The 57,125-nt window shown below is 68.3% G+C and carries 48 protein-coding genes, 2 tRNA genes and 2 riboswitches (2 of these 52 running past the window's edge); of the genes, 36 read left to right on the top strand and 14 right to left on the bottom strand.

The annotated features are described in order from the left end of the window. From AC50YC_RS12125 to AC50YC_RS12100, 6 genes are all read left to right on the top strand, one after another. Positions 1-371: the end of a hypothetical protein gene (locus tag AC50YC_RS12125; protein WP_494953754.1), read on the top strand. 409 nt of this gene lie to the left of the window's left edge; the window shows 371 of its 780 coding nt (coding positions 410-780); its start codon lies beyond the left edge, outside the window; it ends in the stop codon at positions 369-371. Beyond that, positions 368-4,813, top strand: a complete 4,446-nt coding sequence (locus AC50YC_RS12120) for a type VII secretion EssC family protein (protein WP_494953753.1) — start codon at positions 368-370, stop codon at positions 4,811-4,813. The genes AC50YC_RS12125 and AC50YC_RS12120 overlap by 4 nt, the downstream gene beginning before the upstream one ends. Positions 4,814-5,213: 400 nt before the next feature. Continuing rightward, on the top strand, positions 5,214-7,493 hold the full coding sequence (gene ligA / locus AC50YC_RS12115; RefSeq protein ID WP_494953752.1) for an NAD-dependent DNA ligase LigA: 2,280 nt from the start codon (positions 5,214-5,216) through the stop codon (positions 7,491-7,493). Continuing rightward, positions 7,490-8,329, top strand: coding sequence for an inositol monophosphatase family protein (locus AC50YC_RS12110; RefSeq protein WP_494953751.1), 840 nt, complete (start codon positions 7,490-7,492; stop codon positions 8,327-8,329). The genes ligA and AC50YC_RS12110 overlap by 4 nt, the downstream gene beginning before the upstream one ends. Before the next feature lie 93 nt (positions 8,330-8,422). Continuing rightward, a complete protein-coding gene (locus AC50YC_RS12105; RefSeq protein WP_494953750.1) occupies positions 8,423-8,926 on the top strand; it encodes a GNAT family N-acetyltransferase in 504 nt (167 codons plus the stop codon). 91 nt (positions 8,927-9,017) lie between these two features. Beyond that, a complete protein-coding gene (locus tag AC50YC_RS12100) occupies positions 9,018-9,539 on the top strand; it encodes a hypothetical protein (protein WP_494953749.1) in 522 nt (173 codons plus the stop codon). A gap of 20 nt (positions 9,540-9,559) precedes the next feature. Here the strand turns inward: AC50YC_RS12100 and AC50YC_RS12095 are convergent, their stop codons facing one another. Next, positions 9,560-10,231 (bottom strand): response regulator, encoded by a 672-nt coding sequence (locus AC50YC_RS12095; RefSeq protein WP_494953748.1) that lies wholly within the window; start codon positions 10,229-10,231, stop codon positions 9,560-9,562. After that, complete coding sequence (locus AC50YC_RS12090) at positions 10,224-11,960, bottom strand: sensor histidine kinase (protein ID WP_494953747.1); 1,737 nt, start codon at positions 11,958-11,960, stop codon at positions 10,224-10,226. The genes AC50YC_RS12095 and AC50YC_RS12090 overlap by 8 nt, the downstream gene beginning before the upstream one ends. 159 nt (positions 11,961-12,119) lie before the next feature. On the opposite strand from AC50YC_RS12090, the gene AC50YC_RS12085 reads away from it, so the two are divergent. The 5 genes from AC50YC_RS12085 to AC50YC_RS12065 all read left to right on the top strand — a co-directional run bounded on the left by AC50YC_RS12085 (position 12,120) and on the right by AC50YC_RS12065 (position 17,976). Beyond that, entirely contained in the window at positions 12,120-13,595 is a 1,476-nt protein-coding gene (locus AC50YC_RS12085) for a CitMHS family transporter (protein WP_494953771.1), read from the top strand. 176 nt (positions 13,596-13,771) lie between these two features. Further along, positions 13,772-14,068: an Asp-tRNA(Asn)/Glu-tRNA(Gln) amidotransferase subunit GatC gene (gatC, locus tag AC50YC_RS12080; protein ID WP_056432749.1), complete on the top strand. Its 297-nt coding sequence runs from the start codon at positions 13,772-13,774 to the stop codon at positions 14,066-14,068. A 4-nt stretch (positions 14,069-14,072) separates the two neighbouring features. After that, positions 14,073-15,653, top strand: coding sequence for an Asp-tRNA(Asn)/Glu-tRNA(Gln) amidotransferase subunit GatA (gene gatA / locus AC50YC_RS12075; RefSeq protein WP_494953746.1), 1,581 nt, complete (start codon positions 14,073-14,075; stop codon positions 15,651-15,653). After that, positions 15,653-17,158, top strand: coding sequence for an Asp-tRNA(Asn)/Glu-tRNA(Gln) amidotransferase subunit GatB (gene gatB, locus AC50YC_RS12070; RefSeq protein ID WP_494953745.1), 1,506 nt, complete (start codon positions 15,653-15,655; stop codon positions 17,156-17,158). Before gatA ends, gatB begins: the two co-directional genes overlap by 1 nt. A gap of 173 nt (positions 17,159-17,331) precedes the next feature. Then, positions 17,332-17,976, top strand: coding sequence for a hypothetical protein (locus AC50YC_RS12065; RefSeq protein ID WP_494953744.1), 645 nt, complete (start codon positions 17,332-17,334; stop codon positions 17,974-17,976). Here AC50YC_RS12065 and AC50YC_RS12060 read toward each other — a convergent pair. Then, positions 17,973-18,887: a LysR family transcriptional regulator gene (locus AC50YC_RS12060; protein ID WP_494953743.1), complete on the bottom strand. Its 915-nt coding sequence runs from the start codon at positions 18,885-18,887 to the stop codon at positions 17,973-17,975. The two genes, AC50YC_RS12065 and AC50YC_RS12060, sit on opposite strands and share 4 nt — an antisense overlap. 160 nt (positions 18,888-19,047) lie before the next feature. Here AC50YC_RS12060 and tdh point away from each other — a divergent pair, with 160 nt between their 5' ends. The 4 genes from tdh (at position 19,048) to hutI (ending at position 23,778) form a co-directional block, all read left to right on the top strand. Further along, entirely contained in the window at positions 19,048-20,094 is a 1,047-nt protein-coding gene (tdh, locus tag AC50YC_RS12055; protein ID WP_494953742.1) for an L-threonine 3-dehydrogenase, read from the top strand. 50 nt (positions 20,095-20,144) lie between these two features. Beyond that, positions 20,145-21,353, top strand: coding sequence for a glycine C-acetyltransferase (locus tag AC50YC_RS12050; protein WP_494953741.1), 1,209 nt, complete (start codon positions 20,145-20,147; stop codon positions 21,351-21,353). A gap of 83 nt (positions 21,354-21,436) precedes the next feature. After that, on the top strand, positions 21,437-22,561 hold the full coding sequence (locus AC50YC_RS12045; RefSeq protein ID WP_494953740.1) for an NAD(P)/FAD-dependent oxidoreductase: 1,125 nt from the start codon (positions 21,437-21,439) through the stop codon (positions 22,559-22,561). A gap of 11 nt (positions 22,562-22,572) precedes the next feature. Further along, on the top strand, positions 22,573-23,778 hold the full coding sequence (gene hutI / locus AC50YC_RS12040) for an imidazolonepropionase (protein ID WP_494953739.1): 1,206 nt from the start codon (positions 22,573-22,575) through the stop codon (positions 23,776-23,778). A gap of 34 nt (positions 23,779-23,812) precedes the next feature. Here hutI and AC50YC_RS12035 read toward each other — a convergent pair whose 3' ends face one another. Continuing rightward, a complete protein-coding gene (locus tag AC50YC_RS12035; RefSeq protein ID WP_494953738.1) occupies positions 23,813-24,493 on the bottom strand; it encodes a histidine phosphatase family protein in 681 nt (226 codons plus the stop codon). Between the two features lie 64 nt (positions 24,494-24,557). Between AC50YC_RS12035 and AC50YC_RS12030 the strand changes: the two genes are divergently transcribed. Beyond that, complete coding sequence (locus tag AC50YC_RS12030) at positions 24,558-25,340, top strand: CPBP family intramembrane glutamic endopeptidase (RefSeq protein WP_494953737.1); 783 nt, start codon at positions 24,558-24,560, stop codon at positions 25,338-25,340. 107 nt (positions 25,341-25,447) lie between these two features. Here the strand turns inward: AC50YC_RS12030 and AC50YC_RS12025 are convergent, their stop codons facing one another. Then, the gene (locus tag AC50YC_RS12025; RefSeq protein ID WP_494953736.1) at positions 25,448-26,086 is read right to left on the bottom strand and encodes a VOC family protein; all 639 of its coding nucleotides are present in this window, start codon (positions 26,084-26,086) and stop codon (positions 25,448-25,450) included. 204 nt (positions 26,087-26,290) lie between these two features. Beyond that, positions 26,291-26,406: riboswitch (SAM riboswitch) on the top strand. A 64-nt stretch (positions 26,407-26,470) separates the two neighbouring features. Between AC50YC_RS12025 and AC50YC_RS12020 the strand changes: the two genes are divergently transcribed. From AC50YC_RS12020 to AC50YC_RS12010, 3 genes are all read left to right on the top strand, one after another. Then, the gene (locus tag AC50YC_RS12020; protein ID WP_494953735.1) at positions 26,471-27,787 is read left to right on the top strand and encodes a bifunctional o-acetylhomoserine/o-acetylserine sulfhydrylase; all 1,317 of its coding nucleotides are present in this window, start codon (positions 26,471-26,473) and stop codon (positions 27,785-27,787) included. A 182-nt stretch (positions 27,788-27,969) separates the two neighbouring features. After that, positions 27,970-28,085, top strand: a riboswitch (SAM riboswitch). A gap of 11 nt (positions 28,086-28,096) precedes the next feature. After that, a complete protein-coding gene (gene metX / locus AC50YC_RS12015; protein ID WP_494953734.1) occupies positions 28,097-29,275 on the top strand; it encodes a homoserine O-acetyltransferase MetX in 1,179 nt (392 codons plus the stop codon). 181 nt (positions 29,276-29,456) lie between these two features. After that, complete coding sequence (locus tag AC50YC_RS12010; RefSeq protein ID WP_494953733.1) at positions 29,457-30,839, top strand: MFS transporter; 1,383 nt, start codon at positions 29,457-29,459, stop codon at positions 30,837-30,839. A gap of 126 nt (positions 30,840-30,965) precedes the next feature. Here the strand turns inward: AC50YC_RS12010 and AC50YC_RS12005 are convergent, their stop codons facing one another. Then, positions 30,966-31,865 carry a LysR family transcriptional regulator gene (locus AC50YC_RS12005; RefSeq protein WP_494953770.1) on the bottom strand — a complete coding sequence of 300 codons (900 nt, stop codon included), beginning with the start codon at positions 31,863-31,865 and terminating at the stop codon, positions 30,966-30,968. A 184-nt stretch (positions 31,866-32,049) separates the two neighbouring features. Here AC50YC_RS12005 and mmsB point away from each other — a divergent pair, with 184 nt between their 5' ends. Both mmsB and AC50YC_RS11995 read left to right on the top strand, forming a co-directional pair. After that, a complete protein-coding gene (mmsB, locus tag AC50YC_RS12000; protein WP_494953732.1) occupies positions 32,050-32,952 on the top strand; it encodes a 3-hydroxyisobutyrate dehydrogenase in 903 nt (300 codons plus the stop codon). Positions 32,953-33,014: 62 nt separating this feature from the next. Next, a complete protein-coding gene (locus AC50YC_RS11995; protein ID WP_494953731.1) occupies positions 33,015-34,499 on the top strand; it encodes a CoA-acylating methylmalonate-semialdehyde dehydrogenase in 1,485 nt (494 codons plus the stop codon). Between the two features lie 97 nt (positions 34,500-34,596). Here AC50YC_RS11995 and AC50YC_RS11990 read toward each other — a convergent pair whose 3' ends face one another. Together AC50YC_RS11990 and AC50YC_RS11985 are read right to left on the bottom strand one after the other, a co-directional pair. Continuing rightward, positions 34,597-35,157 carry a hypothetical protein gene (locus tag AC50YC_RS11990; RefSeq protein WP_494953730.1) on the bottom strand — a complete coding sequence of 187 codons (561 nt, stop codon included), beginning with the start codon at positions 35,155-35,157 and terminating at the stop codon, positions 34,597-34,599. An 85-nt stretch (positions 35,158-35,242) separates the two neighbouring features. Beyond that, the gene (locus AC50YC_RS11985; protein WP_494953729.1) at positions 35,243-36,118 is read right to left on the bottom strand and encodes an SGNH/GDSL hydrolase family protein; all 876 of its coding nucleotides are present in this window, start codon (positions 36,116-36,118) and stop codon (positions 35,243-35,245) included. A 70-nt stretch (positions 36,119-36,188) separates the two neighbouring features. Between AC50YC_RS11985 and AC50YC_RS11980 the strand changes: the two genes are divergently transcribed. Continuing rightward, the gene (locus tag AC50YC_RS11980) at positions 36,189-36,839 is read left to right on the top strand and encodes an alpha/beta hydrolase (RefSeq protein ID WP_494953728.1); all 651 of its coding nucleotides are present in this window, start codon (positions 36,189-36,191) and stop codon (positions 36,837-36,839) included. Positions 36,840-36,881: 42 nt separating this feature from the next. On the opposite strand, the gene AC50YC_RS11975 is transcribed toward AC50YC_RS11980, so the two are convergent. Next, positions 36,882-37,118 carry an RNA-binding S4 domain-containing protein gene (locus AC50YC_RS11975; protein ID WP_354173854.1) on the bottom strand — a complete coding sequence of 79 codons (237 nt, stop codon included), beginning with the start codon at positions 37,116-37,118 and terminating at the stop codon, positions 36,882-36,884. Between the two features lie 33 nt (positions 37,119-37,151). On the opposite strand from AC50YC_RS11975, the gene AC50YC_RS11970 reads away from it, so the two are divergent. The 3 genes from AC50YC_RS11970 to AC50YC_RS11960 all read left to right on the top strand — a co-directional run bounded on the left by AC50YC_RS11970 (position 37,152) and on the right by AC50YC_RS11960 (position 40,721). Continuing rightward, positions 37,152-38,144, top strand: coding sequence for a DMT family transporter (locus AC50YC_RS11970; RefSeq protein WP_494953727.1), 993 nt, complete (start codon positions 37,152-37,154; stop codon positions 38,142-38,144). A gap of 181 nt (positions 38,145-38,325) precedes the next feature. Further along, a complete protein-coding gene (locus AC50YC_RS11965; protein ID WP_494953726.1) occupies positions 38,326-39,711 on the top strand; it encodes a glycine--tRNA ligase in 1,386 nt (461 codons plus the stop codon). Between the two features lie 2 nt (positions 39,712-39,713). Then, the gene (locus tag AC50YC_RS11960; protein WP_494953725.1) at positions 39,714-40,721 is read left to right on the top strand and encodes a GNAT family N-acetyltransferase; all 1,008 of its coding nucleotides are present in this window, start codon (positions 39,714-39,716) and stop codon (positions 40,719-40,721) included. 75 nt (positions 40,722-40,796) lie between these two features. Here the strand turns inward: AC50YC_RS11960 and AC50YC_RS11955 are convergent, their stop codons facing one another. From AC50YC_RS11955 to AC50YC_RS11945, 3 genes are read right to left on the bottom strand one after another with little or no spacing between them, the layout of a single operon-like run. Then, the gene (locus AC50YC_RS11955) at positions 40,797-41,627 is read right to left on the bottom strand and encodes a lysophospholipid acyltransferase family protein (RefSeq protein ID WP_494953724.1); all 831 of its coding nucleotides are present in this window, start codon (positions 41,625-41,627) and stop codon (positions 40,797-40,799) included. 1 nt (position 41,628) lies between these two features. Then, positions 41,629-42,474, bottom strand: a complete 846-nt coding sequence (locus tag AC50YC_RS11950) for a DUF1295 domain-containing protein (protein WP_494953723.1) — start codon at positions 42,472-42,474, stop codon at positions 41,629-41,631. Then, positions 42,474-43,235 (bottom strand): alpha/beta hydrolase, encoded by a 762-nt coding sequence (locus AC50YC_RS11945; RefSeq protein WP_494953722.1) that lies wholly within the window; start codon positions 43,233-43,235, stop codon positions 42,474-42,476. The genes AC50YC_RS11950 and AC50YC_RS11945 overlap by 1 nt, the downstream gene beginning before the upstream one ends. Positions 43,236-43,527: 292 nt before the next feature. On the opposite strand from AC50YC_RS11945, the gene AC50YC_RS11940 reads away from it, so the two are divergent. The 7 genes from AC50YC_RS11940 (at position 43,528) to AC50YC_RS11910 (ending at position 51,455) form a co-directional block, all read left to right on the top strand. Continuing rightward, entirely contained in the window at positions 43,528-44,901 is a 1,374-nt protein-coding gene (locus AC50YC_RS11940; RefSeq protein WP_494953721.1) for an FAD-binding oxidoreductase, read from the top strand. 140 nt (positions 44,902-45,041) lie between these two features. After that, the gene (locus tag AC50YC_RS11935) at positions 45,042-46,514 is read left to right on the top strand and encodes a YibE/F family protein (RefSeq protein WP_494953720.1); all 1,473 of its coding nucleotides are present in this window, start codon (positions 45,042-45,044) and stop codon (positions 46,512-46,514) included. 64 nt (positions 46,515-46,578) lie between these two features. Beyond that, positions 46,579-47,760: a tRNA dihydrouridine synthase DusB gene (gene dusB, locus AC50YC_RS11930; RefSeq protein WP_494953719.1), complete on the top strand. Its 1,182-nt coding sequence runs from the start codon at positions 46,579-46,581 to the stop codon at positions 47,758-47,760. Then, positions 47,753-49,042 (top strand): deoxyguanosinetriphosphate triphosphohydrolase, encoded by a 1,290-nt coding sequence (locus AC50YC_RS11925; protein ID WP_494953718.1) that lies wholly within the window; start codon positions 47,753-47,755, stop codon positions 49,040-49,042. The genes dusB and AC50YC_RS11925 overlap by 8 nt, the downstream gene beginning before the upstream one ends. 73 nt (positions 49,043-49,115) lie before the next feature. Beyond that, the gene (dnaG, locus tag AC50YC_RS11920) at positions 49,116-51,071 is read left to right on the top strand and encodes a DNA primase (RefSeq protein ID WP_494953717.1); all 1,956 of its coding nucleotides are present in this window, start codon (positions 49,116-49,118) and stop codon (positions 51,069-51,071) included. 103 nt (positions 51,072-51,174) lie between these two features. Further along, positions 51,175-51,247, top strand: a tRNA-Asn gene (locus AC50YC_RS11915). 135 nt (positions 51,248-51,382) lie between these two features. Then, positions 51,383-51,455: transfer RNA gene (locus AC50YC_RS11910), tRNA-Asn, on the top strand. 76 nt (positions 51,456-51,531) lie between these two features. On the opposite strand, the gene AC50YC_RS11905 is transcribed toward AC50YC_RS11910, so the two are convergent. Further along, positions 51,532-51,939 carry a hypothetical protein gene (locus tag AC50YC_RS11905; RefSeq protein ID WP_494953716.1) on the bottom strand — a complete coding sequence of 136 codons (408 nt, stop codon included), beginning with the start codon at positions 51,937-51,939 and terminating at the stop codon, positions 51,532-51,534. Positions 51,940-52,313: 374 nt separating this feature from the next. Then, positions 52,314-53,537 (bottom strand): multidrug effflux MFS transporter, encoded by a 1,224-nt coding sequence (locus AC50YC_RS11900; protein ID WP_494953715.1) that lies wholly within the window; start codon positions 53,535-53,537, stop codon positions 52,314-52,316. Positions 53,538-53,720: 183 nt separating this feature from the next. Here AC50YC_RS11900 and AC50YC_RS11895 point away from each other — a divergent pair, with 183 nt between their 5' ends. The 4 genes from AC50YC_RS11895 to AC50YC_RS11880 form a co-directional block, all read left to right on the top strand. Beyond that, complete coding sequence (locus AC50YC_RS11895) at positions 53,721-54,602, top strand: phage holin family protein (RefSeq protein ID WP_494953714.1); 882 nt, start codon at positions 53,721-53,723, stop codon at positions 54,600-54,602. A gap of 55 nt (positions 54,603-54,657) precedes the next feature. After that, positions 54,658-55,293, top strand: a complete 636-nt coding sequence (locus AC50YC_RS11890; protein ID WP_494953713.1) for a CDP-alcohol phosphatidyltransferase family protein — start codon at positions 54,658-54,660, stop codon at positions 55,291-55,293. Next, positions 55,293-56,222: a DMT family transporter gene (locus tag AC50YC_RS11885; RefSeq protein ID WP_494953712.1), complete on the top strand. Its 930-nt coding sequence runs from the start codon at positions 55,293-55,295 to the stop codon at positions 56,220-56,222. Before AC50YC_RS11890 ends, AC50YC_RS11885 begins: the two co-directional genes overlap by 1 nt. An 80-nt stretch (positions 56,223-56,302) precedes the next feature. Further along, positions 56,303-57,125, top strand: the 5' portion of a protein-coding gene (locus AC50YC_RS11880) for a glycosyltransferase (protein ID WP_494953711.1). 374 nt of this gene lie beyond the right edge of the window; the window shows 823 of its 1,197 coding nt (coding positions 1-823); the start codon lies at positions 56,303-56,305; its stop codon lies off the right edge, out of view.

Genomic DNA, 57,125 nt, shown 5'->3' with positions numbered 1-57,125 from the left:
TGATCGTGGCCCTCGCCGAGCCCATGCTGCGCCGCGAAGGGACCGGCTTCAGTGCCATCCCGTCCTCGGCTGACGCCGCCAAAACCCTGGGCTGGGCCCTGACCCGGTTTAACAGAAAGCTGGACAACGTGTGCGACAAGCTCGACAAGGTGGGGGTCGCCGGCCTGCGCGGCGGCGGCGGGAAACTCGCCACCAACCGCCGCGCGCGGCTGGTGGAACACGCCGTCACCTCACACCTCGTGACCCCCGCGGACCTGCACCTGCTTGAAAAGCACAACACCGAAGGGCACAACACCGTAAGGCACAACGCCGTAAAGCAGTCCGCTGAACCGCGGAAAACTGACGTGACGACTGGAGCCGACGAATCGTGAGAATCCGACTGACGCTGTGCCGCGACCCGGCCGACGCCAAAGACCTCGCCGTCACCGTTGACGGGCTCGCCACCGTGGCGGACATCGCCACGCAGCTCTGGGTGGCCGATCCGGCACGGCGGGGGACCCCGCCGCCGTCGAACCTTTCGCTCAGCATCGAGGAGGCCTTCGCCGCCGGAGGCATGAAGGGCAGCATTCTGGACCGCAAGGACAACCTGCTCGAATCGGGGCTCCGGCCGGGCTCCATCGTCTCGCTGACCCAGCTCAGTGAGCAGTTCGCGACGCCCGGCGCGAACCGGGGACCGGCAGCGGCGACGCTGCGCGTGCTGTCCGGGCCCGACGTCGGCCGCGAATTCTCGCTGCCGTCGGGCACCAGCTACATCGGCCGGGACCGCGACGTCGACATCCGGCTCACGGACCCGCTCACCTCCAAGCGGCATGCCCGCATCACGGTCGGCGAGACCGTCGAGATCGTGGACACGAATTCGGCCAACGGGTTGCTGATGGACGGGCTGCCGGTCACCCGCGCCACGCTGAACTCCTCGGACACTGTGGCCCTGGGCGACACCACTGTCTCCGTGGTCTCGCTCGGCACCGGCCACAGTTCCGCCCCGAGCTCGCCGCTGATCGACTTCAACCGTTCGCCGCGGGTGGTGCCGCGTTTCGAGCTGCAGAAACGGATGCTCCCGGCCGGGCCCAAGCGCCAGGAGCACCACGCCTTCCCGTACATCATGCTGCTCGCGCCGCTGATGATGGGCGGTATCCTGTTCGCCGTCACGCAGAACGTGCTCTCTGTTGTCTTTATGCTGATGATGCCGCTGTTCATCGTGGGCCATTACGTGGACCAGAAGCTGCAGGCCAAGCGGGAGCGCAAGGAACAGCTCAAGCAGTTCCGCGAGTCCATGGCCGCCTTCCGGACGGACATCACCAGGCTGCAGAACGTGGAACGCTCGGTCCGGCTGCAGGAAGCCCCCTCGGTCAGCGACACGGTCGACTCGATTTACAAGCTCGGTCCGCTGCTCTGGACCCACCGGCCCGAGCACACCGGCTTCCTGGGCCTGCGCTTCGGCCTGGGCACCGCGCCCTCGCGGATCCAGTTTGAGGAGCCCAACAGCAGCGACACCGAGGCCGGGTACATGGCCGAAATCCAGGAGTGCATGGCGCAGTTCCGAGACATCGAGGGCGTGCCGATCGTTTCGCAGCTGCGCTCCGCCGGTTCCTTCGGCCTCGCCGGCTCCCGCGGCCTCGTCGACGATGTGGCCCGCGGGATGGTCCTGCAGCTCGTCGGCCTGCACTCGCCCGCGGAGGTGGTCCTGGCCGCCATCACCTCGGCGCAGTCGAAGGAACGCTGGGAATGGCTGCAGTGGCTCCCGCACGTCGGCTCCGGCCACAGCCCGCTCAGCGGCGACCACCTCGCCGCCGGCCCCGGCGGCGGCTCGGCCCTGCTGTCCCGGCTGGAAGACCTTATCGACCAGCGGGAGGCCGCCTCCCAGGGCCCGCGCCCGGCCTTGCGGCCCGGCGTCGACCCGCTCGGTTCGGACCTTCCCGAACCGCTGTTGCCCACCGTCCTGGTGGTCGTCGAGGACGACGCCCCGGTGGACCGCGGCCGGCTCACGCGGGTCCTTGAGCGCGGCCCGGACTCCGGCGTTCACGTGATGTGGGTGGCGTCCTCGGTGCAGCAGCTTCCGGCCGCCTGCCGGGACTTCATGGCCGTCGACGGCGACCACGGCACCACCACCGGCCAGGTCCGGCTCGGCCGGCACACCTTCCCGGTGAGCTGCGAAAGCCTCGACGCCGGCCTCGCCGCCCAGCTGGCCCGGATGCTCACACCGGTCGTCGACGTCGGCAAACCGCTGGAGGACGACTCCGACCTGCCCCGGGCCGTGTCCTACGCGACCCTGATCGGCAAGGACTTCCTGGACAACCCGGCGGCCGTCGCCGAACGCTGGACCGAAAACAACTCGGTCCGGGCCTCCGCCGTGCCCAACCGCAAGGACAACGGCACGCTCCGGGCCCTGGTCGGCTCCAAGGGCATCGAACCGCTCTACCTCGACCTCAAGAACGAGGGGCCGCACGCCCTGGTCGGCGGCACCACCGGCGCCGGCAAGTCCGAGTTCCTGCAGTCCTGGGTGATGGGCATGGCCGCGGCCTACAGCCCGGACCGGGTGAGCTTCCTCTTTGTCGACTACAAGGGCGGCGCCGCGTTCGCGGACTGCCTGCACCTGCCGCACACCGTGGGCTTGGTCACCGACCTCTCACCGCACCTCGTACGCCGGGCCCTGACCTCGCTGCGGGCCGAGCTGCATTACCGGGAACGGCTGCTGAACCGGAAGAAGGCCAAGGACCTGCTGGAACTCCAGCGCGAAGCGGACCCGGACGCGCCGCCCTACCTGATCATCATCGTGGACGAGTTCGCCGCCCTCGCCACCGAGGTGCCGGAGTTCGTCGACGGCGTGGTGGACGTCGCCGCCCGCGGCCGTTCCCTGGGCCTGCACCTGATCCTGGCCACCCAGCGCCCGGCCGGCGTGATCAAGGAAAGCCTGCGCGCCAACACCAACCTGCGGGTGGCGCTGCGGATGGCCGACGAGGATGACGCCATCGACATCCTCGGCGTGCCGACGGCTGCCTACTTCGACCCCTCCATCCCCGGACGCGGCGCCGCCAAGACCGGCCCCGGCCGGATCCAGGGTTTCCAGACCGGTTACGCCGGCGGCTGGACCACCGAGAAACCGCAGCGGCCGCAGATCGAGATCGTCGAAATGGCCTTCGGCTCCGGCCCTGCCTGGGCCGCCCCGGCGCCCGAGACCCCCGTGAAGGAAGAAGCGGCAGGCCCGAACGATATCGCCCAGATGACGGCCAACATCATCAAGGCCGCCGACGTGCTCTCCATCGACCCGCCGCGCAAGCCCTGGCTGGACGAACTCGCCACGACCTACGACTTCTCCCGGCTGCCGAACCCCCGCACCGACGAACGCCTGCTCCTCGGCGTGGCGGACGACCCGGCGCACCAGGACCAGCCCACGGTGTTCTACGAACCGGACCGGGACGGCAACATGGCCATCCACGGCACCGGCGGCTCGGGCAAGTCCGCGGCCCTGCGAGGCATCGCGATCGCCGCCGCGGTCACCCCGCGCGGCGGGCCGGTGAACGTCTACGGCATCGACTGCGGATCCTCGGGGCTCAAGATGCTCGATGAGCTGCCGCACGTCGGCGAGATCATTAGCGGCGACGACGTCGAACGCGTCGGCCGGCTGCTGCGCTGGCTCCGGGACCTCGCCGACGACCGCGCGGCCCGTTATTCGGAAGTCCGCGCGTCGACCATCGTGGAGTACCGGACCCTGGCGGACCGGCCGGAGGAAAAGCGGATCTTCGTGCTGGTGGACGGTATGTCCGCCTTCCGCGAGGCCTACGAATACAGCAAGCTCTCCGCGCTCTGGGACATTTTCCTGCAGCTCGCCACCGACGGCCGTCCGCTGGGCATCCACCTCGTGGTCAGCGGGGACCGGCCCAACTCCGTGCCGGCGTCGCTGCTGGCCTCGATCCAGCGCCGGCTGGTGCTCCGCCTCTCCTCCGAGGACGACTACCTGTCGATGGATGTGCCCAAGGACGTCCTGGGCCAGGCCTCGCCTCCCGGCCGCGGCCTGCTGGGCAACCTCGAGGTGCAGCTCGCGGTGCTGGGCGGCAACTCCAACCTGGCCGTGCAGGCCCGCGAAGTGCACAAACTCACCGAGGCCATGCTGCGCCAGGGCGTCGAACGCGCCCCGCAGATCGAGCGCCTGCCGGACCAGATCGACCTCGACATCCTGCCCGCCGGCAGCCCGGACCTGCCGGTGATCGGCGTCGACGACGAGACGCTGCAGCCCGCCGAGATCCTGGCCAAGGGCCCGCTGCTGCTGGCCGGCCCGCCCGGCTCCGGCCGCACCGTGGCCCTGGTGACCCTGGCCTACGCGCTGCGCCGCTCCAACCCCGGCGTCGAACTGCTGTACATCGGCTCCCGGCGCTCCGCCGCGGCATCCCTGAAGCTCTGGGACCGCTCCGTGGTGGGCGCGGATGACGTCGAGGAAGCCCTCGACGAGCTGGTGGACTACTCCACCGGCACGCCGGGCAAGCTCGCGATCTTCATCGAGGGGCTGACCGACTTCACCGACACGGGAGCGGAATCCGGCATCGAACGGCTCATCACCGCCTCGATCAAGGCCGAACAGTGGGTGGTGGGCGAATCCGAGACCTCCACCTGGTCCTCGGCATGGTCCCTCGCGCAGCCGTTCAAGTCCGGCCGCCGCGGCCTTTTGCTGAACCCCGGCGACATCGACGGCGACAGCCTGCTCAGCACCTCACTGGGCCGGATCAGCACGGACTTCATCCCCGGCCGCGGCTACATCGTGGGCCGCGGCAAGGTCCGCAAGCTCCAGGTCGCACTGCCTCCCGAAAACCGGAACTAACCCCGTTGCCCTATCAGGTGTGGCCCTTATCCGGCACTCAGAAGGACCACAAGTGACAGGGCATCCTGGGGCGGGATTCCCGCCGTGGTGGCCGGGATCGACGCCGACGCCCTCTTGCCGCCCGTCGCTGTGGTCCTCGCCGCCTTCGGGATCACCGAGGTCATGCTGGCCTGGTTCATTCTTCGCGGCGGCAACCGTTCCCGGCTGGCGGCCATGGCTCTGAGTTCTGCGACTGTCGCTGGACATCCTCCTGATTATCGCCCTGTCGAGCCAGCGGTCCCGCGACTTTGCGCGCCAGAACGGCCGGCACATCGCCACGCTGGCGAAGGCCCCCCGCACCGGTGTCCCGGGCACACATGCCTGACCGGACAATGTCGGCGATCTAGGGCAGGATAGGTCTGTGAGCACAGGGAACACTGCAGCAGAAGCCGAAACACACACCCCCTCCGAGGCCGTGCGCGAAGAGTACGAGGTCCTCGTCGAGGAGGTCCGCAAGCACCGCTTCGCGTACTACCAGGAGGACGCTCCGATCATTTCGGACGCCGAGTTCGACGAGCTCTACCGGCGGCTGGAAACGATCGAGGCCATGCACCCGGAACTTGTGGCCAACGATTCGCCGACCCAGGAGGTGGGCGGTGAGGTGTCCGCCGCCTTCGCCGCCGTCGAACACCTGCAGCGCATGTACAGCCTGGAGGACGTCTTCTCCCTCGAGGAGCTGGAGGCGTGGATCGCCAAAGCGGAAGCGAACATCACCAAACTCGGCAACGGGACGCCGGCCTGGCTCACCGAACTCAAGATCGACGGCCTCGCTGTGAACCTGCTCTACCGCGACGGCGTGCTGATCCGGGCCGCCACCCGCGGCGACGGCACCACGGGGGAGGACATCACCCACAACGTGCTCACCATCAAGGAAATCCCACAGCAGCTGCGCGGCGAGGGCTTCCCGGCCGAAATGGAGGTCCGGGGCGAGGTCTTCATCCCGTCCAAGGCCTTCGCCGAATTCAACGAGGCCCTGATCGAGGCCGGCAAAGCGCCGCTGGCCAACCCCCGCAACGCCGCCGCCGGCTCGGTGCGCCAGAAGGACCCGGCGGAAACCGCCAAGCGCCCGCTCCGGATGTACGTGCACGGCATCGGCGCCCGCGAGGGACTCGACACGGCCAGCCAGTCGGACACCTACCGTCAGCTTGCCGAGTGGGGGCTGCCCACCAGTCCGTACTTCGAGGTCCTCCCCGGGCTCAAGGACGTGCTGGAATTCATCACCCGCTACGGCGACAAGCGCCACAGCCTCACCCACGAAATCGACGGCATCGTCATCAAGGTCGACGACTTCGCCACCCAGCGTGCGCTCGGCTACACCTCCCGGGTTCCGCGCTGGGCCGTCGCATTCAAGTACCCGCCCGAGGAAGTCCAAACCAAGCTGCTGGACATCGCGGTCAACGTCGGCCGTACCGGCCGCGTCACCCCGTACGGCGTGATGGAACCGGTCAAGGTGGCCGGCTCCACCGTGGAGATGGCCACCCTGCACAACCAGGAGGTCGTCAAGGCCAAGGGTGTCAAGATCGGCGACATCGTGGTGCTGCGCAAGGCCGGGGACGTCATCCCGGAAATCGTCGGGCCCGTCCTGGCCCTGCGCGAGCAGCAGGATCCGCCGGTCCGCGACTTTGTGATGCCCACCGAATGCCCCGCCTGCGGCACCCCGCTGGCGCCGGCCAAGGAAGGGGACGTGGACATCCGCTGCCCCAACTCCCGCTCCTGCCCGGCGCAGCTGCGCGAACGCGTGTTCCATCTCGCCGGCCGCGGCGCCTTCGACATCGAGGCCCTCGGCTGGGAAGCCGCCATCGCCCTGACGCAGCCGGCCGAGCCGGAAACCCCGCCGCTGACCACCGAGGCGAACCTGTTCCGGCTGACCCCCGCGGACCTCGCCGACGTCCGCATCCGGCGGGAAAAGCGGTCCAAGGGCGTGGCTACGGGAGAGTTCGAGCTGGTGCCGTACTTCTTCAGCAAGGGCACCGCCAAGACCCCGTCCAAGCCCACGGCCACCACGGAGAAGCTGTTCCGCGAACTGGAGAAGGCCAAAACCCAGCCGCTCTGGCGGGTCCTCGTGGCGCTGTCCATCCGGCATGTCGGCCCGCGGGCTTCCCGCGCCCTCGCGACCGCGTTCGGCAGCATGGACGCCATCCGGCAGGCCTCCGAAGAGGAACTGGCGCACGTCGACGGCGTCGGGCCCGTGATCGCGGCGGCCCTGACCGAATGGTTCACCGAGGACTGGCACCGCGAGATCGTCGACACCTGGGCGGCCGACGGCGTCCGGATGGAGGACGAGCGCGACGAATCCATGCCCCGGACCCTGGAGGGACTGACCATCGTGGTGACCGGCAGCTTGGAAGGCTTCAGCCGGGACGAGGCGAAGGAAGCCATCCTGATCCGCGGCGGCAAGGCAGCCGGCTCAGTCTCGAAGAAGACGGACTACGTCGTCGCCGGCGAAAACGCGGGCACCAAGCTGGACAAGGCCGAACAGCTCGGCGTGCCGGTCCTGGACGAGGACGGCTTCCGCGCGCTGCTGGCCGACGGCCCGGCGGGAAGTTCCACGGAACCCGGGGCCACCGGGGACCAGGACGACGTCGGCGACGGCGCCCGTGAAGATGCCGAAGAAGACCACCAGGAAGTGGTGACCGAATGAGCGCCGACGCCGTTGACCTGACCGCCGGGTCCCTGCCGGCCGCGCTGCTGGAACTCGCGCAGCGGGCCGCAGCGGCCGGGGCCGCGGTTTTGGCCGGCCGGAACGCAGCCGAACTGGACGTCAGCAACAAGGGCGACTCCGGGGACTGGGTGACCGCCTTCGACCTCGCCGCGGAAACCGCCGTCCGGGACGTCATCAGCGCGGCGAGGCCGTTCGACATCATCACCGGAGAGGAAGGCGGCACCGTCCATCCGGCGTCGCCCAGCGGCTACCGCTGGTCCATCGACCCGCTCGACGGGACCACCAACTTCATCCGCAACATCGTCTACTACGGCACCTCCGTGGCCGTGGCCGACCCCGACGGCGTCTGGCTGGCCGGCGTGGTCAACGCCCCGGCGCTGGGGCGGAGGTACCACGCGCTCCGCGGGCAGGGCGCCTGGCTCGAGGAAGGCGGCCGGCTGACGCAGCTGACCGGGCCGGTAGCAGGCCGCGCCGGGCAGATCCTGGCCACCGGTTTCAGCTACGACCCGGACGTCCGGGCCGAACAGGCGGCCGCGCTGGGCGGGATCATGGACGGGTTCGCCGACGTCCGCCGGCTCGGCTCCGCCGCCCTGGACCTCTGCCTCGTGGCGGACGGCACCCACGACGCCTACGGCGAACGGGGCCTCAACGAACACGACTTCGCCGCCGGCGCCCTGATCGCCGAGGAGGCCGGCTGCTGGGTGCGCCGTCCGCGGCTGACCAGCCCGCTGGCCGGGGGCCCCTCCGACGACGAACGCCTCGCGGCCTGGACCTGCGCCGGGACGCTGGAACTCTCCGGGAAGTTCCCGCTCTAGCCCAGCCGTGGCGGGCAGCGCCGATGTGATAGTTCAGTCACGGAAACCGGCGATCCGTGATCCCTCCGGGGCGCCCGCCCGTACCATGGACAGGTGCATCCTCAGATCCTGATCCGCCCCGCAGTTCCGGCCGACTACGACGCCATCGCGCGCATCACCCGGGACGCCTACCTGGCTGCGGGTTACTTTGAGAGCGCCGACCACCCGTACATGCGGCAGATCCAGGACGTGGCCCGCCGGGATGCGAAGGCCACCATCTGGGTCGCGGAACGCGCGGGAAACATCGTCGGCTCCGTGACCCTCGCCGTCGCCGGCGAACCCTACGCGGACATCGCCGAGTTCGACGAGCTGGAATTCCGGATGCTCGTTGTGGACCCGGCCGTGCAGCGCAGCGGTGCCGGCAAGGCCATGGTCCACGCCATCCTGGACCATGCCCGGTCGCTGCCCGGCATCAACGCCGTCGCCCTGACCACCGGCCTGACCTGGGAAAGCGCCCACGGGCTCTACCAGAAGACCGGCTTCCAGCGGGCCCCCGAGCGTGACTGGGTCGTGCCGGACACCGACATCAAACTGCTGGTCTACCGGCAGGAGCTGTAAGCCCGGAGAACGGCACTACCCCCGGGGAAAGAGCCGCCGTGGGGTAGGGTTTGGGGCAATCGAAACGCAGGCAAGGCAACCTGGAGGATCCATGGCACCGCACATCCCCGGCTCAATCGACGAGAAGCTCCTCGGTCTGTACCTCTCGGACCACCTGACCGGCGCCACCGCCGGTGTCTCACGGATCCAGCGCATGGCCGAGGCCTTCGCCGACACCCCGGTGGCCGCCGACCTGTCCCGGGTCAGCGCGGAAATCACCCGGGAACGTGACGTGCTCCGCGGCCTGATCCAGGACCTGGGCGTGCGGCAGCGCCCGCACCGCCAGGCTGCCGCCTGGCTCGCCGAGCACGCCGGCCGGCTCAAGCTCAACGGGCGCATCGTGAGCCGGTCTCCGATGACCATGGTGCTGGAGGCCGAGCTGATGCGCGCCGCGGTCCTGGGGAAGCTCGGGGGCTGGCAGACCCTGGAGGAACTGGCACCCGAACTCGGACTCGACAAGGCCACATTCACCGCTCTCGCGGACGACGCCCGGTCCCAGATCGAGGCCCTCAGCCGTGTCCACGAGCACGCCCGCCGCAACGCCTTCCGCAAGAACCGGGACATCAGCACCTAACTCCAATGCGGGGTGGGGGCTCAGCCGCCTGCTGCCGGCGGCAGTCCGTAACGGTGCTCGGGCCGGCCGGTGGTGCCGTAGCGCAGCTGGATGTCGACGGCGCCGTCGTCGGCGAGTGCTGAGAGGTACCGCTGGGCGGTGGCCCGGGAGACGCCCACCCGGGTGGCCACCTCGGCCGCCGAATACTGTTCGCCCGGTTCCAGCGACTCGAGCACGGCGGCCTCGGTGGCTGACCGGGGTTTGGCCGAGGGAATCACGTCTCCGGGAATAAGCGCGCGTTTGGCCCGTTCCACCGTGTCCTGGGTGACGTTCCCCGGCTGGGCCAGGATCCGCCGGTAACGCGCATACGAGCGCAGCTGCTGGGACAGCGATTCGGCTGTGAACGGCTTGAGCAGATAGCCCAGCGCCCCGCGCCGGAACGCGAGCCGGAGCGAGGCCGTGTCCGAGGCGGCGCTCAGGATCATCGTGTCCACGTCCAGCTGGTGCAGCAGGTCCAGACCCGAAGCGTCCGGCAGGTAGACATCCAGCAGTACCAGGTCCGGGCGCAGGCTGTGGATGGCCTGCAGCGCCAGCGACGCCGAACCGGCCGGGGGCAGCGCCAGGAATCCCGCCACCGAGTCCACGTAGGCGGCATGCAGTTTGGCCACGTGGAAATCGTCGTCCACAATCAGCACCCGGAAGTCCTCAGACATCGTTGTCCCTTTCGTTGGGGGCCGTCTCATTTAGCGCTGTCGCATTGGGCGCCGTCGTCCCCGGCAGGGTTGCCATAAACACCGCGCCGGGGCCGCCGGCGGAGCCCGGGTCCAGCACCTTCACGTCCCCGCCGCGGCGGCGTGCCAGCTGCCGGGCCAGCGCGAGGCCCAGGCCCTGGCCGGCCCCCGCCCGGGCCGGGCGGTCCGAGGTGGTGAATCCCTCCGCGAACACTGCGTCCGCACCGCCCGCGTCAGCGGCAGGCAGCCCGTCGCCGGAATCCCCGACGACGATCAGCAGCGTCCCGCCGTCCGCCCCGGTGCCGGGCTCGTCGAGCACCTCCACCTCGACCCAGCGCTCCGGCGCGGAACCCTCGACGGCGGCGTTCACCGCGTTGTCGATCAGGTTGCCGAGGACCGTGGTGACTTCCTGCGGCTCGGTGACCTGACCCCGGACCAGGGTTTCCGGGCCGAGCCGCAGCGTCACGCCGCGTTCGTCCGCCTCCACGCCCTTGGCGCCGAGGAAGGCCTGCAGGTACGGGTCCTGGAGCAGCTCGGCCTGGTCCACCGGGAACTTCAGCGGCCCGGTGGCGGCGAGCCGGGCCAGGTAGTCGCGGGCCTGCTGGTGCTGGCCGATGCTCATAAAGCCGGCGATGGTGTGGAGCTGGTTGGCGAACTCGTGCCTCTGGGCCCGCAGCGCGGTGGACATGGTGCCCACGGCGTCGAGCTGGCGGGTGAGCTGCTGGAGTTCGGTCCGGTCCCGCAGCATGACCACCCAGCCCAGGTCCTCGCGGCCGTGCAGTGCCTTGCGGGCACTCGCCACCAGCACGCGCCCGCCGGCGACGAGTTCCACCGCGTCGCCTTCTGCGGCGTCGGCCCGGGTCAGGGCGGGCAGTTGGGCGGGCACCGGGGCCTCGGCCCACGGTGTTCCGGTGAGGTCGGGCTGGCCGAGCAACCGCTGGGCGGCGGAGTTGAACACGCTGATCCGGCCGTCGGCGGCGATGCCGATCACGCCGTCGTCAACCCCCTGAAGGACTGCCACCTGGTCGTGGACCAGGGTGCTGATTTCCTCCGGTTCCAGGCCCAGGGTCAGCCGCTGGAGCCGGCGCCGGAGCAGGAAGGAGGCGAGCACACCGACCAGCAGGGCGCCGGCGGCGATCAGGGCGATCGGGACGATGTCGCGGGAGAGACTCTGGCTGATGGATTCCGTCGAGTAGCCCACACTGACCTCACCCACCACGTTTTCCGTGGCCGGGGCGAACACCGGGACCTTGGCCCCGGCGGAGGGGCCCAGGGTTCCCGTGTTCCGGGTGGTGACTTCCTTGCCGGCCAGGGCCTCGGACGGATCCGTGCTGACCCGTTCGCCAAGCCGCTCGGCATCGGGGTGGGCGAGCCGCAGGCCGGTTTCGTCGGTGATGACCACGAACAGGGCGCCGGTGCGGGTGCGGGCGCCCTCGGCGGCGGCCATCAGCGGCCCGGAGAGTAACTCCGCGGCCGGGGGAGTCCCGGGCTGGGCGCTGATCTGCTGCACTTCGGCCCGGACCTCCGGGTCCGATGCCACGGTCCGGGCCAGCGTCAGGGCCTGGTTCTCCGCCTCGCGCCCCAGCCGGTCATAGGTGAGCCAGCCATGGACGGCGCTGGTCAACAGCACCACCAGGGCCACCACCCCCAGCTGCAGCAGCAGGGTCTGGGTGGAGAACCGCAGGGGAGCCCTGCCGGTCAAACGTGTCACGGCGGTCCTCCTTCGGATGTGAGCAGAATGCGCAAAATGCGTCCAATAAGCAGTATGCCAATCAAATGAGGCAAAGACCCAGCCGTGACGCGCGCCACTCTAACGTCTGTAGTACGCATCACACCGGGGTGGTGCGATTCAATGAAGAAGGAGCCGGCCGTGCTGGTATTACTAGGATTCGCCATGATCGCGGTATTCATGGTGCTGATCATGACGAAGAAGCTGACGCCGGTGCTGGCGCTCATCATCGTCCCCACCGTCTTCGGACTCTTTGCCGGCGCCGGACTGGGCATCGGCGACATGGTGCTCGACTCAATGAAGTCCATGACATCCACCGCAGCGCTGCTGATGTTCGCCATCATCTACTTCGGCCTGATGATCGACGTCGGACTCTTCGACCCGCTGGTCCGGTTCATCCTCCGCAGGCTCGGCAACGACCCCGCCAAGGTGGTCCTCGGCACCGCTGTCCTCGCCGCCGCTGTCTCGCTCGACGGCGACGGCTCCACCACCTTCATCCTCACCACCGCGGCCATGCTGCCGGTCTACCTCCGCCTGAAGATGAGCCCCGTGGTCCTGACCTGCGTCGCCGGCCTGGCCAACGGAACCATGAACATCCTGCCCTGGGGCGGACCCACCGCCCGCGCCGCCTCGGCCCTCAACATCAGCGTCTCCGACGTGTTCGTCCCGATGATCCCCTCCCTGATCGCCGGCCTGGCGGTCGTGTTCGTCTTCGCCTGGCTGCTGGGCCTGCAGGAGCGCAACCGCCTCCGCGCCGTCGCCCCGGAAATCTGGGAATCCGCTGGCACGTTCGACGGCGGCACCGCCGACGGCGGCAGCAGCACCGGCCGCTTCGGTTTCGGCCGCACGGGCTCCGCCCCTGCCGGGGGAGTTTCCGCCGCCGGACGCCCCGCAGCCGGAGGTTCCTCCGTCGCCGTCCTGGAACGCCCCGAGGACCTCGTTGACGAACGTGATTCGGCCATGGCCGACACCGCACTGGACCCCAACCGCGCCACCCTGCGGCCCAAACTGCAGTGGTTCAACCTGGGCCTGACTGTCGCCATCATGGTCCTGCTGGTCGCCGACCTCGTGCCGCTGCCCTTCGTCTTTATGGTGGGCTCCGCCATCGCGCTGCTGGTGAACTTCCCCAAGCTCAAGGACCAGAGCGCCCAGCTGATCGCCCACGCGCCCTCGATCGTCGCCGTCGTCAGCATGGTCATGGCCGCCGCGGTCCTCACCGGTGTGCTCAACGGCACCGGAATGGTCAAGGCCATGTCCGAATGGCTGGTGGCAATCATCCCCTCGGACATGGGCCCGTTCATGGCCATCATTACCGGCGTCCTCAGCATCCCGATGACGTTCTTCATGAGCAACGACGCCTTCTACTTCGGCGTCCTCCCGGTGCTCAGCGAGACCGCCAGCCACTACGGCATCAGCGCAGCAGACATGGCCCGGGCCTCGATCACCGGACAGCCCTTCCACCTGCAGAGCCCGCTGGTCCCCGCGATCCTGCTCCTGGTCTCCCTCGCCAAGGTGGACCTGGGCGACCACCACAAGAAGGTCCTCTGGCGCACCGCCGTCGTCTCCCTGGTCATGCTCGCCGTCGGAGTCCTCACCGGAGCCATCGGCATCGGCTAACAAGTCAAGGAGCACCACGAGAAACAACAACGAGACTGTCGAGTCCGGAAACTTTCCGGACTGGACAGTCTCGTTTTGGTGAGGGAGGCTCGACGGCGGCCCGGCGCCGGACAGTAACAGCAGGCGAACCCACGTAGACTGGGACGGAAAATAATCCGAACTTGCAGGGGAGATCCATGGCTGCGATCAACCGCGACGACGTCGCGCATCTCGCGCGTCTCGCGCACATCGAGATGAGTGCTGAAGAGCTGGACCGGATGGCCGGCGAACTCGCCGTCATCGTCGATTCAGTGAAGTCCGTCAGTGAAGCCGCCGGTGATGACGTCCCGGCCACGTCCCACCCGATCCCGCTGACGAATGTGTTCCGCGAGGACGTTGTGGGCCACACTTTCACCGCCGAGCAGGCACTCTCCGGCGCCCCCGATGCGTACGAAGGCCGCTTCAAGGTCCCGGCAATCCTGGATGAGGGCTAAGAACATGACTGAGAACAACGAACTGATCCGCTCCTCCGCCGCAACGCTTGCCGGCAAGCTGGCCGCCCGCGAAGTCTCCGCCGTCGAGGTCACCCAGGCGCACCTGGACCGCATCGCCGCCGTCGACGGCAAGGTCCACGCCTTCCTGCACGTCAACACGGACGAGGCGCTGGCCGTCGCCGCCGAGGTGGACGCTATCCGCGCCGCCGGCGGTGCCGCGGCACAGGAGCTGCACGCCCTCGCCGGTGTGCCGATCGCCGTCAAGGACCTGATCGTCACCGTCGGCCAGCCCACCACGGCCGGCTCGAAAATCCTCGAAGGCTGGCACAGCCCCTACGACGCCACCGTGGTCAAGCGCCTGCGCGCCGCGAAGATGCCGATCCTGGGGAAGACCAACCTGGACGAATTCGCGATGGGCTCCTCCACCGAGCACTCCGCCTTCGGCCCCACGCACAACCCCTGGGACCTTGACCGGATCCCCGGCGGCTCCGGCGGCGGGTCCGCCGCCGCGGTCGCGGCCTTCGAGGCCCCGTTGGCCCTCGGCACCGACACCGGCGGCTCGATCCGCCAGCCCGGCGCCGTCACCGGTACCGTCGGCGTGAAGCCCACCTACGGCGGGGTGTCCCGCTACGGGGCGATCGCCATGGCTTCCTCGCTGGACCAGATCGGCCCGGTCTCGCGCACCGTGCTGGACTCCGCCCTGCTGCACCAGGTCATCGGCGGGCATGACCCGCACGACTCGACCTCCCTGCCGGACCCGCTGGAGGACCTCGTCGCCGCCGCGTCGATCGGCAACGTGCACGGCATGAAGATCGGCATCATCAAGGAACTTCACGGCGAGGGCTACCAGGCCGGCGTCGAGAACCGCTTCAACGAATCCCTCGAGCTGCTCAAGGGCGCCGGCGCCGAAATCGTTGAGGTGTCCTGCCCTAACTTCAAGTACGCCCTGGGCGCCTACTACCTGATCATGCCGTCCGAGGCCTCCTCCAACCTGGCCAAGTTCGACGGCGTCCGGTACGGCCTGCGCGTGCTGCCCGAAGAGGGCCCGATGACGATTGAACGCGTGATGGGTGCCACCCGCGCCGCCGGCTTCGGCGACGAGGTCAAGCGCCGCATCATCCTGGGTACCTACGCCCTGAGCGCCGGCTACTACGACGCCTACTACGGCTCGGCCCAGAAGGTGCGCACCCTGATCCAGCGCGACTTCGAGGCCGCGTTCGCCCAGGCCGATGTGCTGATTTCCCCAACCGCGCCCACCACGGCGTTCAAGCTCGGCGAGAAGCTCAACGACCCGCTGGCGATGTACCTCAACGACGTCGCCACCATCCCCGCCAACATGGCCGGCGTCCCCGGGCTCTCCCTGCCCGGCGGCCTGGCCGACGAGGACGGACTGCCGGTCGGCGTCCAGCTGCTGGCCCCGGCCCGCCAGGATGCCCGGCTGTACCGCGTCGGTGCGGTGCTGGAATCCCTGCTCGAGGCGCAGTGGGGCGGCCCCCTGCTGGACCGGGCCCCTTCACTGACGGACCCGTCCCCGGCCGACCCTGCCCTTACTGACACCGTCGCGAGCCACGGAGGTTCCCACTAATGTCTGACGCAACCCTCAGCTTCGAAGAGGCGATGGAGAAGTACGATCCCGTGCTGGGCTTCGAGGTCCACGTGGAGCTCAACACCAAGACGAAGATGTTCTCCTCCGCGCCGAACGTGTTCGGCGACGAGCCCAACACCAACGTCAACGAGGTGGACCTCGGCATGCCCGGCGTGCTGCCCGTGGTGAACAGGACCGCGATCGAGTCCTCGATCAAGATCGGCCTGGCGCTCAACTGCAAGATCGCCGAGACCTGCCGCTTCGCCCGGAAGAACTACTTCTACCCGGACACCCCGAAGAACTTCCAGACCTCCCAGTACGACGAGCCGATCGCGTACGACGGCTACCTGGACATCGAGCTCTCCGACGGCACCGTGTTCCGCGTCGAAATCGAGCGCGCGCACATGGAGGAGGACGCCGGCAAGCTGACCCACATGGGCGGCGCCACCGGCCGCATCCAGGGCGCGGATTACTCCCTCGTGGACTACAACCGCTCCGGCGTGCCGCTGGTCGAGATCGTCACCAAGCCGATCGAGGGCGCCGGCAGCCGCGCGCCCGAGCTCGCCAAGGCCTACGTCGCCGCGGTCCGCGAGATCGTCAAGAACCTCGGGGTATCCGATGCCAAGATGGAACGTGGCAATGTCCGCTGCGACGCCAACGTCTCGCTCCGCCCGCACGGCCGCGAACGCTTCGGCATCCGCTCCGAGACGAAGAACGTCAACTCGCTGCGCGCCGTCGAACACGCCGTCCGCTACGAGATCCAGCGGCACGCCGCTGTGCTGGACTCCGGCGAACCGGTCATCCAGGAGACCCGCCACTGGCACGAGGACACCCGCTCCACGACGTCGGGCCGGCCCAAGTCCGACGCCGATGACTACCGCTACTTCCCGGAACCGGACCTGGTGCCGATCGTCGCCTCCCGCGAGTGGGTCGAGGAACTCCGGGCCACGTTGCCCGAGCCGCCGGCCGCGCGCCGCAAGCGGCTGCAGGCCGACTGGGGCTATTCCGACCTGGAATTCCGCGACGTCGTCAACGCCGGCGTCATGGACGAGATCGAGGAGACCATCGCCGCCGGCGCCACCGCCACGGTGGCCCGCAAGTGGTGGATGGGCGAGATCGTCGGACGCGCCAAGAACGCCGACGTCGACCCCGGCCAGCTCGGCGTCGCACCGGCGACCATCGTGGAACTGAACACGATGGTCGAGGACGGCAAGATCAACAACAAGATGGCCACCGAGGTCCTTGACGGCGTGCTCGCCGGCGAAGGCACCCCGGCGGAAATCGTCGCCAAGCGTGGCCTGGCCGTGGTCTCCGACGACGGGCCCCTGCTCGAAGCCATCGACGCGGCCCTCGCCGCGCAGCCCGGCGTCGCTGACAAGATCCGCGGCGGCAAGGTCCAGGCGATCGGCGCGATCGTCGGCGGCGTCATGAAGGCCACCCGCGGCCAGGCCGACGCCGGCCGCGTCCGCGAGCTGATCCTGCAGCGCCTCGGCGTCGAAGGCTAGGTCCAACGCCGGGCCCCACCCACCAAGCTCGCAGTTGTTGCCGTTCTGACCGGAACGACGCCAACTGCGAGCTTGTCGGGTTAACGGGGGTCATGTTCAGCCAGCCGCTTCGGGCCTATGCTGGTGCCCAAGGTTCCGATGACGGGCTGGGCACAGGGGGGAAGGGCGAACCAATGGCGGTTCCACAGCGCACCGGATGGCGAAGTGTCGTATTGGCGGGCGGAATCGTCGTCGCCCTCAGCGGGGCCGGGGCGGCTGCGGTCTGGGCCGGCACCGCCCAGTCCGTGACCCCGGTAACCAGCCCCACGACCTCGGCGGCCCAGTCACCCGGTAATTCGCCCGCAGAAGGACAGGCCCGGAAGAAAGACCGTGCCGTGCCACTGCATGGCGAAAACGTGGTCAAAAAGAGCGACGGCGGATTCGAGACCCGGCTGACGCAGCAGGGCGCCATCGAGGCCGTTAGCAGTGCGTCGATCACCATCAAGAGCGAGGACGGCTTCAGCCAGACCTACGCCCTCAACGCCGGAACAAAAATCACGAAACTGCCCCCTGCTGCCGCCGACGGCACCCTCCCGAGAGACAGCGCGGGCAAGCGGCTCAAGCCCACCGCCGCCACCGCAGCGGACCTCAGGACCGGAGAACAGGTGCGGGTCACAGGCGTCAAGGACGGATCCGGCATCACTGCCGGGCACATTGTTGCCGGAGCCCCGGGCGTTCAGGGGCCGGGCAACGGAGTGGGCAGGGGATTGGGCAACGGATTGGGCAAGCAGCTCGGAAACGGGCACTGGAAGGACAAGGCCGCGGGGAAAGTCCCCTAGGGCCGGTCAGTGACCAGCTCGGTCATGATGGTCTGCAGTGCTTCGCAGACCATCATGACGGATGTGCGTTTAAGGTTCTCCGGACGGGCCAGGATGTCGATCCGGCGCCGGGTGCTGATGCCCTCCAGCGGCCGCAGCACAATGCCCGGGTTCAGCACCGGCCGCGCCGTGAACCGGGGCAACAGCCCGATCACGCTCCCGGTCGCCACCAGCGCCGCCACCGTGGAGTAGTCGTTGATCCGGTGGACGATGTTCAGCTCCCGGCTCGAGACGGCCGCGACGGCGGAGAGCACGTCCGCGGGGGAGTAGCCGGTGCGGCTGGTCACCCAGGGTTCCCCGACGACGTCGTCCGCCGTCACCGCCCGCTGGCCGGCCAGCCGGTGCCCGGCCGGCAGGGCGACGTCCAGCGGCTCGTGCGCAAGCGGAATCACCGCGACGCGCTCCCCGGGCCAGCGCGGGCTGTGGTCCATCCGGTGCGCGAGCACCAGGTCATAGCGGGCCGTCAGCGCAGGGAAGTCCTGCTGGGCCACGTCCTCGTCGGAGAGCAGGATCCGCGGCTGCCCGGGCCCGGCCAGCAGCCGGGCGAGCGGGGCGAACACGGCCTGCCCCGCGCTGTGGAACCCGCTGAGCGTCACCGCCGCCACCGGGGAGCCGTGATAGGCACCGATCGCCGTGCGTGCGTCCGCCATGGCGGACACGACGGCGGCGCCGGCGTCCGCGAGGACCTGCCCGGCCTCGGTCAGGACCAGGTTCCGGCCCTCCTTGCGGGTCAGCGGCACCTCCACGGATTTCTGCAGGGCGGCCAGCTGCTGCGATACCGCCGAGGGCGTGACGAGCAGGGTTTCGGCGACGGCCTTGACACTTCCGAGGGCCCCGAGTTCGCGAAGCATCTCCAGCTGGTGGATTTCCATGCCGCCCAGTCTATGCGCAAGGAAAGGCTAAATCGTCGATTGAGAAAATCCCGGTTGTGCTAACGCTTTGCAGCGGCTCTAATGGGGTGAGTTGTCCCACATCAGCTGTCCACGCAGCGGATCCCCACGTGCCTGAGGAATGGCGCAGTTAGGAAGGCCCATGAAGGCTCTCTACAAGGCCGGCGCCCACGCTGGATTCGAACTCGTGGACCGGCCCGAACCGGAAACCGGCCCGGGGGATGTCAAGATCCGCGTCATGACCACCGGCATCTGCGGCACCGACCTGCACATCCAGTCGTGGGACGCGTGGGCGCAGGGCATCATCAACGCCCCCCTGATCGCCGGCCACGAGTTCTACGGAGAGGTCGTCCGGACCGGCGAGGACGTCCTGGACGTCAAAGTCGGCGACCGCGTCTCCGGCGAGGGCCACATCGTCTGCGGTATCTGCCGCAACTGCCGCGCGGGCCGCAAGCAGATGTGCATCAACACCGTCAGCGTCGGCGTCCAGCGCGACGGCGCCTTCGCCGAGTACGTTGTGATCCCCGAAACCAACGTGTGGGTCCACCAGGACCCCTCCGTGACGCCGGAACTCGGCGCCATCTTCGATCCCTTCGGCAACGCCGTCCACACCGCGCTCAGCTTCCCCCTCGTCGGCGAGGACGTGCTGATCACCGGCGCCGGTCCCATCGGACTGATGGCGATCGCCGTCGCCCGCCACGCCGGCGCCCGGAAGATCGCCATCACCGACGTCTCCGCCCCGCGGCTGGAACTGGCCCGGACCCTCGGCGTCGACCTCGCGATCGATGTCTCCAGGATGCGCGTCAAGGACGCACAGCGCGAACTGGGCATGCGCGAGGGATTCGACATCGGCATGGAAATGTCGGGACACCCCACGGCACTGCCTGAGATGATCGACAACATGAACCACGGCGGCCGGATCGCGATGCTGGGACTGCCCAGCCAGTCGATCGACATCGACTGGGGCAAAGTGGTCACGCATATGCTGACCATGAAGGGCATCTACGGCCGCGAAATGTTCGAGACCTGGTACGCCATGAGCGCCATGCTGTCCTCCAACCCGGTGCTGCACGCCAACATCTCCGCCGTCGTGACGGACACCCTCCCCGCCACCGACTGGGAAAAAGGCTTCGAAATCGCCCGCGCCGGCGTGGGCGGCAAAGTGGTCCTCGACTGGACCTGCTTCTAACCCGCCTCCCGATTCGGCCCACCGACCCCACCAGCTGAGGAGCACAACCCATGTATTCAGCCATCAAGGACCAGTTGCAGCACGAACTGGACGAGATCCGCGGCGCCGGCCTGTTCAAGACCGAGCGGCACATCGACTCGCCCCAGGCCAACCACATCAAAGCCGGGCAGATCGGCGAGTCCGGCGCGGACGTGCTGAACTTCTGCGCCAACAACTACCTGGGCCTCGCGGACCACCCGGAGATTATTGCCGCCGCCAAGGCCGCGATGGATGACCGCGGCTTCGGCATGGCCAGCGTGCGCTTCATCTGCGGCACCCAGGACCTGCACCTGGCCCTCGAGGAACGCGTCTCCAGGTTCCTGGGCACCGAGGACACCATCCTGTTCTCCAGCTGCTTCGACGCCAACGGCGGCGTGTTCGAATCGCTCTTCGGCCCGGAAGACGCCGTCATCTCCGATGCGCTGAACCATGCCTCGATCATCGACGGCATCCGGCTCTGCAAGGCCCAGCGCTTCCGCTACGCCAACCAGGACATGGCGGACCTCGAATCCAAGCTGATCGAGGCCACGACCCAGGAGAACCCGGCCCGCCGCAAGATCATCGTCACGGACGGCGTCTTCTCGATGGACGGTTTCCTCGCCCCGCTGGAAGCGATCTGCGACCTCGCGGAAAAATACGACGCCATGGTCATGGTGGACGACTCCCACGCCGTAGGCTTTATGGGCGCCAGCGGTGCGGGCACCCCGGAACACGCCGGCGTCTCGGACCGCGTGGACATCTACACCGGCACCTTCGGCAAGGCCCTGGGCGGCGCCTCCGGCGGCTACGTCTCCGGCCGCCGCGAAGTCGTCGCCATGCTCCGCCAGAAGGCCCGCCCCTACCTGTTCTCCAACTCGCTGGCCCCGGCCATCGTCGCGGCGACGCTCAAGGCCCTGGACCTCGTGGAGAGCTCCGGCGAACTGCGCAGCAAGCTCTTCGCCAACGCCGCGCTGTTCCGGAGCCGGATGTCCGAGGAAGGCTTCGAGCTGCTCCCGGGCGAGCACGCCATTGTCCCGGTCATGTTCGGCGACGCCGTGATGGCCGCCAAGGTGGCGGACGCCATGCTGCACCACGGCGTTTTCGTCACGGCGTTCAGCTACCCCGTCGTCCCGAAGGGCGCGGCCCGGATCCGCGTCCAGCTCTCCGCCGCTCACAGCGCCGAGGACGTGGAGGCCTGCGTAAAGGCCTTCGTGCGCAGCCGCGCCGCCGTCGCCGGCTGAACGGGCTTCACCGGAAAAAGCAGAAACGAGGTTGCGGCGCCACAAACGGCGCCGCAACCGCTTCCGTCTGCAAGGATGGACCCATGTCAGCTAATTACGATGTCGTGATTGTCGGCGGCGGTATCGCCGGCCTGTCCCTTGCCTCGGCCCTGGCCGGAAAATGCAGCGTCGCGCTGGTGGAAGCCGAGCAGACCCTGGCGTACCACACCTCGGCCCGCTCAGCCCGGCAGCTGATCCCCAGCTACGGCCCGCCTGCGGTCCAGGAGCTCACCCTCCGCACCCTCGCACTGATCGCCGCCCGGGACGCCACCCGCCCGGAACCGGTGCTCTCACCGCGCAGCTTTCTGCTGATCGGCGACGACGCCACCGTCCGGGAGCAAGCCAGCGGCCACATGCGGCCGATCACCCACACCAAGGCCCTGGAACTCTGCCCGGCCCTGCTCCCGGACTCCTTCTCCGCCGCCGGCCTGGACACCGGGTCTTTCGCCTGCGACGCGCCCCTGCTGCTCGAGGACCACCGCCGGCATGCCGAAGCCAACGGGGTGGACATCATCACCGGCGCCCGCGTCCACTCGGCCCAGCGCCTTGGCTCCGGCTGGGAACTCGGCGCCGGGCAGGAGGGCTTCCAGGCCGGCGTCGTGGTCAACGCCGCCGGCGCCTGGGCCGACGAGCTCGCCGTGCTCAGCGGCGTCGAGAAGGTCCAGCTGCAGCCGTACCGGCGCACCGCGGCGATCGTCGACGTCGAGCACCCCCTCCCGGAAGGCAGCCCCATGGTGGCCGCCGCCGACGACTCCTTCTACTTCCGCCGCGACGGCGAGCAGGTCCTGATCTCGCCGTCGGAACACGAACCGAGCGGACCCGAGGACGCGCAGCCGCACCCGGGGGACATCGAAAGACTCGTCGCCCGGCTCAACACCATCACCACCTTGGGCATCCGCGGCGTCCGCCAGGCCTGGACGGGGCTGCGGACGGAAGCGGCCGACGGCGTCCCGGTCGTGGGGTTCGACGCCGAAGCCCCCGGATTCTTCTGGCTCGCAGGCCAGGGCGGCTACGGCTTCCAGACCTCCTCCGGCATCGCCGAACTGGCTGCCGGGCTGATCCTCGCCGGCCAGGGCGCCGGCTCTGCCGCAGACGGCAACACAGCCACGGGTCCGGCATCCCGGACAGCGGAGGCGCTGGCTGCGACGCGCTGGTCCATCCGGCGCTGAACAATGGACTCATGAGCACCCTGATCACCAACATCGCCGAGCTGATGACCCAAGACCCGGACCACCGGGTCCTGAAGGGAGCAGCCGTGGTGATCGAAGGTGAACGGATCGCCTGGCTGGGGCGGGTGGCGGACGCCCCGGCCGCCGACACCTCAGTCGACGCCGGCGGCCGTGCCCTGCTGCCGGGCTGGGTGGATTCGCACACCCACCTGATCTTCGCCGGGGACCGGACCGCCGAGTTCGAGGCCCGGATGGCGGGGGAGAGCTACAGCGCCGGCGGGATCGCCGTGACCACCGGCGCCACCCGGAATACAAGCGATTTCGACCTCACCCGGCTCGCCCTGGGCCGCGTGGCCGAGGCCGTCTCGCAGGGCACCACCTACCTCGAAACCAAGACCGGTTACGGCCTGGACATCGACAACGAAGCCCGCAGCGCCCGGATCGCCTCCACCGTGGTGGACGAGGTCACCTATCTCGGGGCCCACCTTGTTCCGGCCGGCATGGACGCCGAGGAGTACACGGACCTGGTCTGCGGCGCCATGCTCTCCGCCGTCCGGCCGTTCGTGCGCTGGGCCGATGTCTTCTGCGAGCGGGGTGCCTTCACCGAGGACCAGTCCCGGCGCGTGCTCCAGGCCGGCCGGGACGCCGGGCTGGGCCTGCGGGTGCACGGCAACCAGCTGGGCGAAGGCCCCGGCGTGCGGCTCGCGCTGGAATTCGGTGCGGCCAGCGTGGACCACGTGAACTACCTGTCCGCCGACGATCTCGACGCCCTCGCGGCCAGCTGGTCCGGCTGGGACGGGGCGGCTAGAGGACGCGGCACGGTGGCAACGTGCCTGCCGGCCTGCGATCTGTCCACCCGCCAGCCGCTGGCGCCGGGCCGGGAACTGCTTGACGCCGGCGTGCAGATCGCACTGGCCTCCAACTGCAACCCGGGCACCTCCTATACGAGCTCGATGGCGTTCTGCGTCACCACCGCCGTGCTCCAGATGGGCCTCAGCGTGCACGAGGCCGTGCGCGCCGCGACCTACGGCGGCGCGCTGGCCCTCGGCCGGGAGTCCGGGAACGACGCCGACGGCGAACGCGCCGTCGGCTCGATCGCCGTCGGCCACCGCGCGGACCTGCACCTGCTGAACGCGCCGTCCGCCACCCACCTGGCCTACCGGCCGGGCATGCCGCTGACCCATGCCGTCTGGCGCGCGGGGGTCCGCGCCCGCTAGGTGACAGCCCGGGTACCGGGCGGCACTGCGGCTGCTAGAAGAACATCGGCGGGGCGTCCAGCACCGTCTCATCGACACGCCGGGCCTCCCACTGGCTGAACGGTTTGTCCAGCTCGTACTTGCCCTCCCCGGTGCGGTGCAGGGTGCGGACCTCGGCGTTGTCCGGATTGTTGAGGGACTCGAAATACTCCACGGACCAGTGGAACCAGCGCATGCAGAACAGCCGCATGGTGAGCCCATGGGTGACGAACAGGGCGTTGGGGGCGTAGCTGGGTTTGGACCAGTGCCGGTACAGCGTCTCCATAAACGAGGAGATCCGGTCGTAGACATCCGAGCCGGACTCGCCTTCCCGGAAGCGGTAGAAGAAGTGGCCGTAGGCGTTCCGGAGTTCCTTCTGGTCCTCGATCTCACCGGCGATCTGGAAGTTGGCCCAGTCCTGCTCCCGCAGCCGCGGCTCCTCGATCACCCGCTCGACCAGCGGGCCGAGGTTGAGCGCCTCGAGTGTCTGGTAGGCCCGCAGGTAGGGGGAGACATACACACACACCGGACGGCCGTCCAGCAGCCGCCGGACCTGCTCGCCGGCAGCCCGGGCCTGTTCCGCGCCGAGTTCGGTCAGCGGAATCCGGTAATCGGGCACCCGGTTGTAGATCGAGGTGTCGGCGTTGGCGGCGGACTGGCCGTGCCGGATCATGATGATTTTCCCGGGCGCACTCATAAACCCCAGCATAGGCGGCAACGCCGGTAAGGCAGGGCCAACCAAGACCGGGCAAGATAGGAACATGCTCGTTCCCTCCCGCCGCCGCCTGCGGTTAGAAGTCTGGATCGTCCTGGGCCTGTCCCTGGGGCAGTCCGCCGTGTACTCGGTCGTCCAGTTGCTGGACAAGCTGACCCGGGCGCCGCTGGCGGAGGGGACCTCCACGCTGAACCGTTCGCAAAGCAGCCGCGAATACTTCGACCTCACCTACCAGCTGCTGGATATCTTCTTCGCCCTGGTGCCGGTGGTCCTGGCACTCTATTTCCTCACCGACCACCGGACGTCCGGCCTGTCCGGCGGCGGCAGCCACGGCGTCACGGCGTTCCAGAAGCTGGGGCTCAACTTCGCCCGCCCCGGCAGGGACCTGCTGCAGGGGTTCGGCCTGGCGGCGCTGATCGGTATCCCGTCGCTGGGACTGTACGCCGCGGGCCGGGCACTGGGCATTACGACGGAGATCATCCCCAGCGCGCTGGACGCCTACTGGTGGACCGTGCCGGTGCTGGTCCTCTCCGCGATCCGGCACGGGATCGTGGAGGAAGTGATCGTGGTGGGCTACCTGCTGGACCGGCTGGGCAAATTCGGCTGGAGCCTGCCGCTGGCCATCTTCACCAGTTCCATGCTGCGCGGCAGCTACCACCTCTACCAGGGCTTCGGCCCGTTCATCGGCAACGCCATCATGGGCGTTATCTTCGCGCTGGTCTACACCAAAACCCGCCGCCTGATGCCGCTGGTGATTGCCCACGCCGTGCTGGACATCGTGGCGTTCGTCGGTTTCAGCCTCTTCGGCAGGTCCATCGGGTTGGGCTGAGCCGCGGGCCGGGCAGGCGCGCCGGGAGTTAAAAGTTATCGGCCGCCATCGGTGGGTGACGTCATTGGCACCCGCTGATGGCGGCCGAAGTGTTGGGCGGTGAAGCGTCAGATGGTGACGGCTCCGGAGGCCGTCTCGAACGTGACGGAGAGGATGCCGGGCGTCCCACGGGGGGCGAGCCAGTTCACGGCCACGTCCTCCAGCGGCTTCTCGACCGGGACTCCGAGCCATTCGGTGACACGCTCCGCCGAGCCGGCAATCGTGAGGGCGGACATCTTGACATTGCTCTCGTAGGCCTTGGACGGGTGGAGTTCCGGATCGCCCTCCCACTTGAGCATGTAGGGCACCTGGGGATCGGCGATCAGCCCGAGGATGCCGATCTGCTTCCAGACCAGTTCGCGGCCGTCGGGGAACTTGCGGTTGCCGTTGACGGCGGCGCGGCCGAGCCGTTCCTCGAACGGGGCGAGGTCGTCGACTTCGACGCACCAGCCCATCCAGCCGCCGCCGGCTTCGGAACGGGCGCGGACGGCCTGGCCGAAGGGGGCCTTGTCGGACGCGGGGTGGTTCAGGACCTCCACGACCTCGAGATACTTGTGTCCCGCGAGCGGGATGATCATGTTGCGGGTCCCGAATCGGGGGTGTACTCCGCCCTTCACGGCTTCTACGCCGAGGGCAGACGCAATTCGTTCGGTGGTGGCAGCGAGGCCATCTTGTTCACAGGCGTAAGAGACGTGATCCATGCGCATGCCCTCATCTTGACACTTTGTGATGCGGCTCTCAGCTTAGGCTCTCCTAACCGTGGTGGGATGTCATTTTTGGGGGCTCCCCGCCGGGTGCGGCCCCGCGTCACGGCGGGGAAGTGGCCGGTCTTTTGCGCCCCGCCGGCCGCGCAACTTCATCTTCGTCACAAAGCTATCCACGGCCCGCAACCGGTTCCTAGACTGGGGTCAGGTCATGAGTGCCAGCGCACAGCCCCGGCTAGCTGGCCGGCAACCCTCGTCACGCGGTGGGGTGCCCCGGGTGAAGACCTGGCCGTCCGGCGCCCGCCGGAGGGCAAGCGCGGCGCCAGTGCCGACCCGGGCCAGGGGGCTCCGGGGCTGCCTGTGCCCGGTCCCCTAAGGAGTGTCCCGATGTCCAGTGCCTGGTCCTTCGAAACCCGCCAGATCCACGCCGGCCAGGAGCCGGACAGCGCCACCGGTGCCCGGTCGTTGCCGATCTACCAGACGACGTCGTTCGTCTTCCCCAGCGCCGAAAGCGCCGCCAAGCGCTTCGCCCTCGCCGAACTCGCGCCCATCTACACCCGGATCGGGAACCCCACCCAGGACGCCGTGGAACAGCGGGTGGCCAGCCTGGAAGGCGGACTGGCGGCGCTGCTGCTGAGCTCCGGACAGGCCGCGGAGACCCTCGCGATCCTGAACGTTGCCGAGGCCGGCGACCATGTGGTGGCCAGCCCCAGCCTCTATGGCGGCACCTACAACCTGCTGGCGCACACGCTGAAGAAGTTCGGGATCTCCGTGACCTTCGTGGAGGACCCGGACAACCTTGAGCAGTGGCGCGACGCCGTGCAGCCCAACACCAAGTTGTTCTTTGGCGAAGTGGTCTCCAACCCGCGCCAGGACGTGCTGGATATCGAGGGCATCTCGCAGGTGGCCCACGAGGCCGGGGTCCCGCTGATCGTGGACAACACGCTCTCCACGCCCTACCTCATCCGCCCGATCGAGTGGGGTGCGGACATCGTGGTGCACTCCGCCACCAAGTACCTCGGCGGCCACGGGACCGCGATCGCCGGCGTGATCGTGGACTCGGGCAACTTCGACTTCGGCAGGGACCCGGAACGCTTCCCCGGCTTCAACACCCCCGACCCCACCTACAACGGCCTGGTCTACGCACGGGACCTCGGCAAGGACGGTGCCCTTGGCGCCAACCTCTCCTACATCCTCAAGGCGCGCGTCCAGTTGCTGCGCGACCTCGGCTCGGCGGTGTCCCCGTTCAACGCCTTCCTTATCGCCCAGGGCCTCGAGACCCTGAGCCTGCGCGTGGAGCGGCACGTCGCCAACGCCACCCAGGTTGCGGAATGGCTCGAGGCCAGGGACGACGTCGAATCGGTCGCCTATGCCGGGCTGCCGTCCAGCCCCTGGTACGAGCGCGGCCGCAAGTACGGCCCGAAGGGGACCGGCGCCGTCGTCGCCTTCAACATCGCCGGGGGAGCGGAGGCCGGCAAGCGCTTCGTCGACGCCCTCGAACTGCACTCGCACGTGGCCAACATCGGCGACGTGCGCTCGCTGGTCATCCACCCGGCGTCGACCACCCACAGCCAGCTTTCCCCCGAACAGCAGACCGTCGCCGGCGTGAACCCGGGCCTGGTCCGGCTCTCCGTGGGCCTGGAGCACATCGACGACATCCTCGCTGACCTCGACGCCGGATTCCGCGCAGCCAAAACCGCCTGAGCCAAGTCAGCGCCGAATTTCCCCACCTTTGCGGGCATGACGCCGGGAATCGCCGATACTTCGGGGCGAGCCGCCGGACACGACCTTCGAAAGTGGGGAAACTGCGGTGCTGACGCGTACGGCTGTCACATGGAAGTCACAATCTTCGCCATTCCGCCGCCACATTTCGTAGACTCAGTAAAGGTCATGAGTGCCAGCGACAGCCCCGGCTTGCTGGCCGGCAACCCTCCTTTTGCGGCGGGGTGCCCCGGGTGAAGACCTGGCCCGCCGGTCAGCTGACGGCGGGCAAGCGCGAAGTTAGGTCCTCACATGACGATTGCCGTCACCCGCCAGGGTGCACCTGTAAGCAAGACCTCCCACCCCCATGCCCCGGTCCCGGTGGACACTGCCCCGGACGGCGGTGTCCCGGACGGGACGGTTCGGTACCTCCGGATCGGCGACCTTGAGCTCGAATCCGGGGCCCGGCTGCCGGACGTCACCCTCGGCTACGAGACCTGGGGGACCCTCAACGCGGACCGCTCCAATGCCGTGCTGATCGAGCATGCGTTGACGGGGGACACCCACGTCACGCGCGGCGCCAGCGAGGAACCGGGGTGGTGGGAGCAGCTCGCCGGCCCCGGCGCCCCGGTGGACACGGAGGAGTACTTCGTCGTCTCGGTCAACATCCTCGGCGGCTGCTACGGCTCCACGGGGCCGTCGTCGGCGGCGCCCGACGGAAAGCCCTGGGGTTCGCGGTTCCCGCTCGTCACCCTGCGGGACACCACCGAGGCCGAGGCCAGGCTGGCCGATGCCCTGGGCATCCGGAGCTGGTACGCCGTGCTGGGCGGGTCCCTGGGTGGGGCGCGTGCCCTCGAGTGGGCCGTCAGCTACCCGGAGCGGGTCCGGCGCTGCGGCGTGATCTCGGTCGGAGCCAGCAGCACGGCCGAACAGATCGCTTTTGCCCAGGCGCAGACGCTCGCCATCCGGCAGGATCCCAACTTCAACGGCGGGGACTACTACGGAGGTCCGGAACCGGAAGCGGGCCTGGCCTTGGCGCGGCGGATCGCGCACATCACCTACCGCTCGGCAGCGGAGCTGGACGAACGCTTCGGCCGGAACGCGCAGGACTCCGAGGCTCCGCTGGAAGCCGGATCCGTGGCCGGCCGCGGCCGCTACCAGGTGGAGAGCTACCTCGACCATCAGGGCAACAAACTGGTCCGCCGCTTCGACGCGAACAGCTACATCGCCATCACCGAGGCGCTCATGAGCCATGACATCAGCCGGGGCCGCGGCGCCCTCGCCGACGCGCTGGCTCCGGCGACGGCCGAGTTCCTGGTGGCGGCCGTCGACTCGGACCGGCTGTACTTCCCGGCCCAGTCCCACGCGCTTGCCGCCGCCCTGCCGGGCGAGGTTGCCGTGCACACCATAGAGGCGCCGATCGGACACGACGGGTTCCTGACCGAGATCGGCCAGCTCAAAAGCCAGCTCCGGCACTACTTCTTCGGCTAATCCTTCGTCAAAAATCGGTGCCGGGTGTGCATTTTTGCAGATGCGCTCTGCACTAATGGCCGTTGAGGCCACGGGCGGGAGCGTCCATACTCGTTGAGAATGATGCCGCGTGTCGCAAATCACGCCGCGTCCATTGCCCAGAGGTCCATAGGGTGTCGACGGAGACACCGAAGGAGTCGAAATGAGTACGCATAACGCCGCCGCCAGGCGCCCAGAAGAGGAAGACGTCAAGTCGTCCGGACTGAAGAAGGTAGTAACGGCCTCCATGGCCGGCACCGTTGTCGAATGGTATGAGTTCTTCCTCTACGCCTCGGCGGCCACCCTCGTGTTCGGCAAGATCTTCTTCCCCAACTCCGGCACGGAACTGGACGGCATCATCGCCGCCTTCCTCACCTACGCCGTTGGTTTCGTCGCCCGCCCGATCGGCGGCATCGTCTTTGGCCACTTCGGCGACAAGTTCGGCCGCAAGCAGCTGCTCCAGCTCAGCATCATCCTGGTCGGTGTCTCCACCTTCCTGATGGGCTGCCTCCCGACCTTCCAGCAGATCGGCTACTGGGCACCGGCCCTCCTCGTGTTCCTGCGCTTCGCCCAAGGCTTCGCCGTCGGCGGTGAATGGGGCGGCGCAGTCCTCCTCGTCGCCGAGCACAGCCCGAGCAAGTCCCGCGGCTTCTGGGCCTCGTGGCCGCAGTCCGCCGTTCCGCTGGGCAACCTGCTCGCCACGGGCGTGCTGTTCACGCTGTCCTCCACGCTGTCCTCCGCCGACTTCCTCAGCTGGGGCTGGCGCGTGGCCTTCTGGCTCTCCGCCGTGATCGTCCTGGTCGGCTACTACATCCGGACCAAGGTCACCGACGCCCCGATCTTCCTGGAGGCACAGAAGGAAGTCGCCGTCGAGAACAAGGGTTACGGCGTCGCCGAAGTGTTCCGCCGCTACCCGCGCGGCGTCTTCACCGCCATGGGCCTGCGATTCGCGGAGAACATCCTCTACTACCTCGTGGTCACCTTCTCCATCACGTACCTGAAGGTGATCGTCCAGACGGACACCTCCCGGATCCTGCTGCTGCTGCTCGTGGCGCACGCGATCCACTTCGCCGTGGTGCCGATGGTCGGCCGCATGTCCGACCACTTCGGCCGCAGGCCGGTCTACATGGCCGGCGCCATCCTCGGCGGCACCTGGGGCTTCTTCGCCTTCCCGATGATGGACACCAAGAACGACCTCATCATCCTCGCCGCCATCACGATCGGCCTGCTCTTCCATGCCCTGATGTACGCCGGCCAGCCGGCCATCATGGCCGAGATGTTCCCGACCCGGATGCGCTACTCCGGCGTCTCCCTGGGCTACCAGGTCACCTCGATCGTGGCCGGTTCGATGGCTCCGATCATCGCCGCAGCGCTGCTGGGCCAGTTCAAGTCCTCCACGCCGGTAGCCATCTACCTGCTCGGCGCCTGCATGGTCACCTTGGTGGCGGTGTTCTTCCTCAAGGAAACCCGCGGCGTCTCGCTGCACGACATTGACGCCGCCGATGCCCAAGGCACCGCGGACCTGCTGGCCGCCAGCAAGAAGTAACGGCGAATCAGCAACCGCTAAGAAGTTATGAGAACCAGCAACAGCCCGGTCCCCGCAACGCGGGGGCCGGGCTGTTGCCGTTGGCGCGGCCCGGCCGGCCAGGGCTGCTCAGTCGGCCGGGACGGCTCAGCCTGCCAGCACGTCCTGGCGCTCGAGGATCTCGGTCCGCACCGCTTCGAGGACGGCCTGCACGGGGGCCGACCGCAGCGATTCCGCGCGTGCCACCGCCCAGATCGGAAGCTGCCGCTGGAAATCGTCCGGCAGCACCGGCAGGAAATCCGGGTCGCCGACCGCCAGGAAGTTCGGCAGCAGGCCAATCCCGGCGCCCCGCCGGACAGCCTCCAGCTGGGCAAAGATACTGGTCGCCTGGAAGCTGGAGCGCGGCACGGGAAGCTGCGTGGAGCGGTGTCCCAGTTCGGCGACCTGGAGCGCCGACTCCACGTAGGAGACAAAGCCGTGCTGCCGGACGTCGTCGAGCGTCACCGGCAGGCCGTGGTCGCGGGCGTACTGCGGGCTGGCGTAAAGCCGGAGGAAGTAGTTGGACAGGAAGATGGCCTGGGCATTGCTGACGTCCAGATTGCCCACCACCACCTCAAGGTCCACTCCGGACCGGTTCTGGCTGACCTTGCGGGTGGCGCTGAGGATCTCGACGTTGAGCAGCGGATGGCCCTGCTGCAGCCGGACAAGCGCGGGTGCGACGAACTCGGCGCCGAAACCGTCGGGGGTACTGATCCGGACCAGTCCGGAGAGCACATCCTCGGACTGCGCGATCCGGTTCGTGAGCGCACCGAGGGTGCCCTCGATCGCCTCGGCCGCTGCCACGGCCTCCTGGCCCAGATCCGTCAGCTCCCAGCCGTGCGGGCTCCGCTCCAGGGTGCGCCCGCCCAGCTGTTTGTCCAGCGCCAGGATCCGGCGGGAGATGGTCGTGTGGGTGGTGCCGAGGGTCTCCGCCACGGCGTTGAACCTGCCCAGCCGTGCCACGGTCAGCAGGATCAGCAGGTCGTCAGGACTCGGAAGCCGCCGCAAGTCCACAAGAACTCCTCTGGATCCAGGGTATGTGCATCCATGCACATACCATCTGTAGTTTTTTCCCTTGATTGCACTGTAACAGGGTGTGATGCTTGACACGGAACATCCGCCCAGAGGCCGGATCACACGCACCAACCACAGCAGGACGCACAGCAACACGCAAAGCAAAGGAGCTTATGCCATGGCAGTAATCGCTTGGATCGGACTGGGGAACATGGGCGGGTCCATGTCGGTGAACCTCGTCAAGGCAGGCCACGACGTCCGCGGGTTCGACCTCAATGCCGAGGCCGTTGCCGCCGCCGTCGCCGGCGGCGTCAAGCCCGCCGGAAGCATCGCCGAAGCGGTCGACGGCGCCGACGTCGTCTTCTCGATGCTTCCCAAGGGCGAGCACGCCCGCGCCGTCTACCTCGGCGACGACGGTGTCCTGGCCCACGCGGACACGCGCACGCTGCTGGTCGATTCCTCCACGATTGACATCGCCTCCGCCCAGGCCCTGCACGACGCCGCCGCTGCCGCCGGCTTCCGCTTCGTCGACGCCCCGGTCTCCGGCGGGATGAGCGGCGCGAAGGCCGCCACCCTGACCTTCATGATCGGCGGCGAGGAAGGTGCCGTGGCCGAGGCCACGGAATACATCAAGCCGATGGCGGCGAACATCATCCCCACCGGAGGCGCCACCACCGGCCAGGCCGCGAAGATCTGCAACAACCTCATGCTCTTCATCAACCTGGCCTCGACCGCGGAAGGCGCCGTGCTGGCGGACCGGCTTGGACTGGACAAGCAGGTCTTCTGGGACATTGCCTCCGTGTCCTCCGGCGACAGCTGGGCCCTGCGCACCTGGTACCCGGTAGCCGGCGTCGTCCCCACCGCGGCCTCCAACAACGACTTCGCCCCGACCTTCACGACCGAACTGGCCAACAAGGACATTGGACTTGCCATCAGCGCGGCACGGGACACCGGCACCCCACTGGAGATCGGCGAGCACGTCCAGCAGCTCTTCCAGCGCCTCATCGACTCCGGCAAGGCCGGCATGGACTGCTCCGCGATCGTCAAGCTGGTCGACGGCACCCTCGACACGGCCAAGTAGCCACCCTGCCCTGCAGCCCGCTGCACACCCTGAACCTGCACCACACGAAAGAGACCCACCCCATGGAACGCATTCCGCACTTCATCAACGGCGCCCTGATTTCCGACGCCGAGCGCTACGGCCCCGTCTTCAACCCCGCCACCGGCGAGCAGGAGAAGGAGGTCGCCCTGGCCTCCGCCGCCCGCGTCGAGGAGGCCATCGAGGCCGCCCGCGCCGCCCTGCCCGGCTGGCGCGCCACCAGCCTTGCCAAGCGCACCAACATCTTCTTCAAGGTTCGCGAACTGCTGATGCAGCGCCGGCCCGAACTGGCCGCTCTCCTGACCAGCGAGCACGGCAAGGTCCTCTCCGACGCCGAGGGCGAGATCACCCGCGGCCTGGAGAACATCGAGTTCGCCACCGGGCTGTCCCACGCACTCAAGGGTGAGCGCTCCGAGCAGGTCGCCGGCGGCGTCGACGTCCACTCGGTGCGCCAGCCGGTCGGTGTGGTCGCCTGCATCACGCCGTTCAACTTCCCGGCCATGGTGCCGCTGTGGATGATCGGCAGCGCCCTGGCCTGCGGCAACACCGTGCTGCTCAAGCCCAGCGAAAAGGACCCGTCCTCGGCCATCTTCATCGCGCAGGTATTCGCCGAGGCCGGCCTGCCCGCCGGTGTCCTCAACGTCGTGCACGGCGACAAGGAAGCCGTTGACGTGCTGCTCGAACACCCGGACGTCAAGGCCATCAGCTTCGTCGGCTCGACGCCCATTGCCCAGTCCATCTACAAGCGCGCTGCGGACCACGGCAAGCGGGTGCAGGCCCTGGGCGGTGCCAAGAACCACATGGTGGTCCTGCCGGACGCGGACCTGAACATGGCCGCCGACGCCGCCGTGTCCGCCGCGTACGGCTCCGCCGGGGAGCGCTGCATGGCAGTCAGCGTCCTGGTCGCCGTCGGCAACATCGCCGATGAACTCGTCGAGGCCATCACCACCCGGATGGGCACGCTGAAGATCGGCCCCGGGACCGACCCGGCATCGCAGATGGGCCCGCTCATCACCGCCGAGCACCGCGACAAGGTCGCCTCCTATGTCGCCGGCGCGGCCCAGGAAGGCGCCACCGTGGTGGTGGACGGCCGGGACCAGCAGTTCGACTCCAACGGCTTCTTCATCGGTGTCAGCCTGGTCGACCACGTCAAGCCCGGCATGAAGGTCTACGACGACGAGATCTTCGGCCCGGTCCTGTCCGTGGTCCGCGTCGAGACCTACGCCGACGCCGTCAAGCTCGTGAACGACAACGAGTTCGGCAACGGCGTGGCGATCTTCACCCGCGACGGCGGCGCCGCGCGGCAGTTCGAGTTCGACGTCGAGGCCGGCATGGTGGGCGTCAACGTGCCGATCCCGGTTCCGGTGGGCACCTTCTCCTTCGGCGGCTGGAAGAACTCGCTCTTCGGCGACACTCACATGTACGGCCCGGAGAGCATCCGCTTCTACACCCGCGGCAAGGTGGTCACCACCCGCTGGCCGGACCCGTCCACCTCGGTGATCGACCTCGGCTTCCCCCAGGTCGACTAAGCCAGGCGGCAAAACGAAGGGACCCTGCAGCACTGCTGCAGGGTCCCTTCGTGTCGGACGTGGTCACCGTGTCGGACGTGGTGACGCGTTTCCTGGGTTAGCCCTTCATGATCTCCGCGCGCTGGGCCATGTAGTCATCCATGCTGAGCTCGCCCTCGCTGTACCGCTGGTCCAGTTCCGCGAGCTTGCGCGCCCGGAAGCCCTGCGGGGCCGACGGCGACGGCGGCGCCGGCACCGCGGGGCCTGACGGCTGCTGGCTGTCGGGCTGCCAGGAGTTGGACTGCGGAGTGTTGGACGGCCGGTTGCCCGGGTAACCCGGGCTGTCCTCATAGGGGACGGGAGGCTGGTAGCCCTGCTGGCCCGGGTACGGCTGCCCGGGGTACTGCTGGCCGGGGTACGGCTGGTTGGCAGGCGGCGCGGGCTGCTGAGGGGCGCCGAGCTGGCCGAAGGCCCCGTAGTAGTCCCGCTGGGTGAACCCGTCACGCGGCTGCTTGTTCTGCGGTCCCGGGTAGTGGCCGGGAGTGTCTCCGGGAAACTGCCCGAACTGGTCCGGGCCGCCGGGCATGCCCTGGTTCTGGTTCCGGCCGCGCATCGACTTCTTGTAATAGCGCATCGCCATCGGGATCAGGAATGACAAAACGATGATCCAAAAGAACATACTGTTCACGGTACCGGGCCTCTCAGGAAGTGTTCTTCCAGCTTAACGCCCACACCCGGGAACGCGTGCCCGGGCCGGTCCCCGGTCAGGAGCGCACCGGCTCTTCGGCGCCGGGCGGACCCTCGCCCGAGCCGAGCGGCACCCCGGGGCCAAAGACCGGCCCCGGGAGGGGCCGCTTGGCCGTGATGCCGTCGCCGGAGGAACGGTTCCGGAGCCGGCGGACAACCCAGGGCACGAAGTGTTCGCGCGCCCAGACCAGATCGCCGGACCGCGCCTGCCGCCAGCTGCGCTGCGGCAGGGGCTTGGGGGAGAGCGGTTCGAGGGTGTGCTCGACGTTGAGCGAATCCAGGACCATGGCCGCGATGGTGTGATGGCCCAGCGGTGAGAAGTGCAGGCGGTCCGCATCCCACATTTGCGGATCGTTCAGCTGCCGCAGGGACCACATGTCGGCGATGATGGCGTCATGGCGGGCTGCGATGGTGCGGAGGTTCTCGTTGTAGATGGCCACTTTGCTGCGCACCCGGCCCAGCACGGACGAGCCGGTGTCGGGACCGTTGAAAAGGACCACCGTGGCGCCGGCCAGGGTGAGGATCTGCACCACAGAGTCCAGCTTCTCGGCCAGGGCATCCGGATCCCCGCCGGGGCGGATCAGGTCGTTCCCGCCGGCGGACAGCGTCACGAGGTCGGGCCGGAGGGACAGGCAGTGGGCCAGCTGCTGGTCCACGACCTGCTGCAGGAGCCGGCCCCGGACGGCGAGGTTGGCGTAGGCAAAGTCCTCGTGCCCGCGGCTCAGCTCCTCGGCCACCCGGTCCGCCCAGCCCCGGTGGCCCCCCGGGCTCGCCGGCTCAGGATCGCCAATGCCTTCGGTGAAGGAGTCGCCCATGGCCACGTAGCGGGTCCAGGGATGGGTAACGGGGTTCTCTGGAGAGTTCTCCATGGCTTCGGTTTCGCTCACCTTCATATCGTGCCCTGTTCCTGCAAAGCTACGCCACCGTAGGTTGTTACCCGCGGGTAACTGTAAGAATGGAGCCATGACTGAAGCCGCTGCCTTCCCCGCCCCCGTTGTCCTATGGTCCAAACCCGAGGAGGAGCGGGCCGGAAAGCCGCTCCTCGTCCTGCTGCACGGCTACGGGGCCAACGAAGAGGATCTCCTGAGCCTGGCGGAGCTGCTGCCGCAGGACTTCGTGGTGGCCTCGGTGCGCGCTCCGATGGTGTCCGGCGCAGGGTTCACCTGGTTCCCGCTGACAGCGTCGGTCGACTACTCCCTCGACGCGGTCAAGGATGCCGCCGCGTACGTGGAGGACTGGCTGGACACGGTCCGGCCGAACCACCCGTCCGTGACGCTGCTGGGCTTTTCGATGGGCATGGCGCTGGCCACCACGTTGCTCCGGCGGCGGCCCGCGGACTACGCCGCCGTCGTCGGGCTGTCCGGTTTTGCGGTCGACGCCGGCAGTGACCCCAGTTTCCACGACGCCGACCTGGACGGGACGGTGCCGGTGTTCTGGGGCCGCGACCAGCAGGATCCGGTGATCACACCGGACAAGATCGAATTCACAATGGGCTGGGTGCGCAAGCACGTGAAGCTCACCAAGGTGCTCTACACCGGCATGTGGCACGGCATCAACCAGCAGGAAATCGGGCACGTCTCCGAGTTCCTCACCCATGGGGTGTTGAACAAGTAGCCGCACGACGCCGGGCGGCCCGCCCGGCGTCCAGCGCCGGAGTCAGGCTCCGGCGGGCGTTGCGATCCGCACGGTCCGGCCGTTCACGGTGACGGTGTCGCCGTGGTGGAGCTGGCGGCCGCGGCGCTCGTCGATCTCACCGTTGACCTTCACGAGCCCGCTCTTGATCAGTTCCGCGGCCTCCACCCCGTCCTCGACCAGGCTGGCCAGCTTCAGGAGCTGGCCGAGCCGGATCATGTCGTCGCGGATGGGGATCTCTTCAATTTCCGGGTTGCTCATACAAGCAATGATGCCTGACATAAGGTGGCAGCAATGACGCACAAGCCCCGGCTTCCGTTCCTCGCCGGGTTGCCCCTCGCCGTGGCTGCGGGGCTGCTCATGCCGGTGCAGGGCAGGATCAACGGCGCGCTCGGGGTGGCGCTCGCGGACGGAATCGCCGCCGCGGTGGTGAGCTTCAGCACCGGTCTGGTGCTGATGATCGCCGTGTCGCTGGCGCTGCCACGCGGCCGGGACGGGCTGCGGCGGATCCTGCCGGCGGTCCGGGGGCGTAAGTTCCCGCCCTACTACGTCCTGGCCGGCTGCATCGGCGGGTTCTTCGTCTTCGCGCAGTCCTTCACGGTGAGTCTGCTGGGGGTTGCCCTGTTCACCGTCGCCACCGTGACCGGGCAGACCCTCAGCGGGCTGCTGGTGGACCGGATGGGGATCGGGCCGGCCGGCAGGAGGTCCATCACCGGCATCCGGGTGATCGGCAGCATCCTGACTGTCGCCGCCGTCGCCTGGGCGGTATCGCCACGGTTCTCCGGCGCCGGTCCAGGGCCGGCGGAGCTGGTCGTTCCGGTGCTCCTTCCCGTTCTTGCCGGCTTCCTGATGAGCTTCCAGCAGGCCATGAACGGCACCGCCGCCGTGCACTACGGCACGCCCATCGCCGCGACCCTGATGAACTTCGTCGCCGGCGCGGTGGTGCTCTGGGCTGCCTGGCTGGTCAAGATCGCCGTCGCGGGACCGGGCAGCGCGCTGCCGGGGGAGTGGTGGTACTACCTGGGCGGGCCCATGGGCTGTGTTTTTATCGGCGTCGGAGCCCTGCTGGTCCGCAGCCTGGGCGTGCTGGTGACCGGACTCGGCATGATCGCGGGTCAGCTGCTGGGCTCGCTGGGACTGGACCTGGTGTTCCCGGCGCCCGGTACCGTGGTGGCGCTGCCCACCGTGCTCGGCACCCTGTTGACCCTCGCCGCGATTGTGCTGGCGAGCCTGCCCTGGCCCAAGGGGGCCCTGGGGCGGGGGCGCCGGGAGCCAACAGGCCGGTAGGCTAGGAGGCGCAGCTTCCTGCACCGCCATCATTCAGCACCCCTCCCGGGGTGGGCTTGGTGCGTGTGCATGTTTTGTGCTTAAAATTTGCGTTTTGTAGTGCCCCGTCCGGCAACCAGCCGGGGTCACGGGGCTGAAACCGCGGACCGCACCCAGCGGCCCTGTAGAAAGTGGAGTTCCCATGGCAGCAAAATCCGTCCTCGACCAGATCATTTCCCTCGCCAAGCGCCGGGGTTTCGTATTCCAGGCCGGTGAAATCTATGGAGGCTCGCGTTCTGCCTGGGACTACGGCCCCCTCGGTGCTGAGCTGAAGGAAAACATCAAGCGCCAGTGGTGGCAGTCCGTGGTCCGCGGCCGCGAAGACGTCGTCGGCCTGGATTCCTCCGTCATCCTGCCCCGCCAGGTCTGGGAAGCATCCGGCCACGTCGACGTGTTCTCCGACCCCCTGGTCGAGTGCCTCTCCTGCCACAAGCGCTACCGCGCCGACCACCTCGAGGAAGAATACGAGGAGAAAAAGGGCCGTCCCGCCGAGAACGGCCTCAAGGACATCGCCTGCGCCAACTGCGGCACCCGCGGCGAATGGACCGAACCCCAGGAATTCTCCGGTCTGCTCAAGACCTACCTCGGCCCGGTGGCCAGCGAAGAGGGCCTGCACTACCTGCGTCCCGAAACGGCCCAGGGCATCTTCGTCAACTTCAGCAACGTCCTCACCACCTCCCGCAAGAAGCCCCCGTTCGGGATCGGCCAGATCGGCAAGTCCTTCCGCAACGAGATCACCCCGGGCAACTTCATCTTCCGCACCCGTGAGTTCGAGCAGATGGAAATGGAATTCTTCGTCGAACCCGGCACCGACGAGCAGTGGCACCAGTACTGGATGAAGGAGCGGATGTCCTGGTACACCGGCCTCGGCATCCGGGAGGACAACCTGCGCTTCTTCGAACACCCGCTGGAAAAGCTCAGCCACTACTCCAAGGGCACCACGGACATCGAATACCGCTTCGGGTTCCACGGCTCCGAGTGGGGCGAGCTCGAGGGCATCGCCAACCGCACGGACTTCGACCTGTCCACGCACTCCAAGGCCTCCGGCCAGGACCTGAGCTACTTCAACCAGGCCACCAACGAGCGCTACACCCCGTACGTGATCGAACCCGCCGCCGGGCTCACCCGCTCCTTTATGGCGTTTATGATCGACGCTTACACCGAGGACGAGGCACCCAACGCCAAGGGCGGCGTCGACATCCGCACCGTGCTCAAGCTCGATCCGCGGCTGGCCCCGGTCAAGGCAGCCGTGCTGCCGCTGAGCCGCAACGAGGACCTGTCCCCGAAGGCCAAGGACCTCGCCGCCCAGCTGCGCAAGAACTGGAACATCGAGTTCGACGACGCCGGCGCCATCGGCCGCCGCTACCGCCGCCAGGACGAGATCGGCACCCCGTTCTGCATCACCGTGGACTTCGAGACCCTGGACGACCAGGCCGTCACGATCCGCGAACGCGACACCATGAGCCAGGAACGCGTCTCCCTGGACAAGGTGGAGGGCTACCTGGCCGCACGGCTGATCGGCGCCTGATCATGGCGATCGCATACCGCGAATGGCGCGACGGCGATGACCTTGCCCTGCTGGAAATGTGGGGCGGGCCCGAAACCGAGCAGGCCCGGCAGTTCCGCGGCACCCTGGCGCCCTCGGGTAACGCGCCGTGGCGGCGCTGCATCGTGGCCGAGGACGTCGTCGACGGCGTGGCCATCCCGGTCGCGGCCGGCGTGGTCCACGAGGCCTCGCTGCACCCGGAACGGCTCTGGGCCTACGTCGAGGTCGACCGGCACCACCGCCGCACCGGCGTCGGCTCCACGCTGCTGACCATGCTGCGGCACGAAGCGGCACAGTCGCCGTCGGGCGTCACCCGGCTCCGGACCAAGGTGGAACCGGGCACTCCCGGGGCGGCCTTCGCCGAGGCCGCCGGGCTGGCCCCGATCCAGCGCTCCCGGCTCGTCGTCGTCGACCCCGGCGCCCTCCGTCTGCCGGTCTTCGGTGATGGTTCCGAGGCTGCCGCCTCCGAGCAGATCGAGGACCTGGCCACCGGTTCGGTGGAGCTCAGCGACGTCGTGGGCCGGTACTACACGGCCGTGCACGGCTGGGACAGCCCCGGCGACCTCGGCATTGCCACGGTCCAGCGGCTGTTCCTGGACGAGCTCAGCGGCGCCCACGGCGCCATTGTGCTCCGGGCGCCGAAGGCCAGCGCCTTCGGCCAGGGCGTCCCGGCGAGCAGGAAGGGCCAGCTCCAGGCCTTCGCCATCAGCTACGCAGAGCTTGCCCCCACAGGGGACACGGCTGTAGCGGAGGGCGCTGCCCAGGCCGGCCAGCCCACCGACGTGTTCCTGGGCCACGAACCCAAACTCGCTGCGGACGAGGCCCGGGCCGCCGTCCGGGACCTGCTGGCGCTGATTGCGTTCCAGCACCCCGTGCTGCTGGAACTGGACGACTCGATGGAGGCGCTGCGCGCCGTCGTCGAGCCGCTGCTGGAGAGCGGCAAGGCCCGCGTCCAGGGCGCCGAGACCCTGGTGGTCTCCGACCCGGCGTAGGCCCCTCAACGCCACTGACCCGCAGTAGGGAACTACTGCGGGTCAGTGGCGTTTAAGGCGGGCGGCGGTGTGAGGCTACCGGCGCCGGCCGCCTGCGCGCCGCGGACCTTCGGCCTTATCCAGGCGTTGCCGTTCCTCCTCGGTGGGGGCTCCGCCGCCGAGGTCCGCCGGCATCCACCAGGCGCCCGGTGACGGGGCCAGCGGAAAATCCGCGATGCAGGCATCGATGCCGGCCTGGAGGATCCCGCGCAGCGCTTCGGTGGCCTGCTGGGCGTCCTGGTCCGGGCCAACGGTCACCGGCTCGCCGACGTGGATCCGGACCAGGGCGCGCCAGGCACGGGCCGGGGAGAAGCCGTGGCAGCGGGTCATCAGCCGGTGGGCGCCCCAGACGGACACGGGAATGATGGGCACTCCGGCCTCGGCAGCCATCCGCACGGCACCGGTTTTGCATTCACGCACCCGGAAACTGCGGCTGACGCCGGCCTCGGGCAGGATCGCGACGTACTCGCCCGCCTTCAGCCGGGCGACGGCGGCGTCATAGGCATGGGAACCCGAGTCGTACCCCACCGGGACGTGCCCGGCGGCGCTGACCGCGGGCCCGGCAAACCAGTGGTCGGCGGCGGCCTGGGTGACCAGGAAACGCATCTGGGCCCTGGCGTGCCACCACAGCAGCAGCTCGGCGAAGGCGAAGTCGAGGTAACCGAAGTGGGTAATGGCGACGACGGCCCCCCGGCCCGGGACGACGCGGCGGGACGCGCCGCGCGGGGCGTCGTTGCGGGGCTCCGGCGCCGGGAGGTGCTCGCGCCCGGTGACGATGACCCGGATCCGGAACAGCCGGTGCAGCGCCAGCCCGGTGCGGACAATGACGCGGTAGAACCGGTCGCTGGGCCGGGGCCGCCACGGCATCCTAGCGACCGCCCGGCTGGTGGCCACCGATACGCGGCTTGCGGGGCGGCAGGGGCAGGAAGCCCGAGGTGGAGTCCACGTATTCCTTGTAGCCGGGGCGGGCGGACATGGCTTTCTCGGTGAGCGGCTTGCCGGACTTGCCGGCGAGCAGCCAGATCATCAGAACGGGGGAGAGGAAAGTCAGCACCCCGGGCCAGGAATCAGCGGCGACGAGGAAGATTCCGATCCACACGGCGGCGTCGCCGAAGTAGTTCGGGTGGCGGGTGTAGCGCCAGAGCCCGGTGTTAAGCACGGTGCCGCGCCTGGACGGATCGGCCTTGAACTGCGCCAGCTGCCAGTCGCCGACCGTCTCGAAAACGAAGCCGACCACCCAGAGCAATACGCCCAGCCAGGCCAGCCAGCCGAGGCTCCCGGTGCTGAACATCCCCACCTGGACGGTGAGCGAGACGAAGAACAGGATCACACCCTGCGGGAGGTAGACCTTGCGCAGCGCGTAGACGTTGCGGGACCCGGGGGCGGAGGAGAGCATGTCCACGTACCGTGGATCCTCGTGACCACCGCGGGCCCGGAGGCCAATGTGGAGGCCGAGGCGGATGCCCCAGACCGCCACGAGCGCCAGCAGCAGCAGGCGGCGGCCGCCGTCGCCGTGTCCGGCCGAGAGGAACCAGGAGATGGCGGCCACGACGACGAAGCCGAGCCCCCAGACGGTGTCGATGACGGAGTGGCGGCTCTGGCGGACGGCGATGGCGAAAGTGACCGCCAGCAGCACCACGAGGCCTGCCGCCACCCACGGGAGGCTTGCCAGGAAGGCCTCCAACGGGAAAACGCTGAGCGGAAAGTCCGGCATCACAGTACCACCGGGAGGCTGGCGCCGGAGGCGGGCAGGAGGCTGCGGAACGCGTCGGCGCTGCTGCCCTGGAGGTCGCGGCCTGCGCTGCCGGCGAAGGCATCGAGGATGAAGCCGTTGGCGAGCGAGTTCCACAGGCCCACCCGGCGGAACATAAAGTGCCCGGCACCTTTGAGGGCGATGTAGTCCACCGACTCCGCGACGCCGTCGGCCCGGCGGGCGTAGGCGAGCGAGTTCGCGGGGCTGGTCCAGCGGTCCTCGGTGCCGTGGACAATCAGGATCCGGCGGCCGGCCACGCGGTCCACCGGGGTCTGGGCATCGAGCCAGGGCGCCAGGGCAGCGACGGCTTCCACCTGCGGGTGGTCTGCGACGCAGAGCGCGGTGAGGCCGCCCATCGAGTGGCCGAGGAGATATATGGGAACGCCGGGGTGCTCCAGGCTGATCTGGGCGAGCGCCCAGCGGGCGTCCTGCACGGGGGACATGTCCTTCCCGTTCCAGCCCCGGTACCGGTTCCGGAGGGTCCAGACGGCCAGCCCGTGGCGTCCGCCGCCAGAGCTCAGTGCCCGGGCGAAGGGTAGCATCCGGGCCGGGCTCAGGTGCCTGCCGCGGACGGATTCGAAGCTGTTGGACCGCCCGCCGTGCAGCACCAGGGCGACGCCGCGGGTTTTCCCGCTGGCCCCGGCAATGCTCAACACGGCTTTGGCGTCCGCCCCGGGACGCGCCGGCTCGGGTTCGCGGTCGTCGATCTTGCGTATGGCCACGCCGTATCCTCCACATCTTGTCCGTCAATTCCAACTTTAGGGCGCAGGGCCCGCAGTGAACATTCGGAGCGGCGGGCCCTAAAGATGGGGGGCGGACAGTTGACGGCCGACGCGGATCGCTTCCTGCGCCGGCGGGCGCCGGTCGGGGGCCTGTCCGGCGCCGGCCGGATCCCCTTGACGGGGCAAGGGCGGAGGAGTAAGCCTGTGCTCGTAAGCCTCCGGGCGACATGCCGGCTGGGAGCACAGATCACCGTCCGGGTCGGAAACCACGACGAAATCGACGGTACAGAAAATGAATGGAAGCATCTTCGATAGCCTGCGCGAGCAAGTCCGCGGGCAGGTCATCACCGCTGGCGATGCGGGCTATGACGAGGCGCGGGCCGTGCAGAACGGCATGATCGACAAGCGGCCGGCAGCGGTGGTGCGGGTGTCCCAGGTGGCGGATGTGATCGCCAGCGTCAACTTCGCCCGGGACAACGCCCTGGCTGTGGCCGTCCGCGGCGGGGGCCACAGCGGACCGGGATTTGGTACCGCTGACGACGCGCTGGTCATCGACTTCACCAACACCAGAGGGGTCCGGGTTGATCCGGCCAACAAGACGGCGAGGACCGAGGCGGGCGCAACCTGGGCCGACTTCAACCACGCCACGCACGCCTTCGGGCTGGCGACCACCGGCGGCATCGTCGGTTCGACCGGCGTCTCAGGGCTGACCCTCGGCGGAGGCATCGGCTATCTGGACCGGAAGTACGGGCTCAGTTGCGACAACCTCCTCTCAGCCGACGTCGTCACCGCGGACGGGAAGTTCCTGAAGGCCAGTACGAGCGAGAATGACGACCTCTTTTGGGCACTGCGCGGCGGGGGCGGGAACTTCGGCGTCGTGACCTCGCTGGAGTTCCGGCTGCATCCGGTGGACATAGTCCACGCCGGCATCATCATCTATCCGGTGGAGCACGCCGAAACCGTGGCGAAGTTCTACCGTGAGAAGCTGGCGGCAGCGCCTGAAGAGCTGGGCGCTTTCCTCGCCTTCCACCAGGGGCCGCCGGTTCCCTTCCTTCCGGAAGAGTGGCACGGGAAACCGGTCTGCGTTGTGGTCGGCATGTGGACCGGTGACCCGGCCGAAGGGCCGGCCCGCTGGCAGCCGTTCCTCGACGCGGCGCCGGTGGCGGGGTCCATGGTGGGGCCGATGCCCTACCCGGCCTTGAACTCGGCCTTCGACGGAATGTACCCCAAGGGGCTGTTGGCCTACTGGAAGGCGGCCTTCCTGCCGGAGCTCAGCGACGGGGCCATCAACGCCCACCTGGAGTTCGGAAGCCGGGTGCCCAGCATCCAGACTGCAGTGCACATCTACCCGATCGACGGCGCGGTGCACCGGGTGGGTGTCAACGACACAGCCTTCCCCAACCGGAATGCCAGATTCTCCCCGGTCATCGCCTGCCATTGGGAGGATCCCGGGGACACCGAAGCGAACATCGCCTGGGTGCGGGATTACGCCGCGGCGCTGCAGCCCTTCTCGGAGAATGCGGGCTACATCAACTTCATGGACGGCGACGATCAGCCCCGGGTCGCGGAAAACTATGGGCCGAACTACGAGCGACTGCGCGGGGTCAAAGCCAAATATGATCCGCAGAACCTCTTCCATGTGAACCAGAACATCCTGCCCGCGTAGCCTGGCGGCTTCCGCGGCGCCCTGTGCCCGGCGCCCGGTGCCGGTGCGCGCCGCGCCGCGCACCGGGCACCGCGGCCCGTCATGCGTCAGGACAGGGCCGCGAAACGCCGTAAAGTCTTCGGCATGAGGTTGAACTGCTGATGGGCGCCGGACATTCACACACCGCACAACGACACGCGGATCCGACGCCCCAGGCACTCATGGCCCGGAAGAAAGCCAACCTCATCCTGGCAGCCATCCTGATCCCGCTGACGCTGCTGACCCTCGTGGCGATGGCCCTGCTGTGGCCCTCCGGCAGCAAAGAAGGGATCACACTCGCCAGCCCCTACGCGGCCGCGCCGGGCGTCACGTTCGACACCGGCAAGATCCAGCGCGTCGTCACCGGCAGCTGCATGGATGCCCTCCCGCAGGGGCAGGCGGGGACGGACACGGCCCCGCAGCAGGGATCGGAATGCACTTTTGCGTTCACGGACCCGGACAAGGGCGGCAACCCCGTCAAGGTCGTCATCAACCCCGACGTGGCCAAATCCCACGGCGTGAAGGCCGGCGACAACATCCGCTACCTGAACCTCTCCAGGGTCCAGGGCGCTGAAGCCCAGGGCACGCCCGCCTATGTCTTCGTCGACTTTGTCCGCACCCTGCCGATCATCTTTCTAGCGGTGCTCTACGCCGTCGTCGTGATCGCCGTGGCCCGCTGGCGCGGGCTGCGCGCGCTGATCGGGCTCGTCGGCGCTTACGGTGTGCTGGTGTCCTTTATGCTCCCGGGCCTGGTGGAGGGCAAGCCGCCGCTCCTGCTGGCGCTGGTGGGCTCCACGGTGATCATGATCGGGGTGCTCTACTTCGCCCACGGCTTCTCCGCCCGGACCTCGACGGCGCTGCTGGGCACCATGTTCGGCCTGGCGATTACCGCGCTGCTGGCAGCCTGGGCCACCGACGCCGCGAACCTCGCCGGCGTCGGCAGCCACGATTCCGCCACCCTCGCGAACATCTCGGGCAACATCTCCATCTCCGGCATCATCCTGTGCGGCCTCATCATCTCCGGCCTGGGCGTCCTCAACGACGTCACCATCACACAGTCCTCGGCAGTCTGGGAACTGTGGGAACTGGCCCCGGAAACCTCCGCCCGCCAGCTCTTCACCTCCGCCATGCGGATCGGCCGGGACCATATCGCCTCGACCGTGTACACCATCGCGTTCGCCTACGCCGGTGCGGCCCTGCCGGTGCTGATCCTGGTGATGCTCTACGAGCGGCCGCTCGGTGATGCGCTCACCAGCGCCGAGCTCTCCGAGGAAGTGATCCGCACCCTGGTCGGCTCCGTCGGGCTGGTCCTGGCGATCCCGGTCACCACGCTGATCGCGGTGCTCGTTGTGAAGGCGACCGGGATTAAGGCCCTGGGCATGCCGGGCGGGGGCCGGAGCGCCGGCATCAGGGACGCGGTCATCAGGAGCACCGGCGGCACGGCCGCCGTCGCTTCCCCTGTAGTCGCTTCCCCTGCCAGCGCTGCCCCGGACGACGGAGGCCCCCGGTCCGGGGTGGGCGGCGTCGACCCGGAGGATGCCTTCGAAGCGGCGCCGCCCGGGCGCCGCGGGCGGCGCGCTGCGGCACGGGACTGACCCCGGGTTTCCACATAGCAGGCGCGGATCCGGCCGATTTGCCCGGATTTGAGACAATGAACAGGTGACTGTTGTAGCTACCCCTCCCGCCCCCAAGCTGGAACTCCCGCCCCTGAAGCTGGGCCCGATCACTGTGGACACCCCCGTGATCCTGGCTCCCATGGCGGGCATCACCAACTCCGCGTTCCGCAGGCTCTGCCGTGAATACGGCGGCGGCCTGTACGTCGCGGAGATGGTCACGTCCCGCGCCCTCGTGGAGCGCACGCCGGAATCCCTGCGCATCATCGCGCACGACGACGACGAGAAAGTCCGGTCCGTCCAGCTCTACGGCGTGGACCCCCTCACCGTCGGCCAGGCCGTCCGCATGCTCGTCGAGGAGGACCGGGCGGACCACATCGACCTCAACTTCGGTTGCCCCGTGCCCAAGGTGACCCGGCGCGGCGGCGGCTCGGCCCTGCCCTGGAAGATCGACCTGTTCACCTCGATCGTGCAGACCGCGGTCAAGGAAGCCTCCAAGGGCAACGTCCCGCTGACCATCAAGATGCGCAAGGGCATTGACGAGGACCACCTGACCTACCTTGACGCCGGCCGGATCGCGCGCGATTCCGGCGTCGCCGCCGTCGCGCTGCACGGCCGCACCGCCGCGCAGTTCTACTCCGGGCAGGCCGACTGGTCCGCGATTGCCCGGCTGCGTGAGGCGCTGCCGGACATCCCGGTGCTTGGCAACGGCGACATCTGGTCCGCCGAGGACGCCATCCGCATGGTCCGCGAGACCGGCGTCGACGGTGTGGTGGTGGGCCGCGGCTGCCAAGGCCGCCCGTGGCTGTTCGGAGACCTCATGGCGGCCTTCGAAGGCAGCGACGAGCGCCACAAACCGGCCCTGCGCCAGGTGGCGGAAGGCGTGTACCGCCACGCGCAGCTGATGGTCGAAACATTCGGCAACGATGAAGGCAAAGCGCTCCGGGAGATCCGCAAGCACATGGCCTGGTACTTCAAGGGCTACGTCGTCGGCAGCGAACTGCGGACCAAGCTGGCCATGGTGACCAGCCTCGAGGTCCTGCGCAACACCCTGGACCAGCTGGACCTCGATTCGCCGTACCCCGGTGTTGACGCCGAAGGCCCCCGCGGCCGTGCCGGTTCGCCCAAGAAGCCTGCTTTGCCCAAGGACTGGCTGCTGGACCGCAACATGGACGCCGCTCAGTCGCGTGAGATCAGCCACGCGGAACTGGACGTGTCCGGTGGCTGAAACCAGGACCACCGCCCCCGTGCTGGATGGTTATGTGGCTCGGGACTCCGCCCGCTGGGTGGAGGAGCCGCCCAAGTCCACGTACCGCTCCGACTTCGAACGCGACCGGGCCCGGGTGCTGCATTCCTCGGCCCTGCGCCGGCTCGGGGCCAAAACCCAGGTTGTGGCCCCGGACACCGACGACTTCGTCCGTACGCGCCTGACCCACAGCCTCGAAGTCGCCCAGGTGGGCCGCGAACTGGGCCGCGCCCTGGGCTGCGATCCCGACGTCGTGGACACCGCCTGCCTCAGCCACGATCTCGGCCACCCGCCGTTCGGCCATAACGGCGAATCGGCGCTGAACGAGGTCGCGCACGCTATCGGCGGTTTCGAAGGCAACGCCCAGACGCTGCGCCTGCTGACCCGGCTGGAGCCCAAGGTCCTCGCCACGGATGGGCGCCCCGCCGGGCTCAACCTCACCCGCGCCAGCCTCGACGCCGCGGCGAAGTACCCGTGGTCGGCAGCGAACGCCCCCGTCCTCCACGGCCAGCGGACCAGCAAGTTCGGCGCCTACGAGGACGACCTGCCGATCTTCGACTGGATCCGCGAGGACGCCCCGGGGCTCCGCTCCTGCCTCGAAGCGCAGGTTATGGACCTCGCCGACGACATCTCCTACTCGGTGCATGACGTCGAGGACGCGATCGTCGCCGGGCATTTCCAGCTGCGCTGGATGGACAATCCGGACCACCGTGCCCGGGTGGTCGGCTACGCCAAGCAGTGGTACCTGCCGCACAACGACCCGGCGGCGATTGACGCTGCCCTCGCCCGGCTGGAAGCCACGAGCGTTTGGGTGCGCGAGGCCGATGGCAGCCGCAAGTCGATGGCGGCCCTCAAGGACATGACCAGCCAGCTGATCGGCCGGTTCTGCCAGAGCGCCCTGGCGTCCACCCGCGCTGTCTATGGCCCGGAGAACCTGACCCGCTACAACGCCGAGCTGATCGTTCCGGACGAGACCGTGATGGAAATCGCCGTGATGAAGGGCCTGGCCACCACCTTTGTGATGACCACGGAACACCGGCAGCCCATTTACGAACGCCAGCGCGAGGTCCTGCACGCCCTCGTGACTGCCCTGAGCGCCACCGGGGACCGTCACCTGGAGCCGATGTTCGCTGCCGACTGGCGCGACGCGGAGGACGACGGCGCGCGGCTGCGCGTCGTGATCGACCAGGTCGCGTCGTTGACCGACGGCTCCGCACTGGCCATGTACGAGCGGCTCGTGGGCAGCCTGCCCTCGCTGTGGTGACGGCTCTGGTGGCCTTGCCCGCCCTGTCCTGCGATGCGCTGTTCCTGTCGGGGCGCGGTACTAGGATGGCACTGTGGCCGGCCTGATCAAACGTGAAGATATCGACGAAGTACGCCAGCGCACGGACATCAAGGAAGTCGTCGACGGTTACGTGACCCTCAAGGGTGCGGGTCTGGGCTCCTTCAAAGGCCTGTGCCCCTTCCACGACGAACGTTCACCCTCGTTCACCGTCCGTCCCCAGGTGGGCAGGTACCACTGCTTCGGCTGTGGTGAGGACGGCGATGTCATCTCCTTCGTGCAGAAACTGGACCACACATCGTTCCACGAAGCCGTCGAAAAGCTCGCCGCCCGGATCGGCTTCGAGCTCCGCTACGAGGACGGCGGTTCCGGACCGAACCGCGAGGATGTCGGCCGGCGGCAGCGACTGCTCGATGCCCATAAGGTCGCGGACGAGTTCTTCCGCGCCCAGCTGCTGACCCCCGGAGCCACCGAGGGCCGCAACTTCCTGCACGAACGCGGTTTTGACCGCGCCGCAGCCGATCAGTTCGGCGTCGGCTACGCCCCGCAGGGCTGGGACTCGCTGCTCAAGCACCTCCGCGGCCGGGGCTACACGGATCCCGAGCTCAAGCTCACGGGAATGTTCTCTGAAGGCGGCCGGGGCATCTATGACCGTTTCCGCGGCCGGCTGATCTGGCCCATCCGCGACATCGCCGGCGACACCATCGGCTTCGGCGCCCGCAAGCTCTACGAGGACGACCAGGGCCCCAAGTACCTCAACACCCCCGAGACCGCGCTCTACAAGAAGTCGCAGGTGCTCTACGGGATCGACCTCGCCAAGCGCAACATTGCCAAGGACCGGCAGCTCGTCGTGGTGGAGGGCTACACCGACGTGATGGCCTGCCACCTCGCCGGGATCACGACCGCTGTCGCCACCTGCGGCACGGCCTTCGGCACCGAGCACATCAAGATTGCCCGCCGCCTGCTCTCCGACGACGGCAGCGGCGGGGAAGTCATCTTCACCTTCGACGGCGACGCCGCCGGCCAGAAGGCGGCCCTGCGGGCCTTCGAAGAGGACCAGCGGTTCGTGGCACAGACCTACGTGGCCGTGGAGCCCAACGGCGCAGATCCCTGTGAGCTGCGCCAGTCCAAGGGCGACGCCGCCGTCCGGGACCTGATCGCCACCCGCCGCCCATTGTTTGAATTCGCCATCCGTGCCGCCCTGAAACGGCACAACCTGGACACAGTCGAGGGCCGGATCGCCGCTCTGCGGGAATCCGCCCCGGTCGTCGCCCAGATCCGCGACGCCGGCATCCGTCCCGCCTACGCCCGTGAACTGTCCGGCTGGCTGGGCATGCCGGTCGAGGAAGTCAGCCGCGCCGTGGGCGCGGCCGCCAAGCGGGCGGCCCAGCCGCCGTCGGGCAGTTCCGGCCCGTACCAGGGGCAGGGCAACAGCCAAGGCCGCGGCCCGGGCTCCGGGTACGCCACGGTGACCGGCGGGGGATCCGCTCCCGGGCTGGCGCCTTTGCCGCCGTCGGCCGTGCTGCCGTCCTTCAACCGTCCCGACCCGCGCGACCCCGTGGCGGCGATGGAACGGCAGGCGCTGGAGGTCGCCCTCCAGCAGCCCGGCATGCTTGAAGGTGAGACCTGGCAGCGTTTCTCCGAGGCGAGGTTCTCGACGCCGGCCTACCTGGCCATCCACGAGGCCATCCGGGCCACCGGTCTGGCGTTCGCCGGTGATCCGGTGCGCTGGGTGGAACAGCTGCTGCAGGAGGTGCCCGAGCCGCTGCGCCCGCTCGTGTCCGAGCTGGCCGTGGTCCCGCTGCCGGCCAGCACCGCGGACGGTGTCCTGCGCTATTGCAGGGACATTCTGGCGCGCCTGTTCGAGCTGCAGATCACCAGAGTCAAGGCTGAAAAGATGGGACAGCTGCAGCGACTGGACGCCTCGGCCGACCCGGAGGAATTCCAGCGGCTGAACCGCGAGCTCATGCAACTGGAGATGCAGAGACGGTCCCTGCGCTCGGAGGCCTGATTCCAGGGGCGGAACTTCGCGGCCTGGTAGTCCCGCCGTGTTGTCCCGCAGGGGGCAATTTCACTTCCCGGCAGAGTGTTTGCTAGGCTTATATTCGCTTCATTCCTCCTTAGCTCAATTGGCAGAGCATTCGACTGTTAATCGAAGGGTTGCTGGTTCAAGTCCAGCAGGAGGAGCGCGCAGTCCCCGTCCCGGTTCGCCGGGACGGGGACTTTTTTATACCCGACGGGGGTATTCGTGGACGGCGGCGGGGAGGGGGCCCGCCGATTTCCTAAGCGGCAAAACCTTTGCTAATGTCGTACCTGCTTCATTCCTCCTTAGCTCAATTGGCAGAGCATTCGACTGTTAATCGAAGGGTTGCTGGTTCAAGTCCAGCAGGAGGAGCGGACAGGTCCCGCAGCCCGTGTATAACAGGCTGCGGGACCTTTTTTGTGCCCTCTTACGGTGGCCTGTGGTGTGCTCAGACGAAATACATCTCCACCTGCAGGAACCGCTCTGCCTCCGCCACGGCCGCGCGGAAGGCTTCGAGTTCCGTGGGGGATGTGCGGGGTTCGCGGGGGTGCCATTCGTGTGGTGCGGAGTGCACCTGGGTGAAGCCGCCGCCGGGCGGGGCGTAGAAGATGCCGAAGCGCTGCACCGGCCACTCCGGAGAGGTCTCGGGCGCGACCAGGAGCGCCGAATCGAAGGCCGGGTTGTACCACTGGGCGATCGGGCGCCGGCGGTCCTCGGCAAACAGGCCGGCCGCGAAGAGGGCCGCCGACTGCTGGCTGGTCTGACTGCACAGGCGATCCCACCACAGAGGCAGGATTCCGGTGTCGCACCGCTGCCACGTGGCCGGTAAGCGCGGAGGATCCTGCCGGTGGTGCACATTTATAACTTTATCGCCCGCCGTGGAGCGGCAACAGGGCTGGCGCCCAACTGCGCGGCCCCCCGGGGGACATGCCCATTCGGCGGCCCTGCCCCAATGGGGACATGCCCCGTGGTGGACATGCTTCGTGGTGGGACCGGCGGGTGGACATAGTGGCCCTATGCCCACTCCTGGCCGCGAAGACTGGGCATGTCCTCCCCGGGGATGCGCACGCTGCCTCGAGCCGCCGGGGGGACATGTCCCGTGGTGGGGCTGGCGGGTGGACATAGTGGCCCTATGCCCACTCCTGGCCGCGAAGACTGGGCATGTCCTCCCCGGGGATGCGCACGCTGCCTCGAGCCGCCGGGGGGACATGTCCAGTGCTTGGGGTGGGGCTACTGAATTGGCGGGACCGTGCGGGGCCTGACGACCAGCCAGAGAGCGGCTGCGGCCAGGAAGATGCACGCGGCCTGGACGGCGCCCATCGGGGTGGATGAGGTGACGCCGAGCCAGCCCACCACCGGCGAGATGAGGCCTGCCATCAGGAACGTGGCGGCACCCAGCAGGGAGGCGGCGGTGCCGGCCTGCGCGCCGTGCTTGGCCAGGGCCAGCACCTGGACACAGGGGAACGTGAAGCCGGCGCCGAGGATGTAGAACCACAGCGGCACCATCACACCCCACAGCCCGAAGCCCAGCTGGTCGAAGAGCACGATCAACAAAGCCATCAGGAACATCCACGCCGTGGAGCAGGCCAGGATCCACTGCGGCGGGACCTTCCGGATGAGCCTCGAGCTGCTCTGTACCCCCGCCACAATGCCCAGCGAGTTCACGCCGAAGAGCAGGCCGTACTGCTGCGGGCTGAAGCCGTAGACGTCCTGGAAGAGGAACGGCGACGCGGACAGGTACGTGAACAGCCCGGCGAAGTTCATTCCTCCCACCAGCAGCAGCCCGACAAAGATCCGGTCCGCGAACAGCACGCCGTATCTTTGACGGGCGGTCATTCCAGTTTTCCCCCGGAGTTCCCGGGGCAGAGTCTCGCGCACCACGAAGACGGCGGCGATGAGAACGCACGTGCCGTAGCCGGCCAGGAAGAAGAAGATCCCCGGCCACGGCATAAACAGCAACAGCTGCGAGCCGATCACGGGAGCAAGGATCGGCGCCAGACCGTTCACCAGGGCCATCCGGGAGAACATCCGCACCATGGCGAAGCCGCTGAAGAGGTCCCGCACCATCGCCATGGCCACCACGCCGCCTCCCGCGGCGCCGATGCCCATCATCACCCGGAAGAAGCCCAGCGTCGTGATGTCGGTCGACAGGGCCGCACCTAGGGAGGCCACGATGTGCACCGCCGTCGCCAGGATCAGCGGCATCCGCCGGCCGAACTTATCGCTCAGCGGGCCTACCACCAGCTGGCCCAGCGCAAAGCCGATCGTGGTGCCCGTCAGCGTCAGCTGAACGGCCGCCTCCGAGACGGCCAGGCTTTCTTCCAGCGCTGGAAACGCCGGAAGGTACAAGTCCACGGTGAAGGGTCCCAGAGCGGTCAGGGCGCCAAGCATCAGAATGTAGAGAAGCTTGCGGCGGCGGCTCAGGGAATCGCCGGGATTGGTGGGTGTAGTCACAGAGGTCAATCCTAGGGCTCACGAGAGTCGACCATGTGTGCAGCAGAAGGCGCGCCACAGCCCGCTCCCGCGCCCCGGCCGGGGGCCTGAATGGTAGTTTTGACACCGGGGTGTGCGTGAAGCTGCGCACACCGGCAAACCCGCGGAAGCGGAATCACAGACGTAACCAGTTAGGCGGGACCGATGAGCGGACGTCACAGCGGCGGAACAAGCGGGGGGCTGCGGATCTCCGCGCTGCCCAGGACCCTGAAGCTGATCTTCAAACTGGCCCCGCGGCAGCTCAACGACGAGATTGCCCTCGCCAAGGTAGAGATCAAGCGCAAGGGCATCCAGGTTGGCGTTGCCGCCGCCTTTCTGGCCGTCGCGCTGATCTTCGTTGGCTTCCTGGTCATCGGCCTCGTCGTCGCCGCCATCATGGGGCTCGCGACGATCATGCCGGCCTGGCTCGCGGCACTCCTGGTCTGCGGTGTGTTCCTGCTGATCGCCTTGATCGTCGGCCTGCTGGGGGTCGGCAAGTTCAAGAAGGCCATGCCGCTGGTTCCGGAAGATACCATCCGGGGCCTCAAGTACGACCTCGGCATCGCCAAGGAAGGCTCCGCCTTCAATCCTGCCGTGCTGGATCCGGAATCCGAGCAGTACAAGGCAGCGAAGACCGCCAAGGCAGAGGCAGCCGCCAAGGCTAAGGCCGAGAAGGAAGCCAAGAAGGCCGCCGAGCCGGACTTCGGTCCGCCGCCCACCGAAGCGGAACTGCGACGCCGACTGGACCAGCGCCGCACCCACCTCACCGGAGTCCGCGATGAACTCAACGAGGAACTGGACGTCAAGACCCAGGCCCAGGCGCTCTTGGCCGTGGCCCAGGTGAAGCTGCAGGACGGCAAGGAACAGCTCAGCGACAAGGTCGTCAGTTTCCGGGCCGCGGCCAGCCGCCGCGCGCAGCGGCCGGGGACGGGGACCGGTGTTGACAGCGTGGCAGAACGGCTGGGCCAGCGGTGGAAGCCGCTCGTCGCTCTCACCGCCTCAGCCGCCGCGCTGGTGTTCCTGCTACGCAAACTGATCAAGGGCTAGGTAGCCCGCTGAACCGCAACGCTCGATCGTTGCCGGCCACGGAGAGGGGGACTGGATGAAATTCATCGGTGCTGGTTCCCGGCCTGGTCAGCCGCAGATCCACCACGACAGGGTTTTCACCATCCCCAACGTGGTGACCGTGGTGCGGTTCCTCGGCGTACCGCTCTTCATCTGGCTCGTGCTCGGTGTCCAGGAATACGGCTACGCCGCCCTCGTCCTGGCGATCATGGGCAGCACGGACTGGGTGGACGGCTACGTCGCCCGCCGGTTCGACCAGATGTCCAACCTTGGACGGGTCATGGATCCCATCGCGGACCGGCTGTCGCTGATCGCGGTTGCCGTGACGCTCGTGATCGCCGGCGTCGTGGAGTGGTGGTACCTCGCGGCGCTGCTGATCCCGGACGCCATCCTGCTCGCCCTGTCGCTCTACTACTTCCATGGCCACCCCGACCTCCCTGTGAGCCGGATTGGCAAGATCCGGACTGCGCTCCTGCTGGTCGGCACGCCGCTGCTCGTGCTCTCGAAGCTCCCGGTCCCGGGCACCGAGGTCTACTTCACCGCCGCCTGGATCTTCCTCGGACTGGGGCTCGTTGGGCACTGGATCGCCGGCTACAACTACTTCTGGGCCATCATCCGCAAAGGCAAAAAGCTCAAGAGCGGCAAGCTCGACGCCGACGGCGGCACCCACTAATGGTGTGGTTCGCTGTCCTGCTGGCTGTGCTGGGCGCGTTTTGCCTCGCGATCGGCGCCCAGCGCCAAGGCAGTGCGGTGAAGGCGGACACCGGGGGACTGGCGCTCAGCAATCACGGCATGCTCCGACTGATCCGCAACCCGCGCTGGGTGTTCGGCCTGCTGCTGCTGGCCGTTGGCATGGCGATGAACGCCGTCGCCCTGGTCATGGCTCCGCTGACCGTGGTCCAGCCGATCGGGGCGATCGCCCTCGTGATCACCACGATCGTCAACGCCAAAGACCAGGGGCTGAGCATCAACCGGGCAACGGTGGTGGCCATCTCCGCCTGTGTCACCGGCTCGGCCCTGTTTGTGATTCTGGCGGTCAACGTGACCCAGGAGACCCACCAGGTCAGTTCCTCCGACGAACTCACCATTGTGCTGCTGCTGGCCCTGGCTGTCGGACTGTTCGGGACACTCGCCCTAGTGTTCAGGCACCGGATGAGCGCCTTCATCTACATCCTTGGCGCAGGCATCCTGTTCGGCTTCGTCGCCGTCCTTACCCGCATCATCGGCAAGCACCTGCTGGAACCGAACGGCCTGGGCATCGTGAACGTGCCGTGGTATTCGGTGGTCGCCATCGTGGCCGCCGGTGTCCTCGGCTCGTGGTTCGTCCAAAACGCCTACTCCGGCGGCCCGCCGGACCTCGTGATTGCCGGGCTGACCGTGATCGATCCGATCGTTGGCATCGCGATCGGCATCACGATCCTCGGCGAGCTGCGCCCTGATGTCCACGCCGTGACGGCGATAGCGATGGGGGCAGCCGGTTCGCTTGCTATCGTGGGAGTGATCGCTTTGTCCAGGCACCATCCCGAAGTCACCAAGCGCAAGAAGGACGCGCGGAAGGCCGCGGGGCGTGTGCCGCAGGACGTCAACAGACCTCAGCAGTAGGCCCGGCACGCCTGCGCCGACGGCCAGCCGGCCACCACAAGTCCCAGCTGCCCGCACCGTGACCACCAGGAGCTCTCCCCGTGACCATGCCTGACAACCAGCACCCGCTGACCATCCTGATTGCCGCAGACACGTACCCGCCCCACGTCAACGGTGCAGCCATGTTCGGCTACCGCCTGGCCAAGGGTATGAAGGCGCGCGGCCACGATGTTCACGTCCTGGCCTGCCGACCGGACAAGGGCAAGAGCTACACCGAGTTCAGCGACGAGGGTACGGTGCACCGGATCCGTTCGCACTCAGTTCCCACGCACGAATACTTCAGGATCACCTTCCCTTGGGAAATCAGGAAGGAAATCAGCCTGCTGTTTGACCGGATCCAGCCCGACGTGGTGCACATCCAGAGCCACTACATGATCGGCGAACACGTGCTCTACGAGGCGGTGAAGCGTGGTATCCGGATTGTGGCGACCAACCACTTCATGCCGGAGAACCTTAACCCGTTTCTGCCGTTCCCGCAGTGGTTCAAAGACATCGTGGGCCGCATTTCCTGGAAGGACATGGGCAAGGTCATGGGACAGGCCGACGTCGTCACCACCCCGACGCCGCTGGCAGCCAAGGCGATGCACCAGCACGCCTTCCTCCGCAAGGTCCTCCCGCTGTCCAACGGCATCGACTCCGCGGCCTACGAACTCAAACCCGGGGAGGAGTTGGAGCGCCACTCAAGCCCCACCGTGCTGTTCGTCGGCCGGCTCGCCGAGGAAAAGCACATCGATGTCCTGGTCGACGCTGTCGCCAAGACCCCCCGGGAGCTGGACGTCCACCTCGAAATTGTCGGCGGCGGGGAAGTGCGCCCGGCCCTCGAAGCCCAGGTTGCCCGGCTGGGGCTGCAGGACCGGGTCACGT

The sequence above is a fragment of the Pseudarthrobacter sp. MDT1-56 genome (assembly GCF_059383555.1).
This window is presented reverse-complemented; position numbering and strand designations above follow the sequence as displayed.

Excerpts from the sequence above, each read along its gene's own strand:
- AC50YC_RS12110 (WP_494953751.1), top strand. The coding sequence starts at position 7,490 with ATGAGCGCCGACGCCGTTGACCTGACCGCCGGGTCCCTGCCGGCCGCG.
- AC50YC_RS12100 (WP_494953749.1), top strand. The coding sequence starts at position 9,018 with ATGGCACCGCACATCCCCGGCTCAATCGACGAGAAGCTCCTCGGTCTG.
- AC50YC_RS12095 (WP_494953748.1), bottom strand. The coding sequence starts at position 10,231 with ATGTCTGAGGACTTCCGGGTGCTGATTGTGGACGACGATTTCCACGTG.
- gatC (WP_056432749.1), top strand. The coding sequence starts at position 13,772 with ATGGCTGCGATCAACCGCGACGACGTCGCGCATCTCGCGCGTCTCGCG.
- gatA (WP_494953746.1), top strand. The coding sequence starts at position 14,073 with ATGACTGAGAACAACGAACTGATCCGCTCCTCCGCCGCAACGCTTGCC.
- gatB (WP_494953745.1), top strand. The coding sequence starts at position 15,653 with ATGTCTGACGCAACCCTCAGCTTCGAAGAGGCGATGGAGAAGTACGAT.
- AC50YC_RS12065 (WP_494953744.1), top strand. The coding sequence starts at position 17,332 with ATGGCGGTTCCACAGCGCACCGGATGGCGAAGTGTCGTATTGGCGGGC.
- AC50YC_RS12060 (WP_494953743.1), bottom strand. The coding sequence starts at position 18,887 with ATGGAAATCCACCAGCTGGAGATGCTTCGCGAACTCGGGGCCCTCGGA.
- tdh (WP_494953742.1), top strand. The coding sequence starts at position 19,048 with ATGAAGGCTCTCTACAAGGCCGGCGCCCACGCTGGATTCGAACTCGTG.
- AC50YC_RS12050 (WP_494953741.1), top strand. The coding sequence starts at position 20,145 with ATGTATTCAGCCATCAAGGACCAGTTGCAGCACGAACTGGACGAGATC.
- AC50YC_RS12045 (WP_494953740.1), top strand. The coding sequence starts at position 21,437 with ATGTCAGCTAATTACGATGTCGTGATTGTCGGCGGCGGTATCGCCGGC.
- hutI (WP_494953739.1), top strand. The coding sequence starts at position 22,573 with ATGAGCACCCTGATCACCAACATCGCCGAGCTGATGACCCAAGACCCG.
- AC50YC_RS12035 (WP_494953738.1), bottom strand. The coding sequence starts at position 24,493 with ATGAGTGCGCCCGGGAAAATCATCATGATCCGGCACGGCCAGTCCGCC.
- AC50YC_RS12030 (WP_494953737.1), top strand. The coding sequence starts at position 24,558 with ATGCTCGTTCCCTCCCGCCGCCGCCTGCGGTTAGAAGTCTGGATCGTC.
- AC50YC_RS12025 (WP_494953736.1), bottom strand. The coding sequence starts at position 26,086 with ATGCGCATGGATCACGTCTCTTACGCCTGTGAACAAGATGGCCTCGCT.
- AC50YC_RS12020 (WP_494953735.1), top strand. The coding sequence starts at position 26,471 with ATGTCCAGTGCCTGGTCCTTCGAAACCCGCCAGATCCACGCCGGCCAG.
- metX (WP_494953734.1), top strand. The coding sequence starts at position 28,097 with ATGACGATTGCCGTCACCCGCCAGGGTGCACCTGTAAGCAAGACCTCC.
- AC50YC_RS12010 (WP_494953733.1), top strand. The coding sequence starts at position 29,457 with ATGAGTACGCATAACGCCGCCGCCAGGCGCCCAGAAGAGGAAGACGTC.
- mmsB (WP_494953732.1), top strand. The coding sequence starts at position 32,050 with ATGGCAGTAATCGCTTGGATCGGACTGGGGAACATGGGCGGGTCCATG.
- AC50YC_RS11995 (WP_494953731.1), top strand. The coding sequence starts at position 33,015 with ATGGAACGCATTCCGCACTTCATCAACGGCGCCCTGATTTCCGACGCC.
- AC50YC_RS11990 (WP_494953730.1), bottom strand. The coding sequence starts at position 35,157 with ATGTTCTTTTGGATCATCGTTTTGTCATTCCTGATCCCGATGGCGATG.
- AC50YC_RS11985 (WP_494953729.1), bottom strand. The coding sequence starts at position 36,118 with ATGAAGGTGAGCGAAACCGAAGCCATGGAGAACTCTCCAGAGAACCCC.
- AC50YC_RS11980 (WP_494953728.1), top strand. The coding sequence starts at position 36,189 with ATGACTGAAGCCGCTGCCTTCCCCGCCCCCGTTGTCCTATGGTCCAAA.
- AC50YC_RS11975 (WP_354173854.1), bottom strand. The coding sequence starts at position 37,118 with ATGAGCAACCCGGAAATTGAAGAGATCCCCATCCGCGACGACATGATC.
- AC50YC_RS11970 (WP_494953727.1), top strand. The coding sequence starts at position 37,152 with ATGACGCACAAGCCCCGGCTTCCGTTCCTCGCCGGGTTGCCCCTCGCC.
- AC50YC_RS11965 (WP_494953726.1), top strand. The coding sequence starts at position 38,326 with ATGGCAGCAAAATCCGTCCTCGACCAGATCATTTCCCTCGCCAAGCGC.
- AC50YC_RS11960 (WP_494953725.1), top strand. The coding sequence starts at position 39,714 with ATGGCGATCGCATACCGCGAATGGCGCGACGGCGATGACCTTGCCCTG.
- AC50YC_RS11955 (WP_494953724.1), bottom strand. The coding sequence starts at position 41,627 with ATGCCGTGGCGGCCCCGGCCCAGCGACCGGTTCTACCGCGTCATTGTC.
- AC50YC_RS11950 (WP_494953723.1), bottom strand. The coding sequence starts at position 42,474 with ATGCCGGACTTTCCGCTCAGCGTTTTCCCGTTGGAGGCCTTCCTGGCA.
- AC50YC_RS11940 (WP_494953721.1), top strand. The coding sequence starts at position 43,528 with ATGAATGGAAGCATCTTCGATAGCCTGCGCGAGCAAGTCCGCGGGCAG.
- AC50YC_RS11935 (WP_494953720.1), top strand. The coding sequence starts at position 45,042 with ATGGGCGCCGGACATTCACACACCGCACAACGACACGCGGATCCGACG.
- AC50YC_RS11895 (WP_494953714.1), top strand. The coding sequence starts at position 53,721 with ATGAGCGGACGTCACAGCGGCGGAACAAGCGGGGGGCTGCGGATCTCC.
- AC50YC_RS11890 (WP_494953713.1), top strand. The coding sequence starts at position 54,658 with ATGAAATTCATCGGTGCTGGTTCCCGGCCTGGTCAGCCGCAGATCCAC.
- AC50YC_RS11885 (WP_494953712.1), top strand. The coding sequence starts at position 55,293 with ATGGTGTGGTTCGCTGTCCTGCTGGCTGTGCTGGGCGCGTTTTGCCTC.